Source organism: Streptomyces sp. GLSS-08 (assembly GCF_056387915.1).
Genome location: NZ_JBWJAQ010000005.1, coordinates 1 through 56599, shown reverse-complemented (window position 1 = coordinate 56599; position 56599 = coordinate 1). Strand labels below are relative to the sequence as shown.

The window sequence follows — 56599 nt, the reverse complement described above, 5'->3', positions numbered from 1 at the left end:
ATGAGCCTGCTGATCGTGAGCCTCGACAACACGGCCCTGAACGTCGCGCTGCCCTCCATGCAGCGGGAACTGCACGCCGACGTGGCCGGCCTCCAGTGGGCGATCGACGCGTACACGCTCGTGCTCGCCTCGCTGCTGATGCTCGCGGGATCCACCGCCGACCGCATCGGCCGCCGCCGGGTGTTCATGGCGGGCCTGGTGGTCTTCACCCTCGGCTCGCTGCTGTGCTCCCTCGCCCCGAACCTCGGCTCGCTCGTCGTCTTCCGGATGATCCAGGCGATCGGCGGCTCGATGCTGAACCCCGTCGCCATGTCGATCATCACCAACACCTTCACGGACCCGCGGGAGCGCGCCCGCGCGATCGGCGTGTGGGGCGGTGTCGTCGGCATCGCGCTGGCCGCCGGGCCGGTGATCGGCGGGCTGCTGGTGGACTCCGTGGGCTGGCGTTCGATCTTCTGGGTCAACCTCCCGGTCGGCCTCGCGGCGCTCGTGCTGACCCTGCGGTACGTGCCCGAGTCCCGTGCGCCCCGCGCCCGCCGTGCCGACCCGCTCGGCCAGGCCCTGGTGATCGTGCTGCTCGGCTCGCTGACCTACGCGATCATCGAGGCGCCCCACTCCGGCGCCCCGAAGACCCTCACCTTCGGCGCCCTCGCCGTCGCCGCGCTCGCGGGCCTGCTGTGGTACGAGCCCCGGCGTGCCGAACCCCTCATCGACCTGCGGTTCTTCCGCTCGGCGCCGTTCAGCGGGGCGACGGTGGTGGCGGTCAGCGCGTTCTCGGCGCTCGGCGGCTTCCTCTTCCTCTCGACGCTCCACCTCCAGAACGTTCGCGGTCTGGACGCGCTCCACGCGGGCCTGTGGATGCTGCCCATGGCCGCCATGTGCCTCCTCACCGCGCCGCTCTCCGGGCGGCTGGTGGGCAGCCGGGGCCCCCGCCCGTCCCTGCTGATCGCCGGGGTCACGATGACCACGAGCGGGGTGCTCTTCGCCGCCTTCGACGCGGAGACCTCGAACGTCACGCTCGTCGTCGGCTACGTCCTGTTCGGCGTGGGCTTCGGCTTCGTCAACGCCCCCATCACCAACACCGCCGTCTCCGGCATGCCCCGCGCGCAGGCCGGGGTCGCTGCCGCCGTCGCCTCGACCAGCCGTCAGATCGGGCAGACCCTCGGGGTCGCCGTGATCGGGGCGGTGCTGGCGTCGGGCGTGCGGAACGCGTCGTACCGGGACGTCTTCGTGTCCGCCGCCCGTCCCGGCTGGTGGATCATCGCCGGCTGCGGCTTCCTTGTGCTGGTGCTCGGAGCCCTGACCAGCGGCCGGTGGGCCCGCCGCACGGCCGAGCGCACCGCCGAGCGGCTGAGGACGGCGGAGACCGGGGAAGGACCGCAGGGCGTACAGGCCGGGGCCCGGCACTGACGTCCACAGTCGGCCGGCGATGCGCCGCACACCGAACCCGCCTTTCCGGAACCCCCGTTGATGTTGGTCTTGCTGCACACTCCTTGCTGCGCGGGCACAGCGGGGAGACGTGGAGGAGTTCATGCCGCAGATCAGCACGAGCAAGGTGAGCGGCCGGGACCGGCACGGGCGCGAACACGTCGTCAGGGTGCGGCGCGCGGGCGGGCAGCGCTCGATCAGCTGCGACACGTGCGGCTGGCGGCAGGCGGCGCAGTTCCTGCCCCGGCTGAAGGCCGAGGAGCACCTGACGCAGGCGCACGGAGCGACGGTGGAGCCCACGGCGCGCTGACCGCGTGCGGGGCCGGGCCGGGGGGTTGAGGTCGCGGGTCAGTCCGGTGCGGGCGGCTCGGTGTCGCGGCGTGCGCGCAGGGTCCGCACCTTGTGGCGGTTGCCGCACCGCTCCATGGAGCACCAGCGGCGGCGGCCCGGCCGCGAGGTGTCGACGTAGACGAGGTGGCAGTCGTCGGCGGCGCACATGCGGATGCGGTGCGCCCAGGGGCCGGTGAGCAGGTCGACGGCGTCGCGGGCGACGGTGGACAGCAGGCGGTGGCCGTCCGCGGGGCCGGCCCAGCGGCGGGCGCCGTCCGGCCCGACGGCCGGGACGAGGGGCGGCCGGGCGGCGGCTTCGTTGACTAGGCCGAGGTCACCGGGGGCGGGCGGCTCGCCTCGGGTGCGGGCGATGGCCGTGCGCCACAGGGCGTCGCGGGTGCGGCGGACGTCGGCGAGTTCGTCCTCGGTGATCTCCAGGGCGGGCGTCGGTGTCAGCCGCGACCGGGCGGCCCAGTCGAGCAGGTCGGCCGGGGTGTGCAGCACCTCGTACCGGGCGAACGCGTCCGGGCCGCCGGTGGGCAGCAGCTCCAGGCAGAGCGCGCCCGGGTCGAAACGGAAGCTGGCCCCCGCGGGAGTTGTGAGCAACAGGCCCGGGGTGGTGGACTTGGCGACCATGTAACCAATATAACTGGTTACATGGTCGCATTGAACTGGAAGCTCGTCATCGACACACAGGACGCCCCCGCCCTCGCGGACTTCTGGGCGGCGGCGCTGGGGTACGAGGTGGAGGATCCCGGCCCCCTGATCGGCCGCCTGCTGGCCGCCGGCCACCTCACCGAGGACGCCGTCACGGAGCACGGCGGCCGCCGCGTCTTCCGCGGCTTCGCGGCGATCCGCCACCCCGAGGACCCGTACGACGAGGTCAGCGGGATCGGCCGCGGACGCCGTCTGCTCTTCCAGGACGTCCCCGAGCCCAAGACCGCGAAGAACCGCCTGCACATCGACGTCCACGGCGACCCGGGCGGCCTGGACGCACTCGTGGCCCGCCTGGAGACCCTGGGCGCCACCCGCGTACGCGAACTGGACAAGGGCCCGGCGGGCCACTGGTGGATCATGCGGGACCCCGAGGGCAACGAGTTCTGCGCGGCGTAGGGCGACGGCCTCCGCGGGGAGGGGGCGGTCCAGACCTCTTGACGAAAGGTCTGGACCGCAGCACTGTCATGCCTGCGACATTCGCGTCACCTCCGTGTCCCCCACCCAGGAGGCCCCGCATGATCCGCCGTACGCTGCGCCTGCTCGCCGCCGCCCTGGCCACGGCCTGCCTCGTCCCCCTCTCGATCGCCGCCGCTCCCGGCGCGTCCGCCGCCGACACCTGCGCCCTGAAGCCGAGACCGTCCGGCAAGGTCCTCCAGGGCTACTGGGAGAACTGGGACGGCTCCGCCAACGGCGTCCACCCGCCCTTCGGCTGGACCCCGGTCACCGACTCCCGCATCCCGGCCCACGGGTACAACGTGATCAACGCGGCGTTCCCCGTCATCCGCTCCGACGGCACCGTGCTGTGGGAGGACGGGATGGACTCCGGCGTGAAGGTCGCCACTCCGGTCGAGATGTGCCGGGCCAAGGCCGACGGGCAGACCATCCTGCTCTCCATCGGGGGCGCCGCGGCCGGCATCGACCTCAGTTCGAGCGCGGTCGCCGACCGGTTCGTCGCGACCGTCGTGCCGATCCTGCAGAAGTACAACTTCGACGGCATCGACATCGACATCGAGACCGGCCTGGTCGGCAGCGGCAGCATCGGCCGGCTGTCCACGTCCCAGGCCAACCTGGTCCGCATCATCGACGGGGTGCTGTCCCGGATGCCGGCCGGCTTCGGCCTCACCATGGCCCCGGAGACCGCGTACGTCACCGGTGGCAGCGTCGCGTACGGCTCGATCTGGGGCGCGTACCTGCCGATCGTCAAGAAGTACGCGGACAACGGCCGCCTGTGGTGGCTGAACATGCAGTACTACAACGGCAGCATGTACGGCTGCTCCGGGGACTCCTACGCCGCCGGCACCGTCCAGGGTTTCGTCGCCCAGACCGACTGCCTGAACAAGGGGCTCGTCGTCCAGGGCACCACCGTCAGGGTTCCCTACGACAAGCAGGTCCCGGGACTCCCGGCCCAGCCTGGCGCGGGCGGCGGCCACATGTCGCCGGGGCTCGTCGCCCAGGCCTGGCGGCACTACGGCACCGCCCTCAAGGGCCTGATGACGTGGTCGGTCAACTGGGACGGCGCCGGGAACTGGACCTTCGGCGACAACGTGAAGGCCCTGCAGGCGCGTTGAGTCTTCCCGGCCCCCGGTCCCCCGCCCCCGGGCCCCCCGGCACGACGAAGCCCCCGGCTCCGCGTGCGCGGGACCGGGGGCCGTCGGGGCCGGGTGGTGTCAGCAGCCGATGAGGCGAGCCGCCAGGTAGCTCTCGATCTGGTCGAGGGAGACCCGCTCCTGCTTCATGGAGTCGCGCTCGCGCACCGTGACGGCGTTGTCGTCGAGGGTGTCGAAGTCGACCGTCACGCAGAACGGCGTACCGATCTCGTCCTGGCGGCGGTAACGGCGGCCGATGGCGCCCGCGTCGTCGAAGTCGATGTTCCAGTGCTGGCGCAGGGCGGTGGCCAGCCCCTTCGCCTTCGGGGACAGCTCCGGGTTGCGGGACAGCGGCAGGACCGCGACCTTGACCGGCGACAGGCGCGGGTCGAGCCGCAGCACCGTGCGCTTCTCCATCTTGCCCTTGGCGTTGGGGGCCTCGTCCTCGACGTACGCGTCGAGGAGGAAGGCCAGCATCGCGCGGCCGACACCGGCGGCGGGCTCGATGACATACGGAGTCCAGCGCTCGCCGGCCTCCTGGTCGAAGTACGACAGGTCCTGGCCGGAGGCCTTGGAGTGCGCGGACAGGTCGTAGTCCGTGCGGTTGGCGACACCCTCCAGCTCACCCCACTCGTTGCCGCCGAACTGGAAGCGGTACTCGATGTCGGCGGTGCGCTTGGAGTAGTGCGAGAGCTTCTCGGCCGGGTGGTCGTACCAGCGCATGTTCTCCTCGCGCATGCCGAGGCCCGTGTACCAGTTCCAGCGCTCCTGCATCCAGAACTCCTGCCACTTCTCGTCCTCGCCCGGCTTGACGAAGAACTCCATCTCCATCTGCTCGAACTCGCGGGTGCGGAAGATGAAGTTGCCGGGCGTGATCTCGTTGCGGAAGGACTTGCCCATCTGGGCGATGCCGAACGGCGGCTTGCGGCGCGAAGTCTGCTGCACCTGGGCGAAGTTGGTGAAGATGCCCTGGGCGGTCTCGGGACGCAGGTAGGCGACCGAGCCGCTGTCCTGGGTCGGGCCGAGGTGCGTGGAGAGCAGACCCGAGAACTGCTTGGGCTCGGTGAACTGGCCCTTGTTGCCGCAGTTGGGGCAGTTGATGTCCGCGAGGCCGTTCTCCGGGAGGCGGTTGTGCTTCGCCTCGTAGGCCTCCTCCAGGTGGTCGGCGCGGTAGCGCTTGTGACAGGAGGTGCACTCGGTGAGCGGGTCGCTGAACGTGGCGACGTGACCGGAGGCGACCCAGACCTCGGTGGCCAGGATCACCGACGAGTCGATACCGACGACGTCCTCGCGGGAGGTGACCATGTAACGCCACCACTGGCGCTTGATGTTCTCCTTGAGCTCGACACCCAGCGGCCCGTAGTCCCAGGCGGCCTTCTGGCCGCCGTAGATCTCACTGCAGGGGAATACGAAGCCACGGCGCTTGCTCAGGCTGACGATGGTGTCGATCTTGTCGGCGGCCACGGTGCTCTCTTCATTACGACGACGGGCGACGAAGCGAGATGCTGCGGAGCATTGCTTCAGAGCGAATGCTTCAGGTTACCGGCGGGGGCTCCCCCACAATCAAATCGGTCCGCCGCCGGGCCGCCCACCGGGCTTGTTGACAACGGTTTCCACTTCAGTTGAAAATGACTGTCATGAACGTACGACGGCGTCACATATCCGGCATAGCCCTCGCGGCGGCCGCCACGGTCGGCCTCGGCACCCTCTCGGCCTGCTCCTCGGACAGCGCCGCCGCGGGCAACACGGACAAGTTCGACGTCGTCGCGTCGTTCTACCCGATGCAATACCTCGCCGAGCAGATCGGCGGCGATCACGTGAATGTGACGACGCTCACCGAACCGGGCCAGGAACCGCACGACCTGGAGATCAGCGCCCAGCAGACCGCGCAGCTCCAGGAGGCCGACGCGGTCCTCTATCTGAAGGGCCTCCAGCCCGCCGTGGACGAGGCCGTCACGCAGGCCGGCGTCAAGAACAAGATCGACGCGGCCGGCCTGACCAAGCTGGAGGACCACGGCTCCGTCGAGCACGCCCACGAGGGCGAAGACGCCCACTCCGATAAGAAAGAACACGCCCTCGACCCGCACATCTGGCTGGACCCGGTGAAGTACGCCGAGGTCGCCAAGGGGGTCGCGGCGGCCTTCGAGAAGGCCGACCCGGACCACGCGGCGGACTACGGGAAGAACGCCAAGGCGCTGACCGGCAGGCTCGACGAGCTGAACACCTCCTTCGCCGAGGGTCTGAAGAACACCGAGAGCAAGGTCTTCTTCACCAACCACGCCGCCTTCGGCTACCTCGCCGAGCGCTACGGCCTGACCCAGGAGGCCATCACCGGCCTCGACCCGGAGAGCGAGCCGAGCCCCGCCCGGATCAGGGAACTCCAGAAGGAGGCCAGGGCCGACGGCGTCACCACGGTCTTCTACGAGACACTGGTGTCCGACAAGACCGCCAGGACCCTCGCCGGGGACGCGGGACTGAAGACGGCCGTCCTCGACCCGCTCGAGGGCATCACCGACAAGTCCGCGGGCGAGGACTACGTGCAGGTCATGCACTCCAACCTCAAGGCCCTCGAAGCCGCCCTGGGCGCCAAATGACCGATCCGGAGGACCACATGGGCGAGCCCGTCGTATCCCTGCGCGGCGTCCGCGCCGAACTGGGCGCACGCCCCGTCCTGCGCGGCATCGACCTCACCGTCGGCCGGGGCGAGGTCGTCGCGCTGCTCGGGGCCAACGGCTCCGGCAAGTCGACCGCCGTGCGCGCCGTCATCGGGCAGGTGCCCGTCACCGCCGGGGAGGTCGAGCTGTTCGGCACCCCGCGGGCCCGGTTCCGCGACTGGCGGCGCGTGGGCTACGTACCGCAGCGCACGACGGCCGCCGGAGGCGTCCCGGCCACCGTGACCGAGATCGTCTCCTCCGGCCGGCTCTCCCGCGCCCGCTTCGGCGTGCTGCGCAAGGCCGACCACGAGGCCGTCCGCCGCGCCCTGGACCTGGTCGGCATGAGCGACCGGGCGAAGGACTCCGTCGACGCCCTCTCCGGCGGCCAGCACCAGCGCGTGCTGATCGCCCGCGCGCTCGCCGCCGAACCCGAGCTGCTGATCATGGACGAGCCGATGGCCGGCGTCGACCTGGCCAGCCAGGAGGTGCTCGCGCGGACGCTGCGCGAGCAGGTCGCCCAGGGCGTCTCCGTCCTCCTCGTGCTGCACGAGCTGGGGCCGCTGGAGCCCCTCATCGACCGGGCCGTCGTCCTGCGCGAGGGCTGCGTGACGCACGACGGTCCGCCCCCGCGGGCGCTCGGCCAGCACGCCCTGCCCGGTCACGACCACGTACACCCGCACGCCCCCGCGGGCGCCGAACCGATTCGCACGGGACTGCTGAGCTGATGGAGATCCTGAACTACGCCTTCATGCAGCGGGCCCTGATCGCCGCCGTCCTGGTCGGCATCACGGCGCCCGCCGTCGGCATCTACCTCGTCCAGCGCCGCCAGGCCCTGATGGGCGACGGCATCGGCCACGTCGCGATGACGGGCGTCGGCCTCGGCTTCGTGCTCTCGTGGTCGCCGGTGTGGATGGCGACGCTCGTCTCCGTCCTCGGCGCCGTCCTCATGGAGCTGATCCGCTGGTACGGCAGGACCCGCGGCGACATCGCCCTCGCGATGCTCTTCTACGGCGGCATGGCCGGCGGCGTGATGCTCATCAACCTCGCGCCGGGCGGCTCGAACGCCAACCTCATGTCGTACCTCTTCGGCTCCCTGTCGACGGTCTCCGAGTCCGACGTGACCGCCATCTGCATCCTGGCGGGCTTCGTGATGCTCGTCACCCTCGGCCTGCGCCGCCAGCTGTTCGCGGTCAGCCAGGACGAGGAGTTCGCGCGGGTCACCGGGCTGCCGGTGCGGGCGCTGAACCTGCTGGTCGCGATCACGGCCGCGGTGACGGTCACGGTCGCGATGCGGGTCGTCGGGCTGCTGCTGGTGTCGGCGCTGATGGTGGTCCCGGTGGCGGCCGCCCAGCAGCTGACCCGCAGCTTCGCGGCCACCTTCGCGATCGCCGTGGCCATCGGGGTGAGCGTGATGACCGGCGGCACCGTCACGTCGTACTACCAGGACGTGCCGCCCGGCGCGACGATCGTGCTGCTGGCCATCGCGGTCTTCTTCGGGCTCACCCTGCTGGCCGCCCCGCTGGCGCGGCGCCGCACACGGGCAGCCACCGCCGCGCAGCCCGCAGGGGACCCCGCGGAGTGCACGATTCCGGCCGCCCGGGGGTCCGAAGGCACCGTCGGCGTCTGACCGGCGACGGATCGGGCTGGCACAATGGCCCGGCAGGTGCAGACGCGAGGAGGCAACGGTGACGACCGCTGGACCGTCCGTGAAGGGCCGCTCCACCCGGCAGCGTGCCGCCGTGGCGGCGGCGCTCGACGAGGTGGACGAGTTCCGCAGTGCGCAGGATCTCCACGACATGCTCAAGCACAAGGGCGACTCGGTCGGCCTGACCACCGTCTACCGCACGCTCCAGTCGCTCGCCGACGCGGGCGAGGTGGACGTCCTGCGCACCTCCGACGGCGAGTCCGTCTACCGCCGCTGCTCCAGCGGCGAGCACCACCACCACCTGGTCTGCCGCGTCTGCGGCAAGGCCGTCGAGGTCGAGGGCCCGGCGGTGGAGAAGTGGGCGGAGGCGATCGCCGCGGAGCACGGCTATGTGAACGTGGCCCACACCGTGGAGATTTTCGGCACCTGCGCGGAGTGCGCGGCGGCCGAGAGCTGACAGCCGTCGGCCCGCCCGGGCCGGGAGCGACGGGGGCGGGGCCTGGCAGCGCGGTGCGCTGCCAGGCCTCGCCCCCGTGGCGTGCGGACGCTACTGCGGGTTGCCCCGCATGGCCGCCTCCATCGCGAGCAGGTCCTCGTTCGGGACGGCGCCGCCGAAGCGGCGGTCGCGGGAGGCGTACTCGACGCAGGCGCGCCACAGGTCACGGCGGTCGAAGTCCGGCCACAGCACGTCCTGGAACACCATCTCGGCGTAACTGGACTGCCAGATCAGGTAGTTGGAGATGCGCTGCTCACCGCTGGGCCGCAGGAACAGGTCGACGTCCGGCATGTCCGGGTAGTACAGGTACTTCTGGATCGTCTTCTCGGTGACCTTGCCGGGGTCGAGCCGGCCCGCGGCGACATCGGCGGCGAGTGCCTTCGCGGCGTCCGCGAGCTCGGCCCGGCCGCCGTAGTTGACGCAGAAGTACAGGGTCATCCTGTCGTTGTCCCGCGTCTGTTCCTGGGCGACCTGGAGCTCCTGGACGACGGACTTCCACAGCTTGGGCATCCGGCCGACCCAGCGGATGCGGATACCCAGCTCGTCCATCTCGTCCCGGCGACGGCGGATGACGTCCTTGTTGAAGTTCATCAGGAAGCGGACCTCCTCGGGCGACCGCTTCCAGTTCTCCGTCGAGAAGGCGTACAGGGACAGGTTCTTCACGCCCAGTTCGAGGCAGCCCTTGAGGACGTCCATGACGACGCCCTCACCGACCCGGTGCCCCTCGGTGCGCGGCAGCCCGCGCTCCTTGGCCCACCGGCCGTTCCCGTCCATGACGACCGCCACATGGCCGGGGATCAGCTCGCCGGGGAGCTTCGGCGCCGTGGCACCGGACGGATGCGGCTCCGGCGCCTTGTACTCGCGGCGCTGGCGACCCAGGATCCCGCGTACGACCATGTGCTTCTCGTCTCCTTGATTCCGTACGTCTATTTCTCTACGTAGCGCAGGGAGCGCAGGCCGCGCTCCAGGTGCCAGTGCAGATAGGCCGACACCAGACCGCTGCCCTCGCGGACGTACCGCGGCTCGCAGGCGTCCGCCGTCCCCCAGTCTCCCGTGAGCAGCGCGCCGAGCAGTTCCAGGGCCTGCGCCGAGGGTACGACGCTGCCGGGCACCCGGCAGTCGGCGCAGACGGAGCCGCCCGCGGACACCGAGAAGAACCGGTTCGGGCCGGGCATCCCGCACTTGGCGCAGTCGGTGAAGCTGGGCGCGTAGCCGTTCACCGCGAGGGAGCGCAGCAGGAAGGCGTCCAGGACGAGGTGCGGCTCGTGCTCGCCGCGGGCGAGGGTGCGCAGTCCCCCGACCAGCAGCAGATACTGCTGGACGGCGGGTTCGCCCTCGTGGTCGGTGAACCGCTCCGCGGTCTCCAGCATGGCCGTGCCCGCGGTGTAGCGCGCGTAGTCGGTGACGATCCCGCCGCCGTACGGGGCGATCGTCTCGCTCTGCGTGCACAGCGGCAGCCCGCGCCCGACCAGCTCGCTCCCGCGCGCGAAGAACTGCACGTCCACGTGCGAGAAGGGTTCGAGGCGCGCCCCGAACTTGGACTTGGTGCGCCGCACCCCGCGCGCCACGGCCCGCACGCGCCCGTGTCCGCGGGTCAGCAGCGTGATGATGCGGTCGGCCTCCCCGAGCTTCTGGGTGCGCAGGACGATGCCGTCGTCCCGGAAGAGACTCATCGCCCGCTCCCGCGGTCGTCCGGCCCGCGGGACGGCCGGTGGCCCCCGGCGGGCCGCGCCCCGGCCCGGCCCGCCGCACCGGGCGTCCGGGTGCGTGGCGCGGTGCCCTCGTCGCGGAACAGACTCATGCCGCCCATTCTCGCCCACGGCGTCCGTGCTCCGGGCCGGGCGGGCTCCTTTCGGCCCGGCGGTCCCCCTTCACGGCACCTCGCGGCGGGTGCGTGCGACGGCGTACGCCGTGACGGCGCCGAGCCGCTCCGCCGCGGTGGCACTCCGCACGGCGTCCGGCTCGCAGTCCCACTCCCTGCCGCCGCCGTACGGCCTCAGCTGGACGTACGGCCCCTCGTGCCCCATCACGACGCCCACCCGTCCGGTGCGGAGGTCGACGGCGTGCGCCCCGACCGGCGGCGTCACCGGGAGATCCGGGTGGTCGGTGGACGTCGCCGGGATCCCTGTTCCTGCCGCCCGCGATTCCTGCACTGCTTCCTCCGCCTCGTCGACGTGGGGCGCCGGCCCGCCCCGGGCGGTGCGTGTCCCGCCCCCTCCCGTGCTCCCCGCCGCCTGCGAGTTTCACTCTTCGCATGCGGAGCGTGACGCACCGCATCTACACTCGGCCGCGGTCCGGACTCCGCACATGCGCGGCGGGATCCGGGCTTCGTGTGCGCGGCGGACGGTGCCCCGGGTTTCGCTCAGTCAGGGAAGCGGCGCACGTACCGCCGCTGCCAGGGTGTCTCCACGGCACGAGGGTCGTAGTGGGCGCGGACGAACGCTACGGCCTCCGCCGGCGGCACCCCGTCGAGGACGGCCAAGCAGGCGAGGGCCGTCCCGGTGCGGCCGCGGCCGCCGCCGCAGGCGAGTTCGACGCGCTCGGCGGCGGCCCGCTCCCAGGCGGTGGTGAGCACCTCGCGGGCCTCGGTGCGGCTGCTCGGCAGCCGGAAGTCCGGCCAGCGCAGCCAGTGCGACTCCCAGGGCACCTCGGCCGGCCGGCCGCCGAGCAGGTGCACGGCGTACGTGGGGACGGGGGCGTCGGCCGGGAGCGGGCGGCGCAGGGCCCGGCCGCGGACCAGGCGGCCGGAGGGGAGGCGCAGCACTCCGGCGCCGGCCGGGTTCCAGGTGTCGGTCACCGCCCCAGCGTAGGACGCGTCGCGCGCGGAGCGGTCCGCCCGCCGGAGGTCACACGCCCGCCCGCCGGAGGACGGGGTCCCGGCCCGAGCGGCCCGCCCGCCACAGGACGCACGCGCGCCCGCCAGCCCGCACAGCGCGGTCCGCCCGCCGCAGGACGCGCCCCGCGCCGAGGGGTCCGCCCGCCACAGGACGCGTGCCCCGCGCCGAGCGGTCCGCCCGCCGGAGGACGGGGCCGCCCCGTGCGGCCCGGTCAGCCCACTCCGTGGGACTCCTGAGCGGCCCGGGACTCGATGCCCCGGAAGTGGTCCGCCATCGCGCGCTGCGCGGCCTCGACGTCACGGGCACGCAGGGCCGTGACGATGTCGCGGTGGCGGCGGACGGTCAGCTCGGGCGCCGGGTCGTCCGTCCAGCCGCGGGCGCCGGCCACCCGCCGGAAGACGGTCCAGAAGGCGCCGAGGAGCTGCGGGACGAGGGCGTTGCCGAGCGAGGCGTAGAGCAACTCGTGAAATTCGCGGTCGAGTTCGGGGAAGGGCAGCCCCTTGCCGCCCGTCTCCTCCATCCGGGCGACGACGGCTTCGAGGCGGTCGAGCTCGGCCTCGGAGAGCGTGGCCGCGACCCGGCGGATCAGGCCTTCCTCCAGCACCTCGCGGACCTGGAGGATCTCGGTCAGCGCGCTGGTGTCGTCGTCCTGCTGGGCGAGCGTGCGGAAGGTGAGGCCGTCGACGAGGGGGGTCAGCGACGCCTGGCCGACATAGGTGCCGTAGCCGTGCCTGATCTCCACTATGTCCAGGGCCTGGAGGGCCTTGAGGGCCTCGCGGACGGAGTTGCGGCTCACGCCGAGGTCCTCCATCAGCTCGGTCTCGGTGGGAAGCGAGGCGCCCGCCTGGAGCCTGCGGTCGAGGATCAGCTGCATGACCTCGCGCTGGATCTGGCTGCTCACCCGCCGTTCACGGGCGATGCGCGTCCCCGCGGGCCTGGGCCGGTTCCCGGTCTCCTCAACCATGCGCCGCATCGTACGCTCGCCGGACCTCGGACGTCCCACCTCGGGGCGGATCAAACCTCAACCGCCCTGCTTTCACGGCTTCATCGGTCGCACCCGTGGAAGACGCGCCATTCGTGCGCCACCCCTTGACCGCCCTCGCGGCCCCTCCTATGGTCACGCTGCCGCCCATGACGTAGGACGTCGTATCTCCCCTCGTTCGAGCCGCTCTCCCACTCCTGCTGGAGGAACCGTGCGCGACGTGACCCCCGTTCCGGCGCTGCACCGCCGGTCGTTCCTGAAGTACGGCGGCGCGCTGGGCGCGGCCGCCGCCGTCTCCTCGTCGCTGTCCGCCTGCTCGTCCGGGCCCGAGTCCACGAACGACACCGGCGGCGGGAAGGGGGGCGAGGGCGGCACCCTGACCGCCGTCATCGGCTACGGCAACGACGGCAGCTGGGATCCGACGCAGACCGCGTCCGCCTTCTGCATGGCCGCCAACAACCACATCTACGAGGGCCTGCTCGACACCGACCCGATCTCCCGCGAACCGTACGCGGCCCTCGCCACCGAGGTGCCCGCCGACCTGACGGGCATCTCCTGGAAGTTCCGGCTGCGCCCGGGCGCCACGTTCCACGACGGCAGGCCCGTCACGGCGGACGACGTCGTCTTCGTCTTCGACCGGATCCTCGACCCGAAGACGCAGACGCTCGCCAAGGGCTTCTTCGCGGGCTGGCTCAGGACGGTCCGCAGGATCGACGCGCAGAACGTCGAGCTGATCCTCAAGTTCCCCTTCCCCGAGGGGATCTCGCGGCTCACCCTGGCGAAGATCATGCCGAAGCACGTCTTCTCGCGGCCGGGCGCCTGGGACGAGGCGATCAAGGGCAAAGCGGTCGGCTCGGGTCCGTACCGGCAGACCGCCCACCACCCGAAGTCGAACACCACCTTCGAGGCCTTCGCCGACTACAACGGCCCGCGCAAGGCGGCCTTCGCGAAGATGAACTGGCTGACCATCGTGGACGCCGCACCCCGCGTCGCGAAGATCTCGGGGGCGAGCGCGGGAGCGCAGATCGCCGACAACATCCCCTACGCCAACATCGAGCAGCTGAGGAAGAGCGGCATGACCGTCCGGGGCGGGGCCGGCATGAACAACCTCTTCCTCATGTTCAACACCCGCCACAAGCCCTTCGACGACGTGCGGGTCCGCCAGGCGCTGCACTACGCCATCGACACCGGCAAGATGATCGAGGTCGCCCTGAAGGGGCACGGCAGGGCGGCGACCTCCTTCCTGAACGAGGCCAACCCCGCCCACCGGCCCGCGAAGACCGTCTACACGTACGACCCGGACCGGGCGCGCAAACTCCTGAAGGAGGCCGGGGCCGAGGGGCTGAAGATCGACATCCTCGCGGTGAACGTCAGCTGGATCGTGGACTGTCTGCCGACCATCAAGGCGTCCTGGGACGCGATCGGGGTGCGGACCACCCTCTCGCCGCAGGAGACCACGGCCGTGTTCACGAAGATGGACCAGAAGCGGGACTACCAGGTGGTGGCCGCCGCCTCGAACCCGAACCAGTTCGGCCTCGACGCCGACCTGGTCATGCACTACAACCACGGCCCCCAGAACCTGTGGATGGGCTACGCCCGCTGGGCCGGCGACCCCGTGGCCAGGAAGCTCTTCAAGGACATGGACCAGGCGACGCGGGAGCCCGACCCCGACCGCAAGAAGACGATGATCCAGGACTACATCGACGTCGTCGCGGAACAGGCCGTCCTCTACCCGGTGGTGCACAACGAGCTGATGACGGCCTGGGACCCGGAACGGATCACGGGCGTGCGCGCCCAGCCCTACCCGGGCGTCAACCTCCTCCAGGCCAAGTGGGCCTGACCGGCGGGCGGGAGTGATTGTCCGTGGTCACCGTCGCCCGAATCCTGGCCCGCCGCATCGCCCTGCTGGTACCGCTGATGCTGGGCATCGTGCTCTTCGTGTTCCTGGTGATGCGCTTCTCGGACGTCGATCCGGCGTCCGCGTTCTTCCAGGGCGCCAATCCGACACCCCGGCAACTGCACGACTTCCGGGAGGAGAACGGTCTGCTCGATCCGCTCCCGGTGCGCTACGTCCACTTCATCGGCGACCTGCTGCACGGCGACCTGGGCATCAGCGCGCTGACCCGGGCCCCGGTCGCCGACCAGGTCACCACCGCGCTGCCGCTCACCCTCCAGCTCACCTTCCTCGGGCTGGGCATCGCCGTGGTCCTCGCGCTGCTCGGCGGGGTCACCGCGGCGATCCACCGGGACGGGCTGCCCGACCAGGTCATCCGGATCGTCTCACTGACCGGCGTCGCGGCCCCCGGCTTCTGGCTGGCGCTGCTGATGATCCAGTACCTCGCGGTCGGCCGGGGCTGGTTCCCGACCGGCGGTTACGTCAACCCCGCTGACTCGCCGACCGGCTGGCTGAAGACCATGACCCTGCCGGCCTTCGCGCTGTCGCTGCCGGTCGCGGCCCAGCTCACCCGGATCGTGCGCACGGCCGTGGTGGAGGAGCTCGACAAGGACTACGTGCGGACGGCGATCGGCAGCGGCCTGCCGCCCGTAGTGGTCGTCGGCCGGAACGTCCTGCGCAACGCCCTGATCAATCCGCTGACCGTACTGGGCCTGCGGGTCGGGTATCTGCTCGGTGGGGCGGTCGTCATCGAGACGATCTTCTCCCTGCCCGGAATGGGGAAACTGATGATCGACGCGGTGAAGAACGGCGACCCGGCGGTCGTCCAGGGCGTCGTCCTGACGACGGCCACGGGTTTCGTGGTCGTGAACCTCGTCATCGACATCCTCTACCTGCTGGTCAATCCGCGGCTGCGGGACGCGGCCCGGTGATCCCCGCGGTCCGCGGCCCGGCGACCACCCCGGGGGACACGGTCCGATGATCACTCGTACGCGTCTGACGGAGGCGCTCTCCCGTCCCGGCGTCCGGCTGCGCGGCCTGCGCCGGCTGCCGCCGCTCTCCAAGGCCGCGGTGTGCTTCCTCGCCCTGGTCGCCCTGCTGGCGGTGTTCGCCCCGCTGCTCGCCCCGCACGACCCGCTCGACCAGCAGACCCCGGTGGACGGCAGCGGCCACCCGTCCGGCGCGCACTGGATGGGCCAGGACAGCCTCGGCCGCGACATCCTCAGCCGCCTGATGCACGGCGCCCGCTGGTCCCTCGCCATCGGCCTGGGCGCCACCGCGCTCGCCCTCGTCGCGGGAGCCCTGCTCGGCGCGGTCGCGGCGACCTCCCGCAAGGCCGTCGACGAGACGCTGATGCGCTGCCTCGACATCGTCATGGCCTTCCCCGGCATCGCGCTGGCGGCGGTCCTGGTCGCCGTGTTCGGCGGCGGCATCACCGTCCTGATCTGCGCGATCGCGTTCCTGTTCATCCCGCCGGTGGCCCGCGTGGTCCGGGCGAACGTCCTCGACCAGTACGGCGAGGACTACGTCACCGCGGAGCGGGTGATCGGCGCCCGCACCCCGCACATCGTGCTGCGGCACGTGGCCGTCAACTGCGCCGCCCCCGTGCTGGTGTTCTGCACCGTCCAGGTCGCCGAGGCCGTCGTCTTCGAGGCGTCGCTGTCCTTCATCGGCGCGGGCGTGCGCCCGCCGGACCCGTCGTGGGGCAGTGTCATCGCCGACGGCAAGAACATGGTGCTGACCGGCGGCTGGTGGGCGACCGTCTTCCCCGGGCTGCTGATGCTGATCACCGTCCTGTCCCTGAACATCCTGTCCGAGGGGGTCTCCGACGCATGGGCGGCGCCGGCCGCCCGCGAGGTCGCGACGCGCAGGGACGCGGACCCCCTGGAGGCACCCCGGCCGGGCAGCGGCCAGATACTCGAACTGCCGGGGCTCACCGAGGCGGCACGACGCCTGCGGTCCCGGGCCCGGCCGCTGCCGGCCGGGCCGCCGGTCCTGTCCGTGGAGAACCTGGCCATCGGCTTCGACGCCCGGCACGGCGGGGTGGACATCGTCGACGGCATCAGCTTCGACGTCCGCCCCGGCGAAATCCTGGGCCTGGTCGGCGAGTCGGGCTGCGGGAAGTCGCTGACCGCGCTGGCGGTGATGGGCCTGGAGCCGAAGGGCGCGCGCGTCCGCGGCCGGGTCCGCTTCGACGGCCGGGAGCTGACGGGTGAACCGATGCGGGTCCGGCGCCGGCTGCTCGGACACGAGATGGCGATGGTCTACCAGGACGCCCTGTCGTCCCTGAACCCGGCGATGACGATCCGCGCACAGCTCCGGCAGGTCGTCCGCAGGGGCGGCGAGCGCACCCCCGCCGAACTGCTGGCCCTGGTCGGTCTCGATCCCGCCCGCACCCTGCGCAGCTACCCGCACGAACTGTCGGGAGGCCAGCGCCAGCGCGTCCTGATCGCCATGGCGCTGTCCCGCGGCCCGCGGCTGATCGTCGCCGACGAGCCGACCACCGCGCTCGACGTGACGGTCCAGGCGCAGATCATCGAACTGCTGCTGCGCCTGCGCGCGGAACTCGGCTTCGCCCTGGTCCTCGTCTCGCACGACCTCGCGCTCGTCGCCGACGTCACCGACCGGGTGGTGGTCATGTACGGAGGTCAGATCGTGGAGACGGGCGGGACCGCGGACCTGGTGGAGGCACCGGCACACCACTACACGCGGGGGCTCCTCGGCAGCGTGCTGTCACTGGAGTCGGCGGCCGTGCGGATGACGCAGATCAAGGGAGTGGTGCCCTCCCCCGCCGACTTCCCGGCGGGCTGCCGGTTCGCCGACCGCTGCCCGCTGGCGGGCGAGGTCTGCCGGGCGGTGACGCCCGCGCTGCGGGGCCGGGCCGCGCACACGGCCGCCTGCCACCACCCCGCGGTCGACCTGACCCCGGGGGCCGCCACCACCACGGGGAACGAGGCCGTCACGTGACCACGCAGAGCGGGCGGAACGACGGCACGAGCGCGCTCGTCACGCTGTCCGGCGCCCACGTCGTCCACAGGGCCCGCAGCGGTGGCCTGTTCACCCGGGACCGGGTGTACGCGCTCACCGGAGCCGACCTTTCCGTCGCGCCCGGCGAGACGGTCGGCGTGGTCGGGGAGTCCGGGTGCGGCAAGTCGACCCTCGCCAAAGTGCTGGTGGGGGTGGAGCGGCCGACGTCGGGCACGGTGTCCTTCCGGGGCCGCGACCTGTGGACCATGAAGCCGGCCGAGCGGCGCCTGGCCGTCGGCAGCGGCACGGGCATGATCTTCCAGGACCCGTCGACCGCGCTGAACCGCCGGCTGACGATCCGGCGGATCCTGCGTGACCCGCTGGACGTGCACCGGCGCGGCACGCCCGCCCAGCGGGAGGACCGGGTCCGGGAACTGATGTCGCTGGTCGGGCTGCCTGCCGCGCTGGCCGACGGCCTGCCGGGGCAGCTGTCCGGCGGTCAGCGCCAGCGCGTGGCCATCGCACGGGCCCTGGCACTCGACCCGGAACTGGTGGTGGCCGACGAGCCGACCAGCGCCCTGGACGTCTCCGTACGCGCCCAGATCCTCAACCTCCTCCTCGACCTGAAGGAACACCTCGGTCTGGCGCTGGTCTTCGTCTCGCACGACATCCAGACGGTGCGCCGGATGAGCGACCGGGTCGTCACCATGTACCTGGGCCGGATCGTCGAGGAGTCCCCGGCCGAGGAGGTCACCGACCGCGCCAGGCACCCGTACACCCGCGCCCTCTTCTCCGCGACGCCCGGGCTGCTGGACCCCATCGACCCGATCCCGCTGGCCGGCCCGGTGCCCTCGGCGACCCGCCCGCCCAGCGGCTGCCCGTTCCGCACCCGCTGCTGGAAGGCCGACGACGTCTGCGCCGCGCTGATGCCGGACTTCGCGGCGGCGTCCTCGCCGGAGCACCGCTTCCGCTGCCACCATCCTGTGCAGGAGAGCCAGTCGACGCGGGACCTGGTGGCGCAGGCCGCCGCCGCGACGGGTGTGCCCTCCCCGGCCGCCGCCCCGGCCGGCATCCCGGCCCAGCAACAGCCCTAGGGAGCACCGATGTCGATCCCCGCCCCGCTGCGCGGTGTCGTACCGCCCGTCTGCACGCCCCTGACACCGGACGGCGAGGTGGACGTCCGCTCGCTCGTCGCGCTGGTGGACCATCTGGTGGCGGGCGGGGTGCACGCGCTGTTCGTCCTGGGCTCGACGTCGGAGGCGGCGTATCTGACGGACGCGCAGCGCAGGCTGGTCGTGGAGACCGTGGCCGGTCATGTCGCCGGCGGGCTGCCCGTCCTCGCGGGAGCCATCGACATGACGACCCCCCGCGTCCTCGACCACGTCGCGGCCGTCACCGCCGCCGGCGCGGACGCCGTCGTGGCCACCGCGCCCTTCTACACCCGCACCCATCCCGCCGAGATCGCCCGCCACTACCGGCTGCTCGCCGCCCGCTCGCCGGTACCGGTCCTCGCCTACGACCTCCCCGTCGGCGTCCACACCAAGCTGTCCGCCGAGCTGGTCCTCGAACTCGCCGCCGACGGCACCCTGGCCGGCCTCAAGGACTCCAGCGGCGACCTCGCCGCCTTCCGCACGGTCGTGCTCGGCGCCCGCGCGCACCCGGACATCACCCGCTTCACGGTCCTGACCGGCTCCGAGCTGATCGCCGACTCCGCGCTCGCGCTGGGGGCGGACGGCGTGGTGCCCGGCCTCGGGAACGTCGATCCCGCCGGGTACGTACGGCTGGACCGGCTCTGCCGGGAGGGCGACCGGGCGGGGGCACGGGCCGAGCAGGAGCGGTTGTGCGCGCTGTTCGGGATGGTGGGGGTCGGGAATCCCGCCCGGATGGGGAGCAGCTCGTCGGCGCTCGGCGCGTTCAAGGCCGCGCTGCACCTCCGGGGCGTCATCGCGTGCCCGGCCACGGCGCAGCCGCAGGTGCCCCTGTCGGAGGGAGAGGTGGAGCAGGTGGGGAAGTACCTGGCGGCGGCGGGGTTGCTGTGAGGGGTTCTCCGCCCCCGGCGCGGGAAGAACACCCCGGGAGCTAACCGCTCAGCGGCACCCGGCGGAACTCGATCGTCTCGTACGGTCCCGCCGTACCCGTCTCGTACAGCACGCCGACCCGGCCGGCACCCAGCTGCACGAGGTCGGAGTACGCCGCCCGGCGCTGCGAGAGCGTCACCGCCCGGACGAAGGTCGCCCCGGCGTCCCCGCTGCGCCAGACGGCCATCGCCTGCCGGGCGTTGGGGACGGAGGGCCCCGAGAAGAGCAGCGGGCCGTTCGCCCCGCTCAGTCGCAGCACGCTGCCCTGGACGACCGGCACGTCGTCCAGGGTGGACTGCGCGGTGTACGGCCGGTCCAGCGTCCGCCCGCCGTCGCTGGAGTAGCTGTCGAGCCGGTTGCCCGCACCGGCCCCGTTCTGGTCCCGGGCGCTGAAGTAGAGCCGTCCGTCGGCCAGTTCGGCGGCGCTGCTCTCGTTGGCGTTGTCGTGCCCGTCGTAGTCGTCGACGTAGCCCGGCCGCCAGCTGCGGCCGCCGTCGTCGCTCAGCAGGGCGTGGGCGCCGTAGTACCTTTGTTGGCAGGGTTGCGCATGCGGGGACCGGCCCGCGGGGGCCCTAGGACGGCGTACGCGCCGCCGCCAGCAGCCGGGTCACGTCGTCGGAGCAGATCGTGAGCGCGGCGCCCACCGTGGCGAGGACGTCCCGCTCGGCGGGCGTGTAGGGCCCGTCGGCCAGGGCGATGCGGGCGCCCTGGAGCAGGACCGCCTCCCTGCCGACGGCGGCGAGGTGCGGCGCCAGCGGGTCGAGGGCCTCGTGGAGCTCGATGGCCAGCCCCGCCCCGCACGGTTCGCCGAAGAAGCGGCCCGTGTCGGCGGCGAGGGCCTCCACGAGGGCGTTCAGCTGCTCCTCGGTGCAGTCGTCGAAGCCGGCGGCCCGCACCGCGGCGGCCGCGGTCTCCAGGGCGGCGCGGGAGCAGGTGCCGCCCGCCGCGAGGATCGCGAGCGCGACCGTGTGCACGGCGTCGCGGAGCATCGCCGAGAACCGGGTCGTGGTGGGGTGGTCGAGGACGTCGGTGCCGAAGTGCCCGCGGCAGGCGGCGCATTCGACGACGGGGCCGGTCTCGCCGCGGGCGAGGAGCGGGACGCCGAGGAGGGTGAAGCGGCGGCGGCCGGTCAGCCGCTGGTAGTTGCGGTCACCCCCGCAGCCGGGGCAGAAGAACTCGCCGTCACCGGCGGCGGTCCACGCGGTGCGGAGGCCTAGAACGCGGGATACACGACCAACGCGGACAACACGGTCGTTTCGTCCCCATCCTGGCAGCACGTCGCACCTCCGTAACCCCGCGGCAGCATCGCCGCGTTGGCGTGATGTTAGCCACATTGTCGACGCGGAGTCAGTACCCCGGGCGGGACCTCTGCGTGACCCGGACCGGGTTTGGCCGGTAAACGACGGGGCCCGTTCCGCCTCATCAGGCGGAACGGGCTCCGAAAGACGCCGGTCAGGCTCGTCAGCGAGCCGTGCGGTTGACGGCGGAGACGACGGCCTTCAGCGAGGCACGTGTCGTATTCGCGTCGATGCCGATTCCCCACATGACCTTGCCGTCGATGGCGCACTCGATGTACGAGGCGGCCTGCGCGGACGCGCCCTCGCTCATCGTGTGCTCGGTGTAGTCCAGCAGCCGCACGTCGATGCCGACGGACTGCAGGGCGTCGAAGAACGCGGAGATGGGACCGTTGCCGGTGCCGGTCAGGACGGTGTCGACGCCGTCGACCGACGCCTCGACGGTCAGCGTGTCAACGCCGTCCTTGTCCGTCGTGGTCTGACCGGTCTTGACCTGGATACGGCCCCAGGGGTTCTCCGGGTTCGGCAGGTACTCGTCCTGGAAGACCGCCCAGATGCCCTTCGGGGTGACCTCGCCGCCCTCGGCGTCCGTCTTGGCCTGGATGATCTTCGAGAACTCGATCTGCATCCGGCGCGGCAGGTCCAGCTTGTGGTCGTTCTTCAGGACGTACGCGATGCCGCCCTTGCCCGACTGCGAGTTGACGCGGATGACGGCCTCGTAGGAGCGGCCGACGTCCTTCGGGTCGATCGGCAGGTACGGGACCGCCCACTCGATGTCGTCGACGGTGACGCCCCTGGTGGCCGCGTCGGCCTCCATGGCGTCGAAGCCCTTCTTGATGGCGTCCTGGTGGGAGCCGGAGAAGGAGGTGTAGACGAGGTCGCCGACGTACGGGTGGCGGGCGTGGACCTCCATCTGGTTGCAGTACTCGGCGGTGCGGCGGATCTCGTCGATCTGCGAGAAGTCGATCTGCGGGTCGACGCCCTGCGAGAACAGGTTCATGCCGAGGGTGACCAGGTCGACGTTGCCGGTGCGCTCACCCTGGCCGAACAGGCAGCCCTCGATGCGGTCGGCGCCGGCCATCAGCGCCAGCTCGGCCGCCGCGACCGCCGTACCGCGGTCGTTGTGCGGGTGGACGGAGAGGCAGACGTACTCGCGGCGGGTCAGGTTGCGGCTCATCCACTCGAAGCGGTCCGCGTGCGTCGAGGGGGTCGACCGCTCCACCGTGGCGGGCAGGTTGAGGATGATCTCGCGGTCCGGGCCCGGCTGCCAGACGTCCATGACGGCCTCGCAGACCTCCAGGGCGAAGTCCAGCTCGGTGTCGGTGAAGATCTCGGGGCTGTACTGGTAGCCGAAGGCGGTGCGCTCGTCGAGCAGCTTCTCGGCGTACTCCACGACCAGCCGGGTGCCGTCGACGGCGATCTGCTTGATCTCGTCCCGGGAGCCGCGGAAGACGACCCGGCGGAACACCGGGGCCGTGGCGTTGTACAGGTGGACGGTGGCCCGCCTGGCCCCGACCAGGGACTCGACGGTCCGCTCGATCAGGTCCTCGCGGGCCTGGGTCAGCACGGAGATCGTCACGTCGTCGGGGATCGCGGTCCCGTCCTCGATGATCGAGCGGACGAAGTCGAAGTCCGTCTGGCCGGAGGCGGGGAAACCGACCTCGATCTCCTTGTAGCCCATCTTCACCAGCAGGTCGAACATCTCGCGCTTGCGGGCGGGCGACATGGGGTCGATCAGCGCCTGGTTGCCGTCACGCAGGTCGGTGGAGAGCCAGCGGGGGGCGACGGTGATCCGGTTGTCCGGCCACGTCCGGTCGGGGATGTCGACCTGGTCGTACGGGCGGTACTTGTGGACCGGCATGGAGGTGGGCTGCTGACGGTTCGGCATGATGCGAGGGCTCCTCGAAGGTGTCCGAATGGACGGCCGACGGCGCAACGCCAGACTCCGCGGGGAGGGGGTCGGCCTCGACTACAGGCCCTCGCCGCGGCAGCTAAGAAGAAGCAGCCCGAAATGCATGATGCTCCGCAGCCTAGCCGAGCCACGCTCCGTGCGGGGGCCTGTATCAGTATGCGGGACCGCTCGGCCCTAACGGACAAAAGGTGCGTCATACCACACGGGAGTGGACGAGGAGGTTCCTTATCGCCCCTTTTTCACCAATCATGGTTGCGGGTAGTGACAGGTGCGTGACGCAGTGCGAACGTGCCCGCATGACCGCCAATCGAGCAGGCCTCGAGCCTGTCTTCTGCACCATCGTGCCGCCCCACGTCCTCGACACGCTCGCCCGCCACGAGGACCCCGCTCTCGCCGGACCCGCGCGCCGCACCCTGGAGCGCGACGCCCTCGAACGCACCCACCGCCGGCTGACCACGGTCCTCGGCGCCCCCGCGGCGGCCGCACCGCCGCAGGCGGAGAGCGGCAGGGCCCACCGGACGGTCTACGACGCCCGCCACCACCAGGACCTGCCCGGCAGGAAGGCGCGCGGCGAGGGCGACGAACCCGGTGCGGACGCCACGGTCAACCGGGCGTACGCGGGCCTCGGCGCCACCTTCGACCTCTACCTCCAGGCGTACGCCCGCGACTCGGTCAACGGCGCGGGCCTGCCCCTGAACGCCACCGTGCACTTCGACCGGGACTACAACAACGCGTTCTGGAACGGCGAGCAGATGGTGTTCGGCGACGGGGACGGGGAGATCTTCCTCGACTTCACCATCCCGGTCGACGTCATCGGCCACGAACTGACCCACGGCGTCACCCAGTACACGGCGAACCTCACGTACTTCGGCCAGCCGGGCGCCCTGAACGAGTCCATGTCGGACGTCTTCGGCTCCCTCATCAAGCAGTACACCCTCGGCCAGACGGCCGCCGAGGCGGACTGGCTGATCGGCGCGGGGCTGCTCGCCCCGCGCGTCACCGGCAGGGCGCTGCGCTCCATGAAGGAGCCCGGCACGGCGTACGACGACGACGTGCTCGGCAAGGACCCGCAGCCCGCGACGATGGACGGCTACGTCCGCACCGGCCGCGACAACGGCGGCGTGCACATCAACTCCGGCATCCCCAACCACGCCTTCTGCCTCGCGGCCCAGGCCCTCGGCGGCCACGCCTGGGAGCGCGCCGGACAGATCTGGTACGACGTCCTGACCGGCGGGGAGCTGCGTGCGGACGCGCTGTTCGCCGACTTCGCCACCCTGACCGTCGCCGCGGCGCGCGCCCGTTACGGGGACGGCGAGGAGTACCAGGCCGTGTCCAAGGCGTGGGAACAGGTCGGGGTGCGCACCCTGTAGCCGTGGCCCGCCGGACGCTTTCGTACTAGACAGGACCCATGCGTATTCAGGTACGGCGTACGGGCGGGTTCGCGGGGATCGAGCGGTGCGCGGAGGTGGACACCTCGAAGTGGGCCGATGCCTGCGCGTGGCAGACCCTGGCCGAGCGGGTGGTAGCCGCCGGCCGGGGCACACCCGCGCCCGGGGTGCCGGACGGCTTCGCCTACGAGATCACGGTGGACGGGAAGACGGTGTACGCGGCCGACCCGCTGCTGACGGAGGAGCAGCGCGAGCTGATCTCCCACGTGCTGAAGGAGGGGGCGTAGCGCGGGGCCCCGCGCGCCGGGGGAAGGCGGCGGACCCGTGGCCCCCGCGCGCTGAGGGAAGGCGGCGGACCCGTGGTCCCCGCGCGCTGAGGGAAATGGGCAACTCGTAGTCCGTGCCTGCCCGTTGACTTCCCTTACCGCCGGTACGGATGATCGCGCGCATGGCGACGAACCCCCTTCCGCAGTTCCCGCCCGGCTTCCTCTGGGGCGTGTCCACCTCGGCCCACCAGATCGAGGGGGCGGCCGACCAGCGCGGCGCCTCCGTGTGGGACGCGTTCACCGCCGAGCCGGGCCGGGTGAAGGACGGCTCGACGGCGGCGGTGGCCTGCGACCACTACCACCGCTACCGCGAGGACGTGGCCCTCCTGCGCGACCTCGGAGTGGACGCGTACCGCTTCTCGGTGTCCTGGCCCCGGGTGAACTCCCCGGGCGGCCTGGATTTCTACGACCGGCTGGTCGACGAGCTCCGGGAGGCGGGCGTACGCCCCGTGCCGACGCTCTTCCACTGGGACCTCCCGCTGGGGCTGGACTGGCTGGACCGCGACACCGCCTCCCGGTTCGCCGAGTACGTGTCGGCCGTCGTCACCCGCCTCGGCGACCGCGTGGACAAGTGGATCACTCTGAACGAACCGGCCGAGCACACGCTGCTGGGCCACGCGCTCGGCGCCCACGCCCCGGGTGAGCGGCTGCTGTTCGACGCGCTGCCGGTGGCCCACCACCAGCTGCTGGCGCACGGTCTCGCGGTACGGGCGCTGCGCGCGGGCGGCGCGGTGGACATCGGGATCGCCAACTCGCACGGACCGACGTGGGCGGCCTCGGACCGTCCCGAGGACGTGGCGGCCGCCGACTTCTACGACGTCCTCCTCAACCGCCTGTTCGCGGACCCCCTGCTGCTCGGGAGCTACCCGGAGGGCATCGCCGACCTGCTGCCGGGGGACGTCGCGACGGACCTGGAGGTCATCGCCGAGCCGCTGGACTGGTACGGGATCAACTACTACCAGCCGACGAAGGTGGGCGCCCCCGAGGGCGCGGAGATCGAGTTCGGCGGGCTGACACTGCCCGCCGAACTCCCCTTCTCGGTACGGGAACTGGAGGGCTACCCCGTCACGGACTTCGGCTGGCCGGTGGTCCCGGAGGCACTGACCGAGCTGCTCACCGGGTTCGCCGAGCGCTACGGCGACCGGCTCCCGCCGGTGGTCGTCACCGAGAACGGCTGCTCGTACGAGGGGCTGGACGACCAGGAGCGGATCGCCTTCCTGGACGGCCATGTCCGCGCGCTGCACCGGGCGTCGGAGGCGGGCGTCGACGTCCGCGGCTACTTCGTGTGGTCGCTGCTCGACAACTTCGAATGGGCGGAGGGGTACGCGCGCCGCTTCGGCCTGGTCCACGTCGACCGCGACACGCTGGAGCGGACACCGAAGGCGTCGTACCACTGGCTGCGGGACGCCCTGCGGGCGCGGGGATGACGGCGCCCGAGCACCTGCCCGAAGCGACGGCCGGGGGCGGACCGAATATCGGATGCCCCGACCGGTGCCCGTGGTCTTGGATGGGGGGTCATGACCACCCCTCACCAGTCTCTCGGCCCTCTCGAGCACTACTACGACTCGGTACCCCGCGCCGCCGCCCGGGCGGAGGACTTCGGACCGCTCACCCTGTTCGTACGGGAGGGCCTCGGCTGGCCTTACTACGCGCGGCCCGCGCTCGGGCGGCAGGGACCCGCGGCCACCGCCGAGGACGTCGGCCGGGTCAGGGCCCGGCAGCGCGAACTCGGCGTGCCGGAGGCGTTCGAGTGGGTGGCTGAGGTGACGCCGGGGCTGCGGGAGGCCGTCGAGGCGTCCGGGCTGCGGGTGCACGAGCATCCGCTGATGGTCCGGGACACCGACGTCACCCTGCCCGCCCCGCACCCCCTCGTCCGCGTCCTCGGCCCCGACGACCCGTTCCTGGCCAGTGCCCTCGCGCTGCCGCACCTGGCCTTCGCGGCCCCAGGCACCGCCGTCGGCGAGGCCGGGCCCGCCGAACTGGCCGCCGAGACCACCGCGCGCGCCGGTGACGTGCCCGACGCCGCCGACCGGATCCGGGCGGGCCGCACCGTGCTGGCCGCCGCGATCGAGAACGGCGTCGCGCTCTGCTCCGGGATGCACCTGCCGGTCGGCCCGGTGACCGAGGTGGCGGGCGTGGGCACCCTGCCGTCCGCCCGCCGGCGCGGCCTGGGGCTCGCGGTCACCGCCGCCCTGGTGGCCGACGCCGAGGCCCGCGGGGTCGGCACCGTGTTCCTGTCGGCCGGGGACGACGACGTGGCCCGCATGTACGGCCGGCTGGGATTCCGCCGGGTCGCCACGGCCCTGATCGCGGAACCCGCCGACCAGGGCTAGGGCCTGTCCGACGGGCCCTGGGTTCCTCCGGCGGACGCGTGGGAGGACGCCCGCGGCCCCCGCCGTCCACAGCGGCGGGTGCGGCGGGCCGGCCCGCGAACGAGCCGGGAGTGCCCCGGCCCGGGACCTCAGAACCCGAGCTTGCGCAGCTGCCGCGGGTCCCGCTGCCAGTCCTTGGCGACCTTCACGTGCAGGTCGAGGAAGACCGGCGTGCCCAGCAGCGCCTCGATCTGCTTGCGGGACTTGATGCCGACCTCCTTGAGCCGCTTGCCCTTCGGGCCGATGACGATGCCCTTCTGGCTGGGCCGCTCGATGTAGACGAAGGCGTGGATGTCGAGGAGCGGCTTGTCGGCGGGCCGGTCCTCGCGGGGCAGCATCTCCTCGACGACGACGGCGATGGAGTGCGGCAGCTCGTCGCGCACGCCCTCCAGCGCGGCCTCGCGGATCAGCTCCGCCACCATGACCTGCTCGGGCTCGTCGGTGAGGTCGCCCTCCGGATAGAGCGCCGGGCCCTTCGGGAGGAGCGGGACCAGCAGGTCGGACAGCAGACCGACCTGGTCGTCGGCGACCGCGGACACCGGCACGATCTCCGCCCACTCGAAGCCGAGCTCCGTGCCGAGCTGGTCGATCGCGATGAGCTGCTCGGCGAGCGTCTTGCTGTCCACGAGGTCGGTCTTCGTGACGATCGCGATCTTCGGCGTCTTCTTGATCGACGCCAGCTCCTTCGCGATGAAGCGGTCGCCGGGGCCCAGCTTCTCGTTCGCCGGCAGACAGAAGCCGATCACGTCGACCTCGGCCCAGGTGGTGCGTACGACGTCGTTGAGCCGCTGGCCGAGGAGCGTGCGCGGCTTGTGCAGCCCGGGGGTGTCCACCAGGATCAACTGCGCGTCCGGCCGGTGCACGATGCCGCGCACCGTGTGCCGGGTGGTCTGCGGCTGGTTCGCGGTGATCGCCACCTTCTGGCCGACCAGAGCATTCGTGAGGGTGGACTTGCCCGCGTTGGGACGGCCCACGAAGCAGGCGAAGCCGGCGCGGTGTGTGGCCTCGGACGGCTCGGATGACTCGGTACGAACGCTCATGGCGCCCATTGTCCCTGATCGTCGGGCGGCCGCCGCACCAAGGTTCCCAAGGACTTCCCCGCCGGGATCACCCGGCCCGCCCTCGGGCCCCGGCCCGTGAGGTCCCGGAAACGCCCGCGCAACACGAAACACGCCGGAAACGTGCGTGTGCGCGACCCGAAACGCGGGCCGGTGACCCTCGGACGACGCCCTCGCGCGTGAGACGCCGCCCCGCACCGCTGGAGAGACTGTGATCCTGGCCGCCCCGCACCTCGACACAGGCGACACCGCCTGGCTGCTCGCCGCCACCGCGCTCGTCCTGCTGATGACTCCGGGCCTCGCCCTGTTCTACGGCGGCATGGTCCGCACGAAGAGCGTCCTCAACATGCTGATGATGAGCTTCGTGTCGATCGCCCTGGTCACGGTCGTGTGGCTGGCCGCCGGCTACTCCCTCGCGTTCGGCGACGACGCGTTCGGCGGCCTGATCGGCGGTCTGAAGCACGCCGGGATGGCGGACCTCGGCCCGGACAGCGTCCAGGGCACGGTCCCCACCCTCCTCTTCGCCACCTTCCAGCTGACCTTCGCGATCATCACGGCCGCGCTGATCAGCGGCGCGATCGCCGACCGGGCGAAGTTCGGGGCATGGCTGGTCTTCGTACCGCTGTGGGCGCTGCTCGTATACGTTCCCGTCGCCCACTGGGTGTGGGGCCCGGGCGGCTGGATCCTCGACGCACTGGGCGCGCTGGACTTCGCGGGCGGGCTGCCCGTCGAGATCACCTCCGGCGCCTCGGGACTCGCCCTGTGCCTGGTCCTCGGCCCGCGCCTGGGCTTCAAGAAGGACGCCATGCGGCCGCACAACCTGCCCATGGTCATGCTGGGCGCCGGTCTGCTCTGGTTCGGCTGGTTCGGCTTCAACGCGGGTTCGGCACTCGGCGCGAACGGTCTCGCCGCCGCCGCGTTCCTCAACACCCTCGCCGCCGGCTGCACCGGCCTGCTGGGCTGGCTCTTCGTGGAGCAGCGCCGCGACGGGCACCCCACCACGCTGGGCTCGGCTTCCGGCGCCGTCGCCGGTCTCGTCGCGATCACCCCGTCCTGCGGCTCGGTCTCGCTCCTGGGCGCCCTCGTCGTCGGCCTCGCCGCCGGCGTCGTCTGCTCGTACGCGGTGGGCTGGAAGTTCAAGCTGAACTACGACGACTCGCTGGACGTGGTCGGCGTCCACCTCGTCGGCGGTGTCATCGGCACACTCCTCATCGGCGTCTTCGCGACGGAGTCGATGACCAAGGGCGCCGAGGGGCTGCTCTACGGCGGCGGGTTCGGCCAGCTCGGCAGGCAGCTGGTCGCCGTCCTGGCCGTCGGGGCGTACGCCTTCCTCGTCACGTACGGGCTCGGGAAGCTGATCGACAGGCTGCTGGGCTTCCGCGCCGACGAGGAGCAGGAGCAGACGGGTCTCGACCTTACGGTGCACGCCGAGAGCGCTTACGATCACGGGGTTCTGGGGCACGGCGCCCCGGTGTCGTCGTCCGTCCTCCACGCCCAGAAGGTCAAGGCCCAGGCATGAAACTGATCACCGCCATCGTCAAGCCGTACCGCCTCGACGAGGTCAAGACCGCCCTCCAGGAACTCGGCGTGAACGGCATGACCGTCACGGAGGCCAGCGGGTACGGGCGTCAGCGCGGCCACACTGAGGTGTACCGCGGCGCCGAGTACCGGGTCGACCTCGTCCCGAAGGTCCGCATCGAGGTCGTCGTGGGGGACGCCGACGCGGACGCCGCGATCGACGCGATCGTCAAGGCGGCCCACACCGGCAAGATCGGCGACGGCAAGGTCTGGTCGGTCCCGGTGGAGACGGTGGTCCGCGTCCGCACCGACGAACGAGGCCCGGACGCCCTCTGACCCGGCCCGGCGGCCCAGCTCGCCGGAGCGGTGGAAGTCCAGCCCCTCCGGCGTCCGAGGAGAAGGCCGGGCGCGGCCCGGGCCGGAAGAGCCCCCACCCGCGGTCCCGCCCACGGCGGGGGAAGACCCGGCGGTGGGGACCTCCGAAAGAGGCCCCACCCCCCGACGTGGGTTCAGCCCGCGCTGACGGTCGTCCGAACCACCCCGTCGCCCCCGGCGACCAGCACCGGCGTCCCGGGCCCCCCGAGATCCCGCACCGCCGCCAGATCCTCCGCGGACGCGGCCTCCGCGTCCGTCACGACCGCCGCCGCCTCCAGCGACGTCGCCCCCGACGCCACCGCCATCGCCACCGCGGTCTGCAGCGCGCTCAGCTTCAGGGAGTCCAGGCCGACGGTCCCTGCGACATACGTCCGTCCGGTCTCGTCCCGTACGGCGGCCCCCTCGGGCACACCGTTGCGGGCCCGGGCGGAACGGGCCAGGGTGACGATCTTGCGGTCCTCGGGATCGAGGGCGGGAGTCTCGGTCATACGAGGAGCTTATCGACCCGTCGGACAGAGGACTCAGGGCCGGTCGAGCCGCAGTCGGTCGGACTTCGGCAGACCGGCGACCACCAGGTCGTACGAGTCCTCGACCAGCTCCCGGACCAGGCGGTCCGGAAGAGCGCCGTCCACCGTCACGGTGTTCCAGTGCCGCTTGTTCATGTGGTACCCGGGGACGATCAGGCCGGGATGCTCCTCGCGCAGCCGGACCGCGTCGTCGGGGTCGCACTTCAGATTGACCGTGAGCGGTCGCCCGTCCAGGTTCGTGAGCGCGAAGAGCTTGCCGAGCACCTTGAAGACGGACGTGTCCGGATTGAAGGGGAAGTCCTCGACGGTCGCGTTGAAGGAGAGGCAGAACGCGCGCAGCGCCTGGGGCGTCACTCCGCCACCGCCTCCTCCTCCGGCACCCGGTCCTCGCTCACCGGCTCCACGAGCACCGTCACGATCTTGTTGCGCCGGCCGGCGGAGTCCTCCGCGGTCAACCGCAGTTCCCGGCCGTCGGGCAGTTCCACCGCGGCGGAGGCACCGGCGATGGGCACCCGGCCGAGGGCCTTGGCAAGCAGCCCGCCGACCGTCTCCACGTCCTCGTCGTCGTACGCCTCGAAGCCGTACAGCTCACCGAGGTCCCCGATGTCCAGACGGGCGGTCACCCGGTAGCGGTCCTCGCCCAGTTCGTCGACGGGGGGCAGCTCGCGGTCGTACTCGTCGGTGATCTCTCCGACGATCTCCTCCAGGATGTCCTCGATGGTGACGATCCCGGCCGTGCCGCCGTACTCGTCGATGACGACGGCGACGTGGTTGCGTTCCTGTTGCATCTCGCGGAGCAGGTCGCCCGCGTTCTTCGTGTCGGGCACGAAGGCGGCGGGCCGCATCGCCGTGGACACCAGCTCGTTCTCCGCGTCCCGGCTGATGTGCGTCTTGCGCGCCAGGTCCTTCAGGTACACGATCCCGACGACGTCGTCCTCGCTCTCCCCGGTGACCGGGATGCGCGAGAAGCCGGAGCGCAGGGCGAGCGTCAGCGCCTGCCGGATGGTCTTGTAGCGCTCGATGACGACGAGGTCGGTGCGCGGCACCATCACCTCGCGGACGAGTGTGTCGCCCAGCTCGAAGACGGAGTGCACCATGCGGCGCTCCTCGTCCTCGATGAGGGACTCCTTCTCGGCGAGGTCGACGAGCGCGCGCAGCTCGGCCTCGGAGGCGAACGGTCCGCGGCGGAAGCCCTTTCCGGGCGTGAGCGCGTTGCCGATGAGGATCAGCAGGGGCGGGATGGGCCCCATGACCCGCGCCAGCGGCAGCAGCACGTAGGCGGCCGCGGTCGCCGTGTTCATCGGGTGCTGGCGGCCGATGGTGCGCGGGGAGACGCCGACCGCCACGTAACTGACGAGGACCATCACGCCGATGGCGACCGCGAGGGCCTGCCAGGTCTTGTCGAACTCGTTCAGGCACGCGTACGTGACGAGGGCGGCGGCGGCCATCTCGCACGTGATGCGCACCAGCAGGGCGACGTTCAGATAGCGGGTCGGGTCGGCGGCGACCTGCGCGAGCTTGGCACTGCCGCGCCGCCCGCCGCGGACGGCCTCCTCCGCGCGGAAGCTGGAGACGCGTGCGATGCCCGCCTCCGCGCAGGCGGCGAGCCAGGCGACGACGACGAGCGCGATGGCACCGGTGACGAGCTGAGGACTCATGAGGCCCCGCCCCTAGGAGACGGTCGGGGCCGGGGAGGGGCCGGTCAGGCCCTTCTCCGTGCGCCAGCCGTCCACGATGGCCGCCTGCAGCCCGAACATCTCGGCCTTCTCGTCCGGCTCCTCGTGGTCGTAGCCGAGGAGGTGCAGCACTCCGTGGACGGTCAGGAGCTGGAGCTCCTCGTCCATGGAGTGCTGCGTCGGGGCGTCCTTGCCCTGCCGCTCCGCGACCTCCGGGCAGAGCACGATGTCGCCGAGCAGGCCCTGCGGGGGCTCGTCGTCGTCCTTCGCCGGCGGACGCAGCTCGTCCATCGGGAAGGACATGACGTCCGTGGGCCCGGGCAGGTCCATCCACTGGATGTGCAGCTGCTCCATGGCGTCGGCGTCCACGGCGATCACCGAGAGCTCGGAGAGCGGGTGGATGCGCATCCGCGCGAGGGCGTAGCGGGCGATGTCGAGGATCGCCTGCTCGTCGACCTCGGTTCCGGACTCGTTGTTGACGTCGATCGACATGGTCGTGCGGTTCTACTTCCCCTTGGGTCCGGCTGTGCCGCGGCTCTTGTGCGTGCCGTTCTCGGTGCCGTGCGTGCTGTCGTACTTCTCGTACGCGTCGACGATACGGCCGACCAGCTTGTGCCGGACGACGTCGTGGGACGTCAGGCGCGAGAAGTGGACGTCGTCGAGGCCCTCCAGGATGTCCTGTACCTGCCGCAGACCGGACTTCGTCCCGCTCGGGAGGTCCACCTGCGTCACGTCACCCGTGATCACGATCTTCGACTCGAAGCCGAGCCGGGTGAGGAACATCTTCATCTGCTCGGGGCTCGTGTTCTGAGCCTCGTCCAGGATGATGAAGGCGTCATTGAGGGTCCTTCCACGCATGTACGCCAGCGGGGCGACCTCGATCGTGCCCGAGGCCATCAGCTTCGGGATCGAGTCCGGGTCCAGCATGTCGTGCAGCGCGTCGTACAGGGGGCGCAGGTACGGGTCGATCTTCTCGTAGAGCGTGCCGGGCAGGAAGCCGAGGCGTTCGCCGGCCTCGACCGCGGGGCGGGTCAGGATGATCCGGTTGACCTGCTTGGACTGCAGTGCCTGGACCGCCTTGGCCATGGCCAGGTAGGTCTTGCCGGTGCCCGCGGGGCCGATGCCGAAGACGACGGTGTGCTTGTCGATGGCGTCGACGTACCGCTTCTGGTTGAGCGTCTTGGGGCGGATGGTGCGGCCACGCGAGGACAGGATGTTCTGTGTGAGCACCTCGGCGGGGGTCTCCTCGCCGTCGCCCTCCCCGTTCTCGCTCGCCCTGAGCATGGCGATCGAGCGTTCCACTGCGTCCTCCGTCATCGGCTGTCCCGTGCGGAGCACGAGCATCATCTCGTCGAACAGGCGCTGGACGAGCGCGACTTCACCCGCGTCGCCGGTCGCGCTGACCTCGTTGCCCCGGACATGGATGTCGGCCGCCGGGAAGGCCTTCTCGATCACGCGGAGCAGCGCGTCCCCGGAGCCCAGCACGGTCACCATGGGGTGCGCGGCCGGAACGGTGAACTGCGCTCTCGCCTGCCCCTGTGCGGGGTCGTGCACTGTGGGTGTGTCAGTCATGGGCCGGCTCTGTAGGCCTTGCTCGTCCTCCTCGTACCGGGGCCGCTCGGCGTGGGCCGCCCTCGCTCTGCCAAGGGTACGTCGGTGCACCGACAACGCCGTAGGCCTTTTCCACACCCGTCGCACGCGTGTCAGGCCAAGCGGCGGAAACCGATCGTGGGAACGGCCCTGCGCAGCGGCCACGGTCTGCTCACCTCGGGGATGAGGTCCTCGAGGAAGGCGTACCGGGTGAGGGCGGCGGGGGCCTGGCCGTCAACGGACTGGACGCGGCGCCACCAGGCGGCGATCTCGGACCAGCCGGGCGCCGAGAGGGAGCCGCCGAACTCCTGGACGGAGAGTGCGGCGGTCAGCCCGGCGAAGGCGAGCCGGTCGGCGAGGGGCCAGCCGGCGAGTGCGCCGGTGACGAAACCGGCGACGAAGACGTCACCGGCGCCGGTGGGGTCCAGTGCCTCCACGGCGATCGCCGGGACCACGGCGCTCTCGCCGGTGCGGCCGTCCACGGCGTACGCGCCCTCCGCGCCGAGCGTGACCACGGCGAGCGGTACGTGTTCGGTCAGCGCGTGGGCGGCGGCGCGGGGGCAGTCGGCGCCGGTGTAGCGCATGGCCTCCTCGGCGTTCGGCAGGAAGGCCTCGCAGTGCCGGAGGTCGGTGAGTCCGGCCAGGTCCCAGCGGCCGGTGTCGTCCCAGCCGACGTCGGCGAAGATGTGGGTGCCGGCGCGGGCCGCCTCGGCGATCCACGGTGCGCCGGTGCCGGGGACCAGCGAGGCGACGGCGGCACGCGCGCGTGGGGCGTGGTCGGGAGCGGGTTCCTCCGGGGGCGGCTCGTGCCCGTGGCTGACCATCGTCCGCTCGCCCTCGTAGGCCATCGACACGGTGACCGGCGAGTGCCAGCCGGGGACGGTGCGGGAGGGGCCGAGGTCGATGCCCTCGCCCTGTTCCAGCGCGTCCCAGCAGTACTCCCCGTAGTGGTCGTCGCCGAAGGCCGCGGCCAGGGACGTACGCAGTCCGAGGCGGGCGAGGGCGGTGGCCATGTTGGCGACGCCGCCGGGGCTGGACCCCATCCCGCGGGCCCAGGACTCGGTCCCGCGCACCGGGGCGGAGTCGAGGCCGGTGAAGACGATGTCGAGGAAGACGGTGCCCGTGAGGTAGACGTCGCACGGCGGGTCGTGCGGGGTGCGCAGCCCGGCGAGCGGGTCGACCTGGGCCTGGCGGTGCGGTCCCTCTCCGTCGGACGCGATCACGGTGGGCTCCCTGGCGTGGTGCGGATCCAGGCCAGTGTGCCACTCCCGTCGCTCGGGGCCCGGTCACCCCCGGGGACGCCGCGGTCTGTGTCGGGCCCGGTCGGCGCGGGGGTGCCGGGCCGCTTCGGGCCGGGCGCGGGCCCTTCGGTGCGTCGCCCGCGATCCCGGGGCGGCCGGGCGGGTCCGGATCCGGACGCCGCGTCCGCCGCCCCGGGTGGGGTCTACCAGCGGGGGACGGCGGGGGTGACCCATCCCGGGTCGGCGGCCCGCATCGCGGCCGCGTCGTCGCGGTCGCGCAGCGTTCCGTCGTCGTCGAGCCAGCGCCGGTGCAGGAACTCCAGCCTGGCGCGGTCGAGTTCGACTCCGAGTCCCGGCGCGTCGGACACGGCTACCGAGCCGTTCTCGAAGGTGAGGCGCTCGGTGAGTACGTCCTCGGACTGCCAGGGATAGTGGGAGTCGCAGGCGTGGTGCAGGCCGGGGACGGTCGACGCGACGTGGGTCATGGCGGCGAGCGAGATGCCCAGGTGGGTGTTGGAGTGCATGGACACGTCGACGCCGAACGTGCGGCACGTGGCGGCGAGTTCGCGGGTGTTGCGCAGGCCGCCCCAGTAGTGGTGGTCGCAGAGCACGACCTGGACGGCTCCCCGGGTGAACGCCTCCGGGATCTCCGCGAAGGTGGTCACGCACATGTTGGTGGCGAGCGGCACGTTCGTCCTCGCCGCGACCTCGGCCATGGCGGGCGTGCCGAGCGCCGGGTCCTCCAGGTACTCGAGCACGTCACCCAGCTCGTCCGCGACCCGCAGCGAGGTCGCCACCGACCAGGCGCCGTTGGGGTCGAGCCGCAGCGGCTGCCCGGGAAAGGCCTTCGCGAGGGCGCGTACGGCGGCGATCTCCTCCTCGGGCGGGAAGACCCCGCCCTTGAGCTTGAAGGAGGTGAATCCGTGGCGCTCGGTGAACTTCCGCGCCTGCGCGACGACTCCGGCCGGGTCGAGGGCGGCGCCCCAGTCGTCCTGCTGGGCCGCGACGCCCGCGGGGTGCCCGGCCCACTTGTAGAAGAGGTACGCGCTGTACTCGACCGCGTCCCGCACCTTGCCGCCGAGCAGCGCGTGCACGGGCAGCCCGAGAGCCTTGCCGAGGGCGTCCAGACAGGCCACCTCGAAGCCGGAGACGACCGACAGCCGCAGTTTGTCGGCGGTCTGCACGCCGCGCAGCCCGCCGACATCGACCTTGTCGTCGACCCGCTCCCGGTCGACGGCCACCGCGTCCGCAACCGCGGACAGGCCGTTGAGGTCGGAGACCTGCCGCCCCACCAGCCGCGCGGCGAAGGGCCGGGCGAGTTCCAGATACTTGCTGTCGCCGTACGTCTCGCCGACACCGGTGACGCCGTCCGCGGTGACGACCTCCACGATCAGGCGGGGTGTGTACGGCTGGTGCACTCCCTGGGTGTTGAGCAGCGGCGGGTCGGCGACCAGGATCGGGGTCAGCCGGACCTCGGTGACGGTCAGGTCGCGCGTCACAGGGCGGCTCCCACGGGGGCGAGGGCGGACGCGAGCCGCAGCCCGGCGGTGAGCAGGGACTCCAGGTCGGCGAGGTCGGCGGGCGAGGGGTCGGTGAGCGGGGCGCGTACGGGGCCGACGGGATGTCCGCGCAGCCGGGCGGCGGCCTTCACGAGCGAGACGGCGTAGCCGGTCCGCCGGTCGCGCAGTTCGACGAAGGGGGTGTAGAACTCGCGCAGCAGCCGGTCCATGACGGCGTCGTCACCGCGCCGGTGGGCGGCGAAGAAGAGGCCGGCGATCTCGGGGGCGAAGGCGTGCACGGCCGACGAGTACGCGGGCACGCCGACGGCGGCGTACGCGCGGGCCTGGATCTCCGCGGTGGCGGCGCCGTTGAAGAACAGGAAGCCCTCGGGTGCGGCGAGGGTCAGCCGCTGGAGCCGGTCGAGGTCGCCGTGCCCGTCCTTGAGCCCGACGACCCCGGGGATGCGGGCGATCCGGCGCAGCGAGGCGGGGGTGAAGGCGACCTGCCCGCGCTGGTAGGCGATCAGCGGCAGCGTGGTCCGTGCCGCCAACTGCTCCAGCTGGGCGACGAGTCCGTCCTGCGGGCCGGCGACGAGGTAGTGCGGCAGGACGAGCAGGGCGTCGGCGCCGGCGTCCTCGGCGAGGCGGGCGAACCGGGCGGCCTGCGCCCAGCCGTACCCGGTCCCGGCCACGACGGGCACCCGGCCCGCCGTCACCTCCACCGCGGCGGTGACGACCTTGCGGTACTCGTCCTCGTCCAGGGAGAAGAACTCCCCGGTGCCGCAGGCCGGGAAGACGGCGCCGGGCCGGGTGGCGAGCTGGGTCTCGAGGTGGGCGCGGAAGCCGTCGAGGTCGAGGGAGCCGTCGTCGTGAAAGCTGGTGAGCGGGAACGACAGCACTCCGTGCGCCATTCCGCTCCGCAGCCGTGCGACGACGTCGGCCTCCGTGTCCGTAGGCATACCATCTCCATATGTAGACGCTATCCACGTATGAGATGAGGCTAGAGAGCGGCTCCCGGCCCGTCAATGGCCGGCAAACGGTCCCCGGCGCCGGAACCACTCAGCACCGGGCACCGGGCACCGGGGTTACTCCGTGCCGGCGGCCGCCGGCCGGAACTCGTACGCCTCGACCTCGGCGAGGTACCGCGAGCGCCGCTCCTCGTCGTGTTCGAGGAAGGAGGCCAGGAACGAGTTGCGGGCCAGCTCGCGCAGCCGCTCGTGACCGAGGCCGAGCGCCTCGTGCACGGCGTGGAAGGTGTCGCCGACGTACCCGCCGAAGTAGGCGGGGTCGTCGGAGTTGACGGTGCACAGCAGCCCGGCGTCCATCATCGCGGGCAGCGGGTGGTCCTCCAGGACGTCCACGGCCCGCAGCCGTACGTTGGACAGCGGGCACAGCGTCAGCGGTACCCGCTCCCGCACGAGCCGTTCGACCAGCTCGGCGTCCTCCATGCAGCGCAGCCCGTGGTCGACGCGCTCGACACCCAGTACGTCGAGCGCCTCGGTGATGTAGGCGGGCGGCCCCTCCTCGCCCGCGTGCGCGACACGTCGCAGTCCGAGCGCGGCGGCGGCCTCGTACACCTCGCGGAACTTGGCCGGCGGGTGGCCGACCTCGGCGGAGTCGAGACCGATGCCGACGATCCGGTCCAGGTAGGGGCGCGCGGCCTCCAGGGTCCGCAGCGCCGACTCGGCGGACTCGTCCCGCAGGAAGCACATGATCAGCTGGGTGGAGACGCCGTGCGTCTCCTCGCTGCGGCCGAGCGCGTGGGTGAGGCCGTCCACGACGGTGCCCATGTCCACCCCGCGCGCGAGGTGGGCCTGCGGGTCGAAGAAGATCTCCGCGTGCCGTACGCCCTGCGCGGCGGCGCGCGCGAGATACGCGTCGGCGAGGTCGGTGAAGTCCTGCTCCGTCCGCAGGACGGCCATGAGCTCGTAGTACAGGTTCAGGAACGTCTGGAGATCGTCGAAGAGGTACGCCTGGCGGAGCTCTTCGGTGTCGGCGTACGGCAGCGTGACGCCGTTGCGTGCGGCGAGCGCGAAGGCGAGCTCCGGTTCGAGGGTGCCTTCGATGTGCAGGTGCAGTTCAGCTTTGGGGAGGGGCATCGAAGCATCGTACGGTCGCTCCCCCGACGTCTTGAAACCCAAACCGGCGCGTCACCAGCGCATTCACCCCGCGCGTTCACCCTGTGCACTCACCCCGCGCACTCATCCGCGCGTTCACCCGCGCCTGGGTACCGGCACCCTCATCAGATCGTGCGCCACGGTCAGTTCCCCCTCGAACCCGGCGGCCCTGGCCTGCCGCTCGAACTCCTCGGGTTCGGAGTACCGCTGGCTGAAGTGGGTGAGCACGAGATGCCGCGCACCCGCGTCCGCCGCGACCCGCCCGGCCTGACCGGCGGTCAGATGGCCGTGGTCGGTGGCCAGTCGCACGTCCTCGTCGAGGAATGTGGACTCGATGACGAGCATGTCGCAGCCCGCGGCGAGCGCGTGCACGCCGTCGCAGAGGCGGGTGTCCATGACGAAGGCGAACCGCTGCCCGCGCCGCACCTCGCTGACCTCGGCGAGGGTGACCCCGCCGACCGAACCCTCCCGCTGGAGGCGTCCGACGTCGGGCCCCGTGATCCCGTGTGCGGCGAGCCGCTCCGGCAGCATGCGCCGGCCGTCCGGTTCGACCAGCCGGTAGCCGAAGCTCTCCACGGGGTGCGAGAGCCGCCGGGCCTCCAGGGTGTAGGAGGCGGTGGTGGCGAGCACCCCGTCGGCGTCGACGGGGGCCTCGCTGAGCGCGACGGTCTCGCGGTACGCGGTGGCGTACCGGAGCCGGTCGAAGAACCGCTGTCCGGAGCGCGGGTAGTGAGCGGTGATCTCGTGCGGCACCCGGTCGAGGTTGATGCGCTGGATCACGCCGGCGAGGCCGAGGGAGTGGTCGCCGTGGAAGTGCGTGACGCAGAGCCGGTTCAGGTCGTGCGCGGCGACCCCGGCGCGGAGCAGCTGCCGCTGGGTTCCCTCGCCGGGGTCGAAGAGCAGGCCCTCGCCGTCCCAGCGCAGCAGATAGCCGTTGTGGTTGCGGTGCCGGGTCGGGACCTGGCTGGCGGTGCCGAGGACCACCAGTTCACGTACGGACAAAGCGGGGTGCCGTCCTTACCCGGGAGGCCACGTCAGGCCGCGTCCGCCCAGGATGTGGGCGTGCGCGTGGAAGACGGTCTGTCCGGCGCCGCTGCCGGTGTTGAACACGATCCGGTAGCTGTCCAGCTTCTCCTCGGCGGCGACCTCCCCGGCCTCGCACAGCACGTCGGCCGCGAGCGCCGGTTCGGCGGCGGCGAGTGCGGCCGCGTCGGCGTGGTGGGCCTTGGGGATCACCAGTATGTGGGTGGGGGCCTGCGGGTTGATGTCCCGGAAGGCGAGGGTGGTGTCGGTCTCCCGCACCACGGTCGCCGGGATCTGCCCCGCGACGATCTTGCAGAACAGGCAGTCGTCCTGCGGCTGTCCCGACATGCGTGTGCCTCCTCGCGCCCGCTGATCACTGTTGACGGCATCGTAGCGGCCCGCCGGTCCCGCGCCCCGTGCGGAGCGGTTCTCGCCGGCGGGCCAACCGCCGGGCGGGGACCACGGCGAATCACAACTCGGGCAGCGGCGGCGCGGACTTGGCCGGGTTCTCGGCGAGCGCCGCCAGCGCGATGCGGATCGCCTCGTCCAGCTGGACGTCACGTCCGGCCGCGTGGTCCTGAGGCCGCTGGACGGCCTCGACGTCCGGATCGACGCCGTGGTTCTCGACGCCCCACCCGTAACCCTCCAGCCAGATCGCGTACTTGGGCTGGGTGACCAGGGTGCCGTCGACGAGCCGGTAGCGGCTGTCGATGCCGACCACGCCGCCCCAGGTCCGCGTGCCGACCACGGGGCCGATGCCGAGCGCCTTGACCGCCGCGTTGACGATGTCGCCGTCCGAGCCGGAGAACTCGTTGGCGACCGCGACGACGGGGCCGCGCGGCGCGTCCTCGGGGTAGCTGAAGGGGCGCAGCCCGCGGGGCACGTCCCAGCCTACGATCCGGCGGGCGAGCTTCTCGACGACGAGCTGGGAGGTGTGTCCGCCGCGGTTCTCGCGGACGTCGACGACGAGTCCTTCGCGGGCCACCTCGACGCGCAGGTCACGGTGGATCTGGGCCCAGCCGGGCGCCTGCATGTCCGGCACGTGCAGATAGCCGAGGCGTCCGCCGGACATCTCGTGGACGTGGGCGCGGCGGTCGGCGACCCAGGCGTGGTAGCGCAGCGGCTCCTCGTCATCGAGGGGGACGACCACCGCGTGCCGCAGATCGCCGCCGCCGGACGGGGAGACGGTCAGCTCGACCGGCTTGTTCGCCGTCCCGACGAGGAGCGGTCCGGGGCCGGCCACCGGGTCGACCGGCCGTCCGCCGACCGCGACGACGGCGTCCCCCGCGCGGACGGCGACTCCGGGAGCGGCGAGCGGCGCCTGCGCGCGGGGGTCGGAGGTCTCCGAGGGAAGGATCCGGTCGATGCGCCAACTGCCGTCCTCGTGGCGGGAGATGTCCGCTCCGAGCAGCCCCTGGGCGGGTGACCCGCCGTTTCGGCCGCGGGGGGTGACGTAGGCGTGCGAGGTGCCCAGTTCGCCCTGCACCTCCCAGAGGAGGTCGACCAGGTCGTCGTGGGTGGCGACGCGCTCCAGGACCGGCCGGTACCGGGCGAGTATCCCGTCCCAGTCGACGCCGCCGAGGTCGGGACGCCAGAAGTTGTCCCGCATGAGGCGGCCGGTCTCCTCGTACATCTGCCGCCACTCGGCGGCCGGGTCGACGCTCTGCTGGACCCGGGAGAGGTCGACGGTGATGTTGCTGTCGCTCTCGTCGTCGTGCGAGGCGCGGCGGTCGCTCGGTACGACCTTGAGCTTGCCGTCGGTCCACAGCAGGACCCGCTTGCCGTCGCCGCTGACCGTGAAGTGGTCGGCGTCCGCGGCGAGATGCTCGACGCGCTGCTGGAGGAGGTCGTAACGCTCCAGGTCGCTGCCGGGGTCAGGATGGCCGGGGGTGGCACGGGAGGCGCCGAGCACTCCGCGCACCGGGTGGCGCAGCCACAGCAGGCCGTCCTTGGCGGCCCGCAGCCCGGAGTAGCGAGCGGCCTCGACGGGGAACGGCACGATGCGGTCGCCGAGTCCTTCGAGGTCGATCCGGGTGGCCGGGGCGCCCTCGCTGTCGGGTGTCTCGTCCTTGCCGGGGGCGTCGAAGGGGCGGCCGTGGCGCTGCGGGCCGAAGGGCGAGGGGGTGGTCGCGGCCAGCGTGATGAGGTGGGGCCGGGCCCCGCCGACGAAGGCGAGGTCGAAGACGTGCTCGTCGTAGACGGGGTCGAAGGACCGCGCCGACAGGAAGGCGAGGTGCCTGCCGTCGAGGGTGAACGCGGGCGCGTAGTCCCGGAAGCGCAACGGGGTCGCCTCGGTCACCGACAGGTCGGCGGTGTTGGCGAGCTTGAGCTGGCGCAGCGGGCGCGGGCCGGGGTGCGACCAGGCGAGCCACGCGGAGTCGGGCGAGAAGACGAGCCCGGAGACCTCGCCGTCCTCGCCGCGGTCGACCTCCCTGACCTCTCCCGTCTCCCGCTCGACGAGCAGGACGCGCCCGTCGTGGGCGGCGACGGCGGCGCGGCTGCCGTCGGGTGCCATGGCGAGCCCGAGGACCCGGCCCAGCCGGCCCGCGGCGAGGCGGCGCGGGGCGGCGCCGGGCGCGGCCCCGGTGGCGGGCGCGAACTCGAGGGCGTCGTCGCCCTCGGCGTCGGTCACCCACACCACGTACTCCTCGCCGTCGGCGCGGAAGGTGCGGGGCAGCCGGGCGCGTACGCCGGGTTCGGCGGCGAGCGCGCGGGCGGGGCCGGAGCGATGGGTGATCCAGTGGACGGCGCCGCGCACGGAGATCGCGCTGCCGCGTCCGGTGTGGTCGGGCGCGCCCGCGCCGAACCAGCGGGCCGCGTCGACGGGGTGCGGCTGGAGGTCGACCCGCCGGCCGCCGGGCCGGACGTCGAGCCTGCGCGCTCCGGCGCCGTCGAGGTCGTCGAGGTCGTCGAGGAGCCAGAGTTCACCGGCGGACGCGTAGACGATCCGGGTGCCGTCGGTGGCGGCGTGCCGGGCGTAGAAGCCGTCGATCCCGGTGTGCCGGCGCAGGTCGGAGCCGTCGGCGAGGGAGGAGTACACGGCTCCGACACCTTCGTGGTCGGACAGGAACGCGACGCGCTCCCCCACCCACATCGGGTATTCGACGTTGCCGTCGAGGTCCTCGTGCAGCCGGACGAACTCGCCGTCGCCGTCGCGGTCGATCCACAGCTTGCCCGCCGTGCCGCCGCGGTAGCGCTTCCACCAGGCGGCCTCGCGGCCCATGGGGGCGGACAGCAGGACGGTGCCGGGTCCCCCGCGGGCGACGTCGCCGACGGGCCCGTACGGGAGGGTGGCGGCGGGTCCCCCGTCGAGCGGGACGGCGCGGGCCCAGCTGCGCCGCAAGGAGGCCTGGCCCGCCGTGCTGAGGGCGAGCACGTGTCCTTCCGGCGTCCAGCCGCGGACCTGGGTCCGGTTGCTGCCCCAGTGGGTGAGCCGCCTGGCGGGGCCGCCGTCCAGGGGGGCCGCGTGCACCTCGGGGGCTCCGTCCCGGGTGGAGGTCCAGGCGACGGTGGTGCCGTCCGGGGAGATGCGCGGATGGTTCACCGGGACGTTGTCGGCGCTGACCCGCCAGGCGCGGCCCGCGGTGTCGAGCGGGGCGGCCCAGACGTCGTCCTCGGCGGTGAAGACGACGTGGTCGCCGTGCAGGTGGGGGAACCGGAGGTACGCGGGGGGTACGGACTGTGTCACCCGGTCACCCTATGCAGCGTCCGGCCGCCCCGGCAGGGGTTTGGATCACTTGCCGTCCCGTCCACGCGCGGCTCACTTGCCCTGGACGGGCCGGCAGGACGGGTAGTTCTCGCACCAGATGGTCTGGGTCTCGGTGACGGTCACGGTGGATCCGGGCCGCTGGGGGTCGTAGGAGACGGGCGGGGTGCCGGCGGCGTCGCAGTTGCCCAGCACGCTGACGTGGAAGCGCTGTTTGCCGCCGACCTTGGCGGTGAGGTCGCCTCGTACGCACTTGCCGTCGATCGCGCGGGTGACCTTGCCGGTGATGGTGATGTCCTGCCCGCTGCGGGTCTCCCCCTGGCAGTCGACGTCGGCCACGGTGCGCACGGTCGGCGAGGGCGACTTGCCGGGCGTGAAGGCCTTGTTGCCGTCGCCGTAGTTGCCGGTGCAGCTCAGCCACTGCACGTCGACGCCCCGGCGCTCCAGTTCCCTGGTGCCTGCCTGGTCGGTCGTGTACGCGGCCGACGCGGCGCTCAGCCCGTCACCCGGTTCGCACGCGGCCACCCCGAACACCGCGACCGCGCCGAGCCCGGCCGCGCCGAACACCCGCCTGCGGGCCGCCCCTTGCCTTGAAAGCCTCATAACGCCCATGCACGGCAGCGTGCCACCGTCCCGGGCCCGGCGGTAGACCGCATGCGGCCAGTTGCCGTGTCAGCCGCGCGGCAGGAGCCGCTGTGGACCCGGTGCGGTCAGGACCAGCGGCCGGTGCGGCCCAGCAGCAGGGCGGTCGCCGCGGTCCCGGCGGTGGAGGTGCGCAGCACGCTGCGCCCCAGCCGGTACGCCTTCGCGCCCGCCTCGGAGAACAGCGTCAACTCCTCCGGGGAGACGCCGCCTTCGGGGCCGACGACCAGCACGATCTCGCCGGAGGCGGGGAGTTCGGCGGTCGCCAGCGGCTCGCTGCCGTACTCGCGGTCCTCGTGCAGCACCGCCGCGAGTTCCGCCGTGGCGAGAAGCGCGCCGACCTGCTTGGTCGTCATGGCGTCCGTGACCTCCGGGAAGCGCACGCGGCGGGACTGCTTGCCGGCCTCCCGGGCGGTGGCCCGCCACTTGGCGAGCGCCTTCAGCCCCCGGTCGCCCTTCCACTGCGTGATGCAGCGGGAGGCGGCCCACGGGACCACGCGGTCCACGCCGGTCTCGGTCATGGTCTCGACGGCCAGTTCACCGCGGTCGCCCTTGGGGAGGGCCTGCACGACGGTGATGCGCGGGGACTCCTCGGGCTCCTCGGCGACCGCGTCCATGTGGACGATCAGCCGGTCCTTGCCCTCGGTGTCCGTCACGACGCACTGCGCCCAGCGGCCCGCCCCGTCCGTGAGGACGACGTCCTCACCGGCCCGCAGCCGCTTCACGGAGACCGCGTGCCGTCCTTCGGGACCGTCGAGCACATAGCGTCCGCCCCGGCCGGCGGCGAGGTCCTCGGCCACGAACACCGGCGCGGTCATCGGTCCGCGCCGCCGGGGAACGACGACAACGCTGTCTTCGCGGCGTCGAGTTCGGCGGCCAGCACCTCCACCAGCTGCGCGGCGGGCAGTTCGCGTGCCATGCGGTGGCCCTGGCCCGCCCACAGCGCCATGCCCTGGGGGTCGCCCGCCTTGGCCGCCGCCTTGCGCAGCGGGGAGGTGAGGTGGTGGACCTCGGGGTAGGCGGCGGGGGCGTACGGGCCGTGTTCGCGCATGAAGCGGTTGACCAGACCGCGGGCCGGCCGCCCGGAGAACGCCCGCGTCAGCTCGGTGCGGACGAACAGGGGATTGGTCAGCGCCTGCTTGTGCACGGGCGCGGCACCGGACTCCGGGGTGGCGACGAACGCCGTGCCGAGCTGGGCCGCGTTCGCGCCCTCGGCTAGCACCGCGGCGATCTGCGCGCCGCGCATGATGCCGCCGGCCGCCACGATCGGCAGACTGACGCTCTCCCGGACCTGGGCGACCAGCGAGAGCAGTCCGATGCCGGCGGCGTCCGCCTCCGGGGCGTCCCGGTGGGTGCCCTGGTGGCCGCCCGCCTCGACGCCCTGCACGATCACGACGTCGGCGCCGGCCCGCTGCACGGCCTGCGCCTCCTCGGCCGTGGTCGCCGTGACCATGGTCATGGTGCCGACGCGGGCGAAGGAGGCGAGCACCTCGGGCGTGGGGCAGCCGAAGTGGAAGGAGACCACCGGCACGGGATTGTCGAGGAGGACGGCGAGCTTGGTGTCGTAACCGTCGTCGCGGCCGCTGTCGGGGTCGCCGAGCTCGGTGTCGTACCAGCCGGCCTCACCCGCGAGCTGGTGGGCGTAGACGTCGACGGCGGCCGGGTCCGCGTGCTCCTGCTGCGGCATGAAGAGGTTCACGCCGAAGGGGCGGCCGGTGAGGCCGCGCAGCTGCTTGATCTCCTGGTACATGCCGTCGGCCGTCTTGTATCCGGCGGCGAGGAAGCCGAGCCCCCCGGCCTCGGACACGGCGGCGGCCAGCTGCGGTACGGAGACGCCGCCCGCCATGGGGGCCTGCACGATCGGACACCGAAAGAGATCGGTCAGCGCGGAGGACATGACGGCATGGTGTCACGTCCCTTGGACAAGTCCGAATCCGGCGGCCACCCGGCACAGGCCACCGGAATGTGCCTCTCCGGGGGCTTCACATCCACTCCGGGGGCTTCACATCCAGGGGGGCGTCCCGCCGCGTCGGTCTCCGGCGCGCCCAGCGCGGGGTGTCCCGCCGTGCGGTAGGTCTCCGGTGAGCGGCGGGCCGTCCCCTCGCGCGTGTCCCGCCGGGGCGCGGGCGGGGGCCGGACCCGTGGGATCCGGCCCCCGACGGGCCGTGCGGGCAGGCCCCGAGGGCCTGCCCGAAGCGCCGTCAGCGGCCGTTGAACGCGTCCTTCAGCCGCGAGAACAGTCCCTGCTGGCCCGGCTGGAACTGCCCCGTGGGCCGCTCCTCGCCGCGCAGCTTCGCCAGTTCCCGCAGCAGGCGCTCCTGCTCCGCGTCCAGCTTCGACGGGGTCATGACCTCGACGTGGACGATCAAATCGCCCCGGCCGCCGCCGCGCAGATGCGTGACGCCCCGGGCGTGCAGCGGGATCGACTGACCGGACTGGGTGCCCGGGCGGATGTCGACCTCCTCCAGCCCGTCCAGGGTCTCCAGCGGCACCTTCGTGCCGAGGGACGCCGCCGTCATCGGGAGGGTGACCGTGCAGTGCAGGTCGTCGCCCCGGCGCTGGAACTGCGCGTGCGGCAGCTCGTGGATCTCCACGTACAGGTCACCGGCGGGGCCGCCGCCGGGGCCGACCTCGCCCTCGCCCGCGAGCTGGATCCGCGTGCCGTTGTCGACACCGGCCGGGATCTTCACGGTCAGGGTCCGGCGCGAGCGCACCCGCCCGTCGCCCGCGCACTCCGGGCACGGCGTCGGCACCACCGTGCCGAAGCCCTGGCACTGGGGGCAGGGGCGGGACGTCATGACCTGGCCCAGGAAGGACCGCGTGACCTGGGACACCTCGCCGCGACCGCGGCACATGTCACAGGTCTGCGCGGAGGTCCCGGGGGCCGCGCCCTCGCCGCTACACGTGGTGCACACCACGGCCGTGTCGACCTGGATGTCCTTGGTCGTGCCGAAGGCCGCCTCGTCGAGGTCGATCTCCAGCCGGATCATGGCGTCCTGGCCCCGGCGCGTACGCGACCGCGGGCCGCGCTGCGACGCCGTGCCGAAGAACGCGTCCATGATGTCCGAGAAGTTCCCGAAGCCGCCGGCGCCGAAGCCGCCCGCGCCCGCGCCGCCGCTCTGCGAGAGCGGGTCGCCGCCGAGGTCGTAGACCTGCTTCTTCTGCGGGTCCGACAACACCTCGTAGGCGGCGTTGATCTCCTTGAAGCGCTCCTGCGTCTTCGGATCGGGATTGACGTCCGGATGCAGCTCGCGGGCGAGCCTCCGGAACGCCTTCTTGATCTCGTCCTGGGAAGCGTCGCGGCGCACGCCGAGTACGGCGTAGTAGTCCGTGGCCACTTACGACTCCGCCAGGATCTGTCCGACGTACCGTGCCACTGCGCGTACCGCTCCCATCGTTCCCGGGTAATCCATGCGGGTCGGTCCGACCACGCCGAGTTTTGCGACTGCCTCGCCGCCCGAACCGTAGCCGACCGAGACCACGGACGTGGAGTTGAGTCCCTCGTGGACGTTCTCGCGACCGATCCGTACGGTCATGCCCGAATCCGTCGACTCCCCCAGCAGCTTGAGAAGCACGACCTGCTCCTCGAGGGCTTCGAGGACCGGCCGGATCGTGAGGGGGAAATCATGTCCGAAACGGGTGAGATTGGCGGTGCCGCCGATCATCAACCGCTCCTCGTTCTCCTCGACGAGCGCCTCCAGCAGCGTGGAGAGCACCGTCGAGACCGTACCGCGGTCCTCGGTCTCGAAGGCCTCCGCCAGATCCTGCACCAACTGCGGGACATCCGCGAAACGGCGGCCCGCGACCCGGCTGTTGAGCCGGGCCCGCAGATCCGCCAGGGACGTCTCGCCGAAGGGCGCCGGACAGTCGATCATGCGCTGCTCGACCCGGCCGGTGTCCGTGATGAGCACCAGCATCACGCGGGCCGGGGCCAGCGAGAGCAGTTCCACGTGCCGCACCGTCGAGCGCGTGAGCGAGGGGTACTGGACGACGGCGACCTGCCGGGTGAGCTGCGCGAGCAGCCGCACCGTGCGCCCCACGACGTCGTCGAGGTCGACGGCGCCGTCGAGGAAGTTCTGGATGGCGCGGCGCTCGGGCGCGGTCATCGGCTTGACGCCGGCGAGCTTGTCGACGAAGAGGCGGTAGCCCTTGTCCGTGGGGATGCGCCCGGCGCTGGTGTGCGGCTGGGCGATGTACCCCTCGTCCTCCAGGGCTGCCATGTCGTTGCGGACGGTGGCCGGGGAGACCCCCAGCCGGTGGCGCTCGGTCAGCGCCTTGGAGCCGACCGGCTCCTCCGTCCCGACGTAGTCCTGGACGATGGCGCGCAGTACCTCGAGCCTGCGTTCACTCAGCATCGCGCACACCTCCAGATGTCGGCACCGTGGTCGTCGCGGCCTTCTTCCTGGCACTCAGCGCGTGCGAGTGCCAGCGTTCCCCGGCTCAGTGTACGGCGGGGAGGTACGACCCCGGCAAGGGCGGGCCCCTGACGCCCTCGCCTCGGGGTGGGACGTGTCCCGCCATGTCGCGCCGTCGTACCCCGTTGCCGCTAGCGTCGCCGTGTGAAGGTGACTTGGGAAGAGGCGGGGTGGGAGCAGCTCGCCCCGCGGGTCGGACGGTGCCGCCTGCCGGGCTGGGACTGCACCACGGGGCTCGTGGTCGGCGAGGGCGCCGCGCTCCTGATCGACGCGGGGTCGAGCCTGGCGGAGGGCGCGCGGCTGCGGGCCGAGGCCGAGCGGCTCCTCGGCAGCCGGCTGCGTGTGACACACCTCGCACTCACCCATCCCCACTTCGACCACGTCTTCGGCGCCGCCGCCTTCTCCGGGGTGGAGGTGTTCGGCGCGGTGGGCCTGGACACGGTCCTCGACCACGGCCGCGAGGAACTGCGCGCGGACGCCGTGCGCAACGGTCTGGACCCGCGCGAGGCGGCCGAGGCGGCGGACCTGCTCATCCGCCCCCGCCACCTCGTGTCCGGCGAGTGGACCCTCGGGCTGGGCGGCGGGGCGCAGGTCCTGCTGGCGAACGTGGGTCCCGGCCACACCGGGCACGACCTGGCGGTGCTCGTACCGGGAGCGGGCGGCCCGGAGGTCGTCTTCTGCGGCGACCTGGTGGAGGAGTCGGGTGAGCCCCAGGCCGGCCCGGACGCCGTTCCGTCCCACTGGCCGGCGGCCCTGGACCGGCTGCTGGACCTCGGGGGCGAGGACGCCGTGTACGTGCCGGGGCACGGGGGCGCGGTCGACGCGGCGTTCGTCCGGGCCCAGCGGGACGCGCTGGCCGCCCGCTTCGGCGTGTCGTAGGCGCGGGCGGGGGCTCCGGCGCTCGACTTCTCCTATCGTCATCCGAATGCGCCAGTACTCTCCGGACCTGACCCCGCCGTGGAAGAAGCCCAAGCCCGTGCCCGAGGTCCCGGCCGACCCCGGTCTGGTGGTGGAGGAGCCCGGCACCGGTTTCTGCGGTGCCGTGATCCGCTGCGAGGCGGGCACGGTGACGCTGGAGGACCGCTTCGGCAAGCACCGGGTGTTCCCGCTGGAGCCGCGGGGCTTCCTCCTGGAGGGCAGGGTGGTCACCCTGGTCCGTCCGGCCGCCGGACCGGCCCGCCCCAGCCGCACCGCCTCCGGTTCGGTCGCCGTGCCCGGCGCCCGCGCCCGCGTGGCCCGGGCCGGCCGCATCTACGTCGAGGGCCGGCACGACGCCGAGCTCGTGGAGCGGGTGTGGGGCGACGACCTGCGCATCGAGGGCGTCGTCGTCGAGTACCTGGAGGGCGTCGACGACCTGCCGTCCGTCGTCGAGGAGTTCGGTCCCGGACCGGACGCCCGGCTCGGCGTCCTCGTCGACCACCTGGTCCCCGGCTCGAAGGAGTTCCGGATCGCGGAGGCGGTCACCAGCGAGCACGCCCTCGTGGTGGGCCATCCGTACATCGACATCTGGGAGGCCGTGAAGCCGTCCTCGGTCGGCATCCCCGCGTGGCCCCGGGTCCCGCGCGGCCAGGACTGGAAGACCGGCGTCTGCCGCGCCCTGGGCTGGCCGGAGAACACCGGCGCGGCCTGGCAGCACATCCTGTCCCGCGTCCGCTCCTACAAGGACCTGGAGCCGGAACTCCTCGGCCGCGTGGAAGAACTCATCGACTTCGTCACGGCCCCGGAGTAGCCACCGCAGCGGCCGACGAGGCGAGCGCGAAGCGCGACACGGCGGGCCGGGACAGCGCCCGCAGGCCCGGGGGGCTGAGCTGGTGATTTCAGCCCGTCCGGCGCTTGAGGACGAGCGCGAAGCGCGACACCGCGGGCCGGGACAGCGCCCGCAGGCCCGGGAGGCTGGGCTGGTGATTTCAGCCCGTCCGGCGTTTGAGGACGAGGCCGTCAGGCCGGTACGGGGGCCCGGGGGCAGCGCCCCCGGGTCAGTCCACCAGGTCGCGGACCACCGCGTCCGCGAGCAACCGCCCCCGCAGGGTGAGCACGGCCCGCCCGCCCCCGTAAGGCCCGCTCTCGAGCAGCCCGCCCGCCAGAGCGCGCCGAGCCGCGGCCAGCCCGTCCGGCCGCAGCAGCGCCAGCGGACAGCCCTCCCGCAGCCGCAGCTCCAGCAGGATCCGCTCGACCCGGCGGTCCTCCGCGGAGAGCAGCTCACGCCCCGCCCCGGGCGACCTCCCCGCGGCCAGCGCCCCGGCGTACGCGCCGGGATGCTTCACGTTCCACCAGCGCACCCCGCCCACATGGCTGTGGGCCCCGGGCCCCGCGCCCCACCAGTCGGCGCCGCGCCAGTACAGCTCGTTGTGCAGGCAGCGCCCCGCGTCGGACGTAGCCCAGTTCGAGACCTCGTACCAGTCGAAACCGGCCGCCGAGAGCACCTCGTCGGCGATGAGGTACCGGTCCGCGTGGACATCGTCGTCGGTCATGGGGACCTCGCCGCGACGGATGCGGCGGGCCAGCTGGGTGCCCTCCTCGACGATCAGCGCGTACGCCGAGACATGGTCGGGTCCCGCACCGAGGGCCGCGTCGAGCGAGGCCCGCCAGTCGTCGTCGGTCTCCCCGGGGGTGCCGTAGATCAGGTCGAGGTTCACGTGGTCGAAGCCCGCCGCGCGCGCCTCGGCGACGCAGGCCTCGGGCCGGCCGGGCGTGTGGGTGCGGTCGAGCACCTTCAGGACGTGCTGCCGGGCGCTCTGCATGCCGAAGGAGATCCGGTTGAAGCCGCCGGCGCGCAGGGTGGCGAGGTAGGCGGGGTCGACCGACTCCGGGTTCGCCTCCGTGCTGATCTCCGCGTCGTCCGCGAGCCCGAACTCGTCGCGGATCGCGCCCAGCATCCGTACCAGATCGTCGGCGGCCAGCAGCGTGGGCGTCCCGCCGCCGACGAAGACCGTGCGGACGGGGCGCGGGTCGTCGCCGAGCACCTTGCGCGCCAGCCGGACCTCGTCGGTCAGGGTCGACGCGTAGTTGTCGCGGGAGGCGAGCACGCCGCCGCTGCCCCGCAGCTCGGTGGCCGTGTAGGTGTTGAAGTCGCAGTAGCCGCAGCGGGTCGCGCAGTACGGGACGTGGAGGTAGAACCCGAGAGCGCGCTCGGCGGCCCCGGCGAGGGCGTGCGCGGGCAGCGCCCCGTCGTCGGGGACGGGCTCACCGTCGGGGAGTGCGGAAGGCATGCCCTCCATTGTCCAGCACGCCGGCCGCGCCCCGTCCGCGCGAGCGGGCCCGGACGTCTCCGGACCCGCCACACCGGGTGCTACGCCTCGCGCGAGCCCGCGTACATCTCGTCGATGAGGTGCTTGTACTCCCGCTCGACGACCGGACGCTTCAGCTTCAGGCTCGGGGTGATCTCCCCGTGCTCGACGTCCAGGTCGCGCGGCAGCAGCCGGAACTTCTTGATGGTCTGCCAGCGCTGGAGACCGTCGTTGAGCTCCTTCACGTAGCCCTCGACCATCCCGACCGTCACCGGGGCCGCGACGACCTCGGCGTACGACTTGCCCGCCAGCCCGTTCTCCTTCGCCCAGTCCAGGATCGACGGCTCGTCGAGGGCGATGAGCGCGGTGCAGAAGTTCCGGTCGGCTCCGTGCACGAGGATGTTGGAGACGTACGGACACACGGCCTTGAACTGGCCCTCGACCTCGGCGGGCGCGATGTACTTGCCGCCGGACGTCTTGATGAGGTCCTTCTTGCGGTCGGTGATCCGCAGGTACCCGTCCGGGGACAGCTCGCCGATGTCGCCGGTGTGGAACCAGCCGTCGGACTCCAGTACCTCGGCGGTCTTCTCGGGCAGCCGGTGGTAGCCCTCCATGATGCCGGGGCCGCGCAGCAGGATCTCGCCGTCGTCCGCGATGCGCACCTCGGTGCCGGGCAGCGGCTTGCCGACGGTGCCGGTGCGGTAGGCCTCACCGGGGTTGACGAAGGAGGCCGCCGAGGACTCGGTGAGGCCGTAGCCCTCCAGGATGTGGATGCCGGCGCCGGCGAAGAAGTAGCCGATCTCCGGGGCGAGCGCGGCGCTGCCGGAGACGCAGGCGCGCAGGTTGCCGCCGAAGGCGTCGCGGATCTTGGCGAAGACGAGCCTGTCGGCGACCTTGTGCTTGGCGCCCAGAGCCAGCGGGACGGAGGCGACACCGGTGCGCCGGAAGTTGTCCTGGCTGACCTTCGCGTACTCGCGGGCGACCTCGGCCGCCCACTGGAAGATCTTGTACTTGGCGCCGCCCCCGGCCCGTGCCTTGGCCGCGACCCCGTTGTAGACCTTCTCGAAGATGCGCGGCACGGCCGCCATGTACGTCGGCCGTACCACCGGAAGATTCTCGATGATCTTGTCCACCCGGCCGTCGACGGCGGTGACGTGACCGGCCTCGATCTGGCCGGAGGTGAGCACCTTGCCGAAGACGTGCGCGAGCGGCAGCCACAGGTACTGCACGTCTTCGCTGCTGATCAGCCCGGTGGCGACGGTCGCCTTGGCCATGTACGACCAGTTGTCGTGCGGCAGCCGGACGCCCTTGGGCCGGCCGGTGGTACCCGAGGTGTAGATCAGCGTGGCGAGCTGGCCGGGGGTGATCGCACCGACCTTCTTCGTGATCAGGTCGGGGTTCTTCTCCAGGTACGCGGCGCCGCGCGTCTCCAGCTCGGCGAGGGACAGCACCCAGTCGCCCTCGTCCTCGGGGGTGTCCACACCGGTGGGGTCGATCACCACGACATGGGCCAGCTCGGGCAGCTCGGCCCGCTTGGCGCGCGCCTTGGCGACCTGCGCGGCGTCCTCCGCGATCAGGACCCTGCTCTCCGAGTCGGAGAGGATGAACGCGGACTCCTCCGCGTTCGTCTGCGGATACACGGTCGTCGTGGCCGCGCCGGCGCACATGATGCCGAGGTCGGCGAGGATCCACTCGACCCGGGTCGAGGAGGCGAGCGCGACGCGCTGCTCCGGCTGCACCCCCAGCTCGATCAGGCCGGCCGCGATGGCGTAGACCCGCTCGGCCGCCTGCGCCCAGCTCAGCGACCTCCACTCCTCCGGGCCCCCGCCCGCGGCCGTTGGTACGGGGTAGCGGTAGGCCTCGGCGTCGGGCGTGGCCGCCACGCGCTCCAGGAAGACGGCCGCCACGGAGGGCGGACGGTTCTCGATCAGGGTCTGTGTGTCGCTCACGACATCCTCCGGGGCCCGCGACAGTGCGTGCGACTGGCTCGGTCGACTGCTGTGCGGCTGGCTGGTTGCGGCTGTGTTGTCGTCACTCACGGCGCCTTGTTAACTCGCGAGTAACTACCGAGCAGAGATCAGAGTAAGGCCCGACCGGCCGGTACGTAAGGGGCAGCGGCCTGTCACTTCCTACAGAGAGCAACCGGCCGCACGCGCAAGGGGGCCCGCCGCGCACGCGCGGAACAGGCCCCCTGCACCCGGTCCGTTTCCGGGTTTTGTCCCTGTATGAACAGCTGCTTCTCGGCCGTACGGGCTACTTCTCGCCGCCACCCTGACGAGCCAAATCCTGCCGTTGCCCGGGCGGGACACTCACCGTCATCGCCCGGACGGGCCGCTTCCTGCCATTGCCGGGGCGGCCGTTGCCGGGGCGTGCTACTTCTTGCCCTTGCCCGAGCCGGCGTTCTCGTCACTGGACAGCACGGCGATGAAGGCCTCCTGCGGAACCTCCACGGATCCCACCATCTTCATCCGCTTCTTGCCCTCCTTCTGCTTCTCCAGCAGCTTCCGCTTCCGGGAGATGTCACCGCCGTAGCACTTCGCGAGGACGTCCTTGCGGATGGCGCGGATGGTCTCGCGGGCGATGACCCGCGAACCGATGGCGGCCTGGACGGGGATCTCGAAGGCCTGGCGCGGGATCAGCTCGCGCAGCTTGGCGACGAGCCGTACTCCGTACGCGTAGGCCGCGTCCCGGTGCGTGACGGCGGAGAAGGCGTCGACGCGGTCGCCGTGGAGCAGGATGTCGACCTTCACCAGCTGGGCGTCCTGCTCGCCGGTGGGCTCGTAGTCCAGGGACGCGTAGCCGCGGGTCTTGGACTTCAGGTTGTCGAAGAAGTCGAAGACGATCTCGGCGAGGGGAAGCGTGTAGCGGATCTCGACGCGGTCCTCGGAGAGGTAGTCCATCCCGAGAAGGGTGCCGCGACGGGTCTGGCAGAGCTCCATGATCGAGCCGATGAACTCACTGGGAGCGAGGATCGTGGCCCGGACGACCGGCTCGAAGACCTTGTCGATCTTGCCCTCGGGGAACTCGCTCGGGTTGGTGACCGTGTGCTCCTTCCCGTCCTCCATGATCACGCGGTAGACCACGTTGGGCGCGGTGGCGATGAGTTCGAGGTTGAACTCGCGCTCCAGGCGCTCACGGATCACGTCGAGGTGCAGCAGGCCGAGGAAGCCGACGCGGAAGCCGAAGCCGAGGGCCGCGGAGGTCTCGGGCTCGTAGACCAGGGCCGCGTCGTTGAGCTGGAGCTTGTCCAGCGCCTCGCGGAGGTCGGGGTAGTCCGAGCCGTCCAGGGGATAGAGGCCGGAGAAGACCATCGGCTTGGGGTCCTTGTACCCGCCGAGGGCTTCGGTGGCGCCCTTCTCCTTGCTGGTGATCGTGTCACCGACCTTGGACTGACGGACGTCCTTCACGCCGGTGATGATGTAGCCCACCTCGCCGACGCCGATGCCGTCGGCCGGGGTCATCTCGGGCGACGAGACGCCGATCTCCAGCAGCTCGTGCGTGGCGCCGGTCGACATCATCCTGATGCGCTCGCGCTTGTTGAGCTGGCCGTCGATGACACGGACGTACGTGACCACGCCACGGTAGGAGTCATAGACCGAGTCGAAGATCATCGCGCGGGCGGGCGCGTCCGCGACGCCGACCGGCGCCGGGACGTCACGGACCACCCGGTCCAGCAGCGCATCCACGCCGACGCCGGTCTTCGCCGAGACCTTCAGCACGTCCTCGGGCTGGCAGCCGATGAGATTGGCCAGCTCCTCGGAGAACTTCTCGGGCTGGGCGGCCGGCAGGTCGATCTTGTTCAGTACCGGGACGATGGTGAGGTCGTTCTCCATCGCCAGGTAGAGGTTGGCGAGGGTCTGCGCCTCGATGCCCTGGGCCGCGTCGACCAGGAGGACCGTGCCCTCACAGGCGGCTAGGGACCGCGAGACCTCATACGTGAAGTCGACGTGCCCGGGGGTGTCGATCATGTTGAGGATGTGGGTCCTGCCCGGGTCCTCGGTGGGCGCCCAGGGCAGCCGGACCGCCTGGGACTTGATCGTGATGCCGCGCTCGCGCTCGATGTCCATCCGGTCGAGGTACTGAGCACGCATCTGACGCTGCTCGACCACCCCGGTCAGCTGGAGCATCCGGTCGGCGAGCGTGGACTTGCCGTGGTCGATGTGCGCGATGATGCAGAAGTTGCGGATCAGAGCCGGGGCGGTACGGCTCGGCTCGGGCACATGGTTAGGGGTCGCGGGCACGCAGGGTCCTGTCTCTTGAGGCGCCTGTCGCCTCGGGTCGGATCGATACGTAGGCTCCATGGTCCCACGGGCGGGGAGCTGCGACCGGTTTGGGCCGCTCCCGGGGCTACTGGTAGCCTGGGTGGCTGTGTCTCATGCCCTCTCTGCACGAGGCACAGACGGCTCCTCCGGTTCACCGGTGGGGTATCGGCTTCGCCGGGCGACCGGCGGGGCAGCAGCTCTGCCGGTTCACCGGTGGGCTACTCGAAGATCAATCACCGGCGCGTGAGGCCTGCCCTCGCGCGCCTGAACCTGAAAAGGCTCATTCGTGGCGAACATCAAGTCCCAGATCAAGCGGATCAAGACCAACGAGAAGGCTCGGCTGCGCAACAAGGCCGTCAAGTCCTCCCTGAAGACCGCGATCCGCAAGGCCCGCGAGGCCGCTGCCGCGGGTGACGTCGAGAAGGCCACCGAGTACACGCGCGACGCGTCGCGCGCGCTCGACAAGGCCGTCTCGAAGGGCGTCATCCACAAGAACCAGGCCGCCAACAAGAAGTCGGCGCTTGCTTCCAAGGTCGCTTCCCTCAAGGGCTGAGTCGGCTGAGCCCTTGAGGGCTCATCCCCTGACTTGACCGTCGGCTGGACCCGAGCGGGCCCTCTCTCTCCGCTCCCAACCCGACACCCCCGGACCCACGCGCGACCTGCGTTCGCCACGCGGGCGTGGATCCACAGAGCTTGCCTCGAAGGCCCCGGTCACCTCTCCTTCCCCAGGAGGGGAGACCGGGGCCTTCGGTTGTGTCGCGGGGGGTGCGCCGGAGTCTTGGGGTGCGGGAGGCTGGGGGGGGCTGAGGGCTGGGG

At 72.1% G+C, this 56599-nt stretch carries 52 protein-coding genes and 1 pseudogene (1 of these 53 cut by a window edge); 22 read left to right on the top strand and 31 right to left on the bottom strand.

What is annotated here, in order from left to right; genetic code table 11:
• Together AC0ZLC_RS10555 and AC0ZLC_RS10550 are read left to right on the top strand one after the other, a co-directional pair.
• Window positions 1-1410 carry the 3' portion of an MFS transporter gene (locus AC0ZLC_RS10555; RefSeq protein ID WP_476751647.1) on the top strand. It extends 51 nt beyond the left edge of the window, so only the last 1410 of its 1461 coding nucleotides appear in the window; its start codon lies off the left edge, out of view; it ends in the stop codon at window positions 1408-1410.
• A gap of 121 nt (window positions 1411-1531) precedes the next feature.
• On the top strand, window positions 1532-1738 hold the full coding sequence (locus tag AC0ZLC_RS10550) for a hypothetical protein (RefSeq protein ID WP_476751646.1): 207 nt from the start codon (window positions 1532-1534) through the stop codon (window positions 1736-1738).
• 38 nt (window positions 1739-1776) lie between these two features.
• On the opposite strand, the gene AC0ZLC_RS10545 is transcribed toward AC0ZLC_RS10550, so the two are convergent.
• Window positions 1777-2394 carry a CGNR zinc finger domain-containing protein gene (locus tag AC0ZLC_RS10545; RefSeq protein ID WP_476751645.1) on the bottom strand — a complete coding sequence of 206 codons (618 nt, stop codon included), beginning with the start codon at window positions 2392-2394 and terminating at the stop codon, window positions 1777-1779.
• Window positions 2395-2415: 21 nt separating this feature from the next.
• Between AC0ZLC_RS10545 and AC0ZLC_RS10540 the strand changes: the two genes are divergently transcribed.
• Window positions 2416-2871, top strand: coding sequence for a VOC family protein (locus tag AC0ZLC_RS10540; RefSeq protein ID WP_476751644.1), 456 nt, complete (start codon window positions 2416-2418; stop codon window positions 2869-2871).
• A 119-nt stretch (window positions 2872-2990) separates the two neighbouring features.
• Window positions 2991-4043 carry a chitinase gene (locus AC0ZLC_RS10535; protein ID WP_476751643.1) on the top strand — a complete coding sequence of 351 codons (1053 nt, stop codon included), beginning with the start codon at window positions 2991-2993 and terminating at the stop codon, window positions 4041-4043.
• Window positions 4044-4142: 99 nt separating this feature from the next.
• Here AC0ZLC_RS10535 and AC0ZLC_RS10530 read toward each other — a convergent pair whose 3' ends face one another.
• Window positions 4143-5525: a glycine--tRNA ligase gene (locus AC0ZLC_RS10530; protein WP_476751642.1), complete on the bottom strand. Its 1383-nt coding sequence runs from the start codon at window positions 5523-5525 to the stop codon at window positions 4143-4145.
• Between the two features lie 173 nt (window positions 5526-5698).
• On the opposite strand from AC0ZLC_RS10530, the gene AC0ZLC_RS10525 reads away from it, so the two are divergent.
• Genes AC0ZLC_RS10525 through AC0ZLC_RS10510 form a run of 4 tightly spaced genes read left to right on the top strand, consistent with a single transcriptional unit; the run spans window position 5699 to window position 8817 of the window.
• The gene (locus AC0ZLC_RS10525) at window positions 5699-6655 is read left to right on the top strand and encodes a zinc ABC transporter substrate-binding protein (protein ID WP_476751641.1); all 957 of its coding nucleotides are present in this window, start codon (window positions 5699-5701) and stop codon (window positions 6653-6655) included.
• Window positions 6652-7440, top strand: coding sequence for a metal ABC transporter ATP-binding protein (locus AC0ZLC_RS10520; RefSeq protein ID WP_476751640.1), 789 nt, complete (start codon window positions 6652-6654; stop codon window positions 7438-7440). The genes AC0ZLC_RS10525 and AC0ZLC_RS10520 overlap by 4 nt, the downstream gene beginning before the upstream one ends.
• Window positions 7440-8342 carry a metal ABC transporter permease gene (locus tag AC0ZLC_RS10515; RefSeq protein ID WP_476751639.1) on the top strand — a complete coding sequence of 301 codons (903 nt, stop codon included), beginning with the start codon at window positions 7440-7442 and terminating at the stop codon, window positions 8340-8342. The genes AC0ZLC_RS10520 and AC0ZLC_RS10515 overlap by 1 nt, the downstream gene beginning before the upstream one ends.
• 58 nt (window positions 8343-8400) lie before the next feature.
• Complete coding sequence (locus AC0ZLC_RS10510) at window positions 8401-8817, top strand: Fur family transcriptional regulator (protein WP_358851064.1); 417 nt, start codon at window positions 8401-8403, stop codon at window positions 8815-8817.
• Between the two features lie 90 nt (window positions 8818-8907).
• On the opposite strand, the gene AC0ZLC_RS10505 is transcribed toward AC0ZLC_RS10510, so the two are convergent.
• The 5 genes from AC0ZLC_RS10505 to AC0ZLC_RS10485 all read right to left on the bottom strand — a co-directional run bounded on the left by AC0ZLC_RS10505 (window position 8908) and on the right by AC0ZLC_RS10485 (window position 12666).
• Window positions 8908-9753 (bottom strand): isoprenyl transferase, encoded by an 846-nt coding sequence (locus AC0ZLC_RS10505; RefSeq protein ID WP_476751638.1) that lies wholly within the window; start codon window positions 9751-9753, stop codon window positions 8908-8910.
• 29 nt (window positions 9754-9782) lie between these two features.
• The gene (gene recO, locus AC0ZLC_RS10500) at window positions 9783-10529 is read right to left on the bottom strand and encodes a DNA repair protein RecO (protein WP_358851062.1); all 747 of its coding nucleotides are present in this window, start codon (window positions 10527-10529) and stop codon (window positions 9783-9785) included.
• Window positions 10530-10727: 198 nt separating this feature from the next.
• Window positions 10728-10943, bottom strand: coding sequence for a hypothetical protein (locus AC0ZLC_RS10495; protein WP_476751919.1), 216 nt, complete (start codon window positions 10941-10943; stop codon window positions 10728-10730).
• 275 nt (window positions 10944-11218) lie between these two features.
• A complete protein-coding gene (locus AC0ZLC_RS10490) occupies window positions 11219-11653 on the bottom strand; it encodes a protein-tyrosine phosphatase family protein (protein WP_476751637.1) in 435 nt (144 codons plus the stop codon).
• Between the two features lie 251 nt (window positions 11654-11904).
• Window positions 11905-12666 (bottom strand): FadR/GntR family transcriptional regulator, encoded by a 762-nt coding sequence (locus AC0ZLC_RS10485; RefSeq protein ID WP_476751636.1) that lies wholly within the window; start codon window positions 12664-12666, stop codon window positions 11905-11907.
• 220 nt (window positions 12667-12886) lie between these two features.
• On the opposite strand from AC0ZLC_RS10485, the gene AC0ZLC_RS10480 reads away from it, so the two are divergent.
• From AC0ZLC_RS10480 to AC0ZLC_RS10460, 5 genes are read left to right on the top strand one after another with little or no spacing between them, the layout of a single operon-like run.
• Window positions 12887-14515, top strand: coding sequence for an ABC transporter substrate-binding protein (locus tag AC0ZLC_RS10480; protein WP_476751635.1), 1629 nt, complete (start codon window positions 12887-12889; stop codon window positions 14513-14515).
• Window positions 14516-14538: 23 nt separating this feature from the next.
• Complete coding sequence (locus tag AC0ZLC_RS10475; protein WP_476751634.1) at window positions 14539-15501, top strand: ABC transporter permease; 963 nt, start codon at window positions 14539-14541, stop codon at window positions 15499-15501.
• 46 nt (window positions 15502-15547) lie between these two features.
• Window positions 15548-17536 carry a dipeptide/oligopeptide/nickel ABC transporter permease/ATP-binding protein gene (locus AC0ZLC_RS10470; RefSeq protein ID WP_476751633.1) on the top strand — a complete coding sequence of 663 codons (1989 nt, stop codon included), beginning with the start codon at window positions 15548-15550 and terminating at the stop codon, window positions 17534-17536.
• Window positions 17533-18630 (top strand): oligopeptide/dipeptide ABC transporter ATP-binding protein, encoded by a 1098-nt coding sequence (locus AC0ZLC_RS10465; protein WP_476751632.1) that lies wholly within the window; start codon window positions 17533-17535, stop codon window positions 18628-18630. Before AC0ZLC_RS10470 ends, AC0ZLC_RS10465 begins: the two co-directional genes overlap by 4 nt.
• Window positions 18631-18639: 9 nt before the next feature.
• Window positions 18640-19575, top strand: coding sequence for a dihydrodipicolinate synthase family protein (locus AC0ZLC_RS10460; protein ID WP_476751631.1), 936 nt, complete (start codon window positions 18640-18642; stop codon window positions 19573-19575).
• Window positions 19576-19615: 40 nt separating this feature from the next.
• On the opposite strand, the pseudogene AC0ZLC_RS10455 reads toward AC0ZLC_RS10460, so the two are convergent.
• The 3 genes and pseudogenes from AC0ZLC_RS10455 to leuA all read right to left on the bottom strand — a co-directional run.
• Window positions 19616-20182: pseudogene (locus tag AC0ZLC_RS10455) on the bottom strand (exo-alpha-sialidase); the annotation flags it as partial.
• 4 nt (window positions 20183-20186) lie between these two features.
• Entirely contained in the window at window positions 20187-20891 is a 705-nt protein-coding gene (locus tag AC0ZLC_RS10450; protein WP_476751630.1) for a TerB family tellurite resistance protein, read from the bottom strand.
• 184 nt (window positions 20892-21075) lie between these two features.
• Entirely contained in the window at window positions 21076-22797 is a 1722-nt protein-coding gene (gene leuA / locus AC0ZLC_RS10445; RefSeq protein WP_476751629.1) for a 2-isopropylmalate synthase, read from the bottom strand.
• 320 nt (window positions 22798-23117) lie between these two features.
• Here leuA and AC0ZLC_RS10440 point away from each other — a divergent pair, with 320 nt between their 5' ends.
• From AC0ZLC_RS10440 to AC0ZLC_RS10425, 4 genes are all read left to right on the top strand, one after another.
• A complete protein-coding gene (locus AC0ZLC_RS10440; protein ID WP_476751628.1) occupies window positions 23118-24191 on the top strand; it encodes a M4 family metallopeptidase in 1074 nt (357 codons plus the stop codon).
• A gap of 38 nt (window positions 24192-24229) precedes the next feature.
• On the top strand, window positions 24230-24496 hold the full coding sequence (locus tag AC0ZLC_RS10435) for a protealysin inhibitor emfourin (RefSeq protein ID WP_476751627.1): 267 nt from the start codon (window positions 24230-24232) through the stop codon (window positions 24494-24496).
• Between the two features lie 149 nt (window positions 24497-24645).
• Window positions 24646-25962, top strand: a complete 1317-nt coding sequence (locus tag AC0ZLC_RS10430; RefSeq protein ID WP_476751626.1) for a GH1 family beta-glucosidase — start codon at window positions 24646-24648, stop codon at window positions 25960-25962.
• Window positions 25963-26052: 90 nt separating this feature from the next.
• The gene (locus AC0ZLC_RS10425) at window positions 26053-26868 is read left to right on the top strand and encodes a GNAT family N-acetyltransferase (protein WP_476751625.1); all 816 of its coding nucleotides are present in this window, start codon (window positions 26053-26055) and stop codon (window positions 26866-26868) included.
• A 128-nt stretch (window positions 26869-26996) separates the two neighbouring features.
• On the opposite strand, the gene era is transcribed toward AC0ZLC_RS10425, so the two are convergent.
• Window positions 26997-27956 (bottom strand): GTPase Era, encoded by a 960-nt coding sequence (gene era / locus AC0ZLC_RS10420; protein ID WP_476751624.1) that lies wholly within the window; start codon window positions 27954-27956, stop codon window positions 26997-26999.
• A 220-nt stretch (window positions 27957-28176) separates the two neighbouring features.
• On the opposite strand from era, the gene AC0ZLC_RS10415 reads away from it, so the two are divergent.
• Both AC0ZLC_RS10415 and AC0ZLC_RS10410 read left to right on the top strand, forming a co-directional pair.
• Entirely contained in the window at window positions 28177-29484 is a 1308-nt protein-coding gene (locus tag AC0ZLC_RS10415) for an ammonium transporter (RefSeq protein ID WP_476751623.1), read from the top strand.
• Window positions 29481-29819 (top strand): P-II family nitrogen regulator, encoded by a 339-nt coding sequence (locus tag AC0ZLC_RS10410; RefSeq protein ID WP_358851044.1) that lies wholly within the window; start codon window positions 29481-29483, stop codon window positions 29817-29819. Before AC0ZLC_RS10415 ends, AC0ZLC_RS10410 begins: the two co-directional genes overlap by 4 nt.
• 173 nt (window positions 29820-29992) lie before the next feature.
• Here AC0ZLC_RS10410 and AC0ZLC_RS10405 read toward each other — a convergent pair whose 3' ends face one another.
• The 17 genes from AC0ZLC_RS10405 to hrcA all read right to left on the bottom strand — a co-directional run bounded on the left by AC0ZLC_RS10405 (window position 29993) and on the right by hrcA (window position 48234).
• Window positions 29993-30346, bottom strand: coding sequence for a cytidine deaminase (locus tag AC0ZLC_RS10405; protein ID WP_476751622.1), 354 nt, complete (start codon window positions 30344-30346; stop codon window positions 29993-29995).
• Window positions 30347-30379: 33 nt separating this feature from the next.
• Window positions 30380-30739: an MmcQ/YjbR family DNA-binding protein gene (locus AC0ZLC_RS10400; RefSeq protein ID WP_476751621.1), complete on the bottom strand. Its 360-nt coding sequence runs from the start codon at window positions 30737-30739 to the stop codon at window positions 30380-30382.
• Window positions 30736-32043, bottom strand: coding sequence for a hemolysin family protein (locus AC0ZLC_RS10395; RefSeq protein WP_476751620.1), 1308 nt, complete (start codon window positions 32041-32043; stop codon window positions 30736-30738). The genes AC0ZLC_RS10400 and AC0ZLC_RS10395 overlap by 4 nt, the downstream gene beginning before the upstream one ends.
• A 12-nt stretch (window positions 32044-32055) precedes the next feature.
• A complete protein-coding gene (gene ybeY, locus AC0ZLC_RS10390; RefSeq protein WP_476751619.1) occupies window positions 32056-32553 on the bottom strand; it encodes an rRNA maturation RNase YbeY in 498 nt (165 codons plus the stop codon).
• Between the two features lie 12 nt (window positions 32554-32565).
• Window positions 32566-33633: a PhoH family protein gene (locus AC0ZLC_RS10385; protein ID WP_476751618.1), complete on the bottom strand. Its 1068-nt coding sequence runs from the start codon at window positions 33631-33633 to the stop codon at window positions 32566-32568.
• A 131-nt stretch (window positions 33634-33764) separates the two neighbouring features.
• Complete coding sequence (locus AC0ZLC_RS10380; RefSeq protein ID WP_476751617.1) at window positions 33765-34874, bottom strand: carbohydrate kinase family protein; 1110 nt, start codon at window positions 34872-34874, stop codon at window positions 33765-33767.
• A 221-nt stretch (window positions 34875-35095) separates the two neighbouring features.
• On the bottom strand, window positions 35096-36391 hold the full coding sequence (locus AC0ZLC_RS10375) for a glucarate dehydratase family protein (protein WP_476751616.1): 1296 nt from the start codon (window positions 36389-36391) through the stop codon (window positions 35096-35098).
• A complete protein-coding gene (locus tag AC0ZLC_RS10370; RefSeq protein WP_476751615.1) occupies window positions 36388-37350 on the bottom strand; it encodes a 5-dehydro-4-deoxyglucarate dehydratase in 963 nt (320 codons plus the stop codon). Before AC0ZLC_RS10370 ends, AC0ZLC_RS10375 begins: the two co-directional genes overlap by 4 nt.
• 126 nt (window positions 37351-37476) lie before the next feature.
• Window positions 37477-38490: an adenosine deaminase gene (locus AC0ZLC_RS10365; RefSeq protein WP_476751614.1), complete on the bottom strand. Its 1014-nt coding sequence runs from the start codon at window positions 38488-38490 to the stop codon at window positions 37477-37479.
• 114 nt (window positions 38491-38604) lie between these two features.
• Window positions 38605-39510, bottom strand: coding sequence for a ribonuclease Z (locus tag AC0ZLC_RS10360; RefSeq protein WP_476751613.1), 906 nt, complete (start codon window positions 39508-39510; stop codon window positions 38605-38607).
• 15 nt (window positions 39511-39525) lie between these two features.
• A complete protein-coding gene (locus AC0ZLC_RS10355; protein ID WP_476751612.1) occupies window positions 39526-39879 on the bottom strand; it encodes a histidine triad nucleotide-binding protein in 354 nt (117 codons plus the stop codon).
• Between the two features lie 121 nt (window positions 39880-40000).
• Window positions 40001-43219 (bottom strand): S41 family peptidase, encoded by a 3219-nt coding sequence (locus AC0ZLC_RS10350; RefSeq protein WP_476751611.1) that lies wholly within the window; start codon window positions 43217-43219, stop codon window positions 40001-40003.
• Between the two features lie 72 nt (window positions 43220-43291).
• On the bottom strand, window positions 43292-43849 hold the full coding sequence (locus AC0ZLC_RS10345; RefSeq protein ID WP_476751610.1) for a hypothetical protein: 558 nt from the start codon (window positions 43847-43849) through the stop codon (window positions 43292-43294).
• 98 nt (window positions 43850-43947) lie between these two features.
• Entirely contained in the window at window positions 43948-44697 is a 750-nt protein-coding gene (locus tag AC0ZLC_RS10340; protein ID WP_476751609.1) for a 16S rRNA (uracil(1498)-N(3))-methyltransferase, read from the bottom strand.
• Complete coding sequence (locus tag AC0ZLC_RS10335) at window positions 44694-45776, bottom strand: nitronate monooxygenase (protein ID WP_476751608.1); 1083 nt, start codon at window positions 45774-45776, stop codon at window positions 44694-44696. The genes AC0ZLC_RS10340 and AC0ZLC_RS10335 overlap by 4 nt, the downstream gene beginning before the upstream one ends.
• A 304-nt stretch (window positions 45777-46080) precedes the next feature.
• Window positions 46081-47217 (bottom strand): molecular chaperone DnaJ, encoded by a 1137-nt coding sequence (dnaJ, locus tag AC0ZLC_RS10330; protein ID WP_358855901.1) that lies wholly within the window; start codon window positions 47215-47217, stop codon window positions 46081-46083.
• Window positions 47218-48234 carry a heat-inducible transcriptional repressor HrcA gene (hrcA, locus tag AC0ZLC_RS10325; protein WP_476751607.1) on the bottom strand — a complete coding sequence of 339 codons (1017 nt, stop codon included), beginning with the start codon at window positions 48232-48234 and terminating at the stop codon, window positions 47218-47220.
• 204 nt (window positions 48235-48438) lie between these two features.
• On the opposite strand from hrcA, the gene AC0ZLC_RS10320 reads away from it, so the two are divergent.
• Together AC0ZLC_RS10320 and AC0ZLC_RS10315 are read left to right on the top strand one after the other, a co-directional pair.
• Window positions 48439-49173 carry an MBL fold metallo-hydrolase gene (locus tag AC0ZLC_RS10320; protein ID WP_476751606.1) on the top strand — a complete coding sequence of 245 codons (735 nt, stop codon included), beginning with the start codon at window positions 48439-48441 and terminating at the stop codon, window positions 49171-49173.
• A gap of 46 nt (window positions 49174-49219) precedes the next feature.
• The gene (locus AC0ZLC_RS10315; protein ID WP_476751605.1) at window positions 49220-50023 is read left to right on the top strand and encodes a DUF3097 domain-containing protein; all 804 of its coding nucleotides are present in this window, start codon (window positions 49220-49222) and stop codon (window positions 50021-50023) included.
• A gap of 247 nt (window positions 50024-50270) precedes the next feature.
• On the opposite strand, the gene hemW is transcribed toward AC0ZLC_RS10315, so the two are convergent.
• From hemW to lepA, 3 genes are all read right to left on the bottom strand, one after another.
• Window positions 50271-51503 carry a radical SAM family heme chaperone HemW gene (hemW, locus tag AC0ZLC_RS10310; protein WP_476751604.1) on the bottom strand — a complete coding sequence of 411 codons (1233 nt, stop codon included), beginning with the start codon at window positions 51501-51503 and terminating at the stop codon, window positions 50271-50273.
• A gap of 80 nt (window positions 51504-51583) precedes the next feature.
• On the bottom strand, window positions 51584-53470 hold the full coding sequence (locus AC0ZLC_RS10305; RefSeq protein ID WP_476751603.1) for an AMP-dependent synthetase/ligase: 1887 nt from the start codon (window positions 53468-53470) through the stop codon (window positions 51584-51586).
• A 423-nt stretch (window positions 53471-53893) separates the two neighbouring features.
• A complete protein-coding gene (gene lepA, locus AC0ZLC_RS10300) occupies window positions 53894-55762 on the bottom strand; it encodes a translation elongation factor 4 (RefSeq protein ID WP_476751602.1) in 1869 nt (622 codons plus the stop codon).
• Between the two features lie 307 nt (window positions 55763-56069).
• On the opposite strand from lepA, the gene rpsT reads away from it, so the two are divergent.
• Window positions 56070-56336 (top strand): 30S ribosomal protein S20, encoded by a 267-nt coding sequence (rpsT, locus tag AC0ZLC_RS10295; protein ID WP_121403109.1) that lies wholly within the window; start codon window positions 56070-56072, stop codon window positions 56334-56336.
• Window positions 56337-56599 lie beyond the last annotated feature (263 nt).

Bases quoted from the DNA above. Each gene is read 5' to 3' on its own strand.
- AC0ZLC_RS10365 (WP_476751614.1), bottom strand. From the start codon at position 38,490: ATGCCCCTCCCCAAAGCTGAACTGCACCTGCACATCGAAGGCACCCTC.
- AC0ZLC_RS10470 (WP_476751633.1), top strand. From the start codon at position 15,548: ATGATCACTCGTACGCGTCTGACGGAGGCGCTCTCCCGTCCCGGCGTC.
- AC0ZLC_RS10545 (WP_476751645.1), bottom strand. From the start codon at position 2,394: ATGGTCGCCAAGTCCACCACCCCGGGCCTGTTGCTCACAACTCCCGCG.
- ybeY (WP_476751619.1), bottom strand. From the start codon at position 32,553: ATGTCGATCGACGTCAACAACGAGTCCGGAACCGAGGTCGACGAGCAG.
- AC0ZLC_RS10505 (WP_476751638.1), bottom strand. From the start codon at position 9,753: ATGGTCGTACGCGGGATCCTGGGTCGCCAGCGCCGCGAGTACAAGGCG.
- AC0ZLC_RS10315 (WP_476751605.1), top strand. From the start codon at position 49,220: ATGCGCCAGTACTCTCCGGACCTGACCCCGCCGTGGAAGAAGCCCAAG.
- AC0ZLC_RS10535 (WP_476751643.1), top strand. From the start codon at position 2,991: ATGATCCGCCGTACGCTGCGCCTGCTCGCCGCCGCCCTGGCCACGGCC.
- AC0ZLC_RS10525 (WP_476751641.1), top strand. From the start codon at position 5,699: ATGAACGTACGACGGCGTCACATATCCGGCATAGCCCTCGCGGCGGCC.
- AC0ZLC_RS10340 (WP_476751609.1), bottom strand. From the start codon at position 44,697: ATGACCGCGCCGGTGTTCGTGGCCGAGGACCTCGCCGCCGGCCGGGGC.
- AC0ZLC_RS10515 (WP_476751639.1), top strand. From the start codon at position 7,440: ATGGAGATCCTGAACTACGCCTTCATGCAGCGGGCCCTGATCGCCGCC.
- AC0ZLC_RS10395 (WP_476751620.1), bottom strand. From the start codon at position 32,043: ATGAGTCCTCAGCTCGTCACCGGTGCCATCGCGCTCGTCGTCGTCGCC.
- AC0ZLC_RS10460 (WP_476751631.1), top strand. From the start codon at position 18,640: ATGTCGATCCCCGCCCCGCTGCGCGGTGTCGTACCGCCCGTCTGCACG.
- AC0ZLC_RS10435 (WP_476751627.1), top strand. From the start codon at position 24,230: ATGCGTATTCAGGTACGGCGTACGGGCGGGTTCGCGGGGATCGAGCGG.
- AC0ZLC_RS10405 (WP_476751622.1), bottom strand. From the start codon at position 30,346: ATGACCGAGACTCCCGCCCTCGATCCCGAGGACCGCAAGATCGTCACC.
- AC0ZLC_RS10355 (WP_476751612.1), bottom strand. From the start codon at position 39,879: ATGTCGGGACAGCCGCAGGACGACTGCCTGTTCTGCAAGATCGTCGCG.
- AC0ZLC_RS10385 (WP_476751618.1), bottom strand. From the start codon at position 33,633: ATGACTGACACACCCACAGTGCACGACCCCGCACAGGGGCAGGCGAGA.
- AC0ZLC_RS10430 (WP_476751626.1), top strand. From the start codon at position 24,646: ATGATCGCGCGCATGGCGACGAACCCCCTTCCGCAGTTCCCGCCCGGC.
- AC0ZLC_RS10540 (WP_476751644.1), top strand. From the start codon at position 2,416: ATGGTCGCATTGAACTGGAAGCTCGTCATCGACACACAGGACGCCCCC.
- AC0ZLC_RS10425 (WP_476751625.1), top strand. From the start codon at position 26,053: ATGACCACCCCTCACCAGTCTCTCGGCCCTCTCGAGCACTACTACGAC.
- AC0ZLC_RS10410 (WP_358851044.1), top strand. From the start codon at position 29,481: ATGAAACTGATCACCGCCATCGTCAAGCCGTACCGCCTCGACGAGGTC.
- AC0ZLC_RS10520 (WP_476751640.1), top strand. From the start codon at position 6,652: ATGACCGATCCGGAGGACCACATGGGCGAGCCCGTCGTATCCCTGCGC.
- hrcA (WP_476751607.1), bottom strand. From the start codon at position 48,234: ATGCTGAGTGAACGCAGGCTCGAGGTACTGCGCGCCATCGTCCAGGAC.
- leuA (WP_476751629.1), bottom strand. From the start codon at position 22,797: ATGCCGAACCGTCAGCAGCCCACCTCCATGCCGGTCCACAAGTACCGC.
- AC0ZLC_RS10440 (WP_476751628.1), top strand. From the start codon at position 23,118: ATGACCGCCAATCGAGCAGGCCTCGAGCCTGTCTTCTGCACCATCGTG.
- era (WP_476751624.1), bottom strand. From the start codon at position 27,956: ATGGGCGCCATGAGCGTTCGTACCGAGTCATCCGAGCCGTCCGAGGCC.
- AC0ZLC_RS10370 (WP_476751615.1), bottom strand. From the start codon at position 37,350: ATGCCTACGGACACGGAGGCCGACGTCGTCGCACGGCTGCGGAGCGGA.
- AC0ZLC_RS10335 (WP_476751608.1), bottom strand. From the start codon at position 45,776: ATGTCCTCCGCGCTGACCGATCTCTTTCGGTGTCCGATCGTGCAGGCC.
- AC0ZLC_RS10485 (WP_476751636.1), bottom strand. From the start codon at position 12,666: ATGCGGCGCATGGTTGAGGAGACCGGGAACCGGCCCAGGCCCGCGGGG.
- hemW (WP_476751604.1), bottom strand. From the start codon at position 51,503: ATGCCTTCCGCACTCCCCGACGGTGAGCCCGTCCCCGACGACGGGGCG.
- AC0ZLC_RS10550 (WP_476751646.1), top strand. From the start codon at position 1,532: ATGCCGCAGATCAGCACGAGCAAGGTGAGCGGCCGGGACCGGCACGGG.
- recO (WP_358851062.1), bottom strand. From the start codon at position 10,529: ATGAGTCTCTTCCGGGACGACGGCATCGTCCTGCGCACCCAGAAGCTC.
- AC0ZLC_RS10345 (WP_476751610.1), bottom strand. From the start codon at position 43,849: ATGGGCGTTATGAGGCTTTCAAGGCAAGGGGCGGCCCGCAGGCGGGTG.